The organism is Enterococcus dispar ATCC 51266 (assembly GCF_000406945.1).
Lineage (GTDB): Bacteria > Bacillota > Bacilli > Lactobacillales > Enterococcaceae > Enterococcus_C > Enterococcus_C dispar.
On the sequence record NZ_KE136354.1, the window covers coordinates 1,953,290 to 2,010,960 of the forward strand.

The window sequence follows — 57,671 nt, forward strand, 5'->3', positions numbered from 1 at the left end:
AAAAGGTTACCTCACCGACTTCGGGTGTTACAAACTCTCGTGGTGTGACGGGCGGTGTGTACAAGGCCCGGGAACGTATTCACCGCGGCGTGCTGATCCGCGATTACTAGCGATTCCGGCTTCATGTAGGCGAGTTGCAGCCTACAATCCGAACTGAGAGAAGCTTTAAGAGATTAGCTTAGCCTCGCGACTTCGCAACTCGTTGTACTTCCCATTGTAGCACGTGTGTAGCCCAGGTCATAAGGGGCATGATGATTTGACGTCATCCCCACCTTCCTCCGGTTTGTCACCGGCAGTCTCGCTAGAGTGCCCAACTAAATGATGGCAACTAACAATAAGGGTTGCGCTCGTTGCGGGACTTAACCCAACATCTCACGACACGAGCTGACGACAACCATGCACCACCTGTCACTTTGCCCCCGAAGGGGAAGCTCTATCTCTAGAGTGGTCAAAGGATGTCAAGACCTGGTAAGGTTCTTCGCGTTGCTTCGAATTAAACCACATGCTCCACCGCTTGTGCGGGCCCCCGTCAATTCCTTTGAGTTTCAACCTTGCGGTCGTACTCCCCAGGCGGAGTGCTTAATGCGTTTGCTGCAGCACTGAAGGGCGGAAACCCTCCAACACTTAGCACTCATCGTTTACGGCGTGGACTACCAGGGTATCTAATCCTGTTTGCTCCCCACGCTTTCGAGCCTCAGCGTCAGTTACAGACCAGAGAGCCGCCTTCGCCACTGGTGTTCCTCCATATATCTACGCATTTCACCGCTACACATGGAATTCCACTCTCCTCTTCTGCACTCAAGTCTCCCAGTTTCCAATGACCCTCCCCGGTTGAGCCGGGGGCTTTCACATCAGACTTAAGAAACCGCCTGCGCTCGCTTTACGCCCAATAAATCCGGACAACGCTTGCCACCTACGTATTACCGCGGCTGCTGGCACGTAGTTAGCCGTGGCTTTCTGGTTAGATACCGTCAAGGGATGAACATTTTACTCTCATCCTTGTTCTTCTCTAACAACAGAGTTTTACGATCCGAAAACCTTCTTCACTCACGCGGCGTTGCTCGGTCAGACTTTCGTCCATTGCCGAAGATTCCCTACTGCTGCCTCCCGTAGGAGTCTGGGCCGTGTCTCAGTCCCAGTGTGGCCGATCACCCTCTCAGGTCGGCTATGCATCGTGGCCTTGGTGAGCCGTTACCTCACCAACTAGCTAATGCACCGCGGGTCCATCCTCAAGTGACGCAAAAGCGCCTTTCAATTAATAAACATGAGTTCATTAATATTATGCGGTATTAGCACCTGTTTCCAAATGTTATCCCCCGCTTGAGGGTAGGTTACCCACGTGTTACTCACCCGTTCGCCACTCTTCTTTTTCCGGTGGAGCAAGCTCCGGTGGAAAAAGAAGCGTTCGACTTGCATGTATTAGGCACGCCGCCAGCGTTCGTCCTGAGCCAGGATCAAACTCTCATAAAAAGTGTTTGAACAGTCAAAAGACTGTTAAGCTCAATAAAATTAATTCTTTGCTAGCTATTGCTTGCATGTTGTTTGCTTCTATAAAAGAAGCATCCTACACATTGGTTCGTTTGCTTGCTTTGTTCAGTTTTCAAAGGTCTACATAAGCTGTTAAAAGAATGTGTTTAGAAATTGTTCGCGATAAAGAGAAATCATTTGAAGTTGTTTTCAAACTTCGGATGATTGTGACTTATTGCCGTCATTTCTCATTCATTTAACTTACTTGGTCGTTGCTTTTTAAACGTTTCAGCAACTCTTATATCTTATCAGCTGACGTTTTGTTTGTCAACTGTTTTTTTCAAAAAGTTTTGAAAACTTTTTGAAATGATATTTCAGAAATGTGCTGCTCACTAAGCAACTCCGTTAGTTTAGCAAGTAGTTAGCTCGCTGTCAACAAGTTTTTTTGTTTTTTTCAAAACTTTTTTCAACTCGTTATAATTAAACTTTTAAGTCGCTAACGGACAAGTAATAATATACCAACTAAATCTTGCTAGGTCAACGATTTTATCGACATTTTTTCGCTTTTTTTATATATCCGATTGATTTAAAGCAACGCTATCAAAATCATTCGGTAATAAAGCTTTTTCAGTTTTATTATCCCGCTAATTATCATTTTCCAGAGTATAAAAAAAGCCCTAGAAAACCAAAAAGAATTGGAATTTCTAGGAGCTTGAAATTATTAACGCATTGTTGGGAATAATAAAACATCACGGATCGATTGCGCATCGGTTAAAAGCATCACCAAGCGGTCAATCCCGATACCTAAACCACCAGTAGGCGGCATACCGTATTCTAAAGCTTCTAAGAAGTCTTCATCAACTCCGTGCGCTTCGTCATCGCCTGCTTCCCGTTGTTTTTCTTGATCTTCAAAACGAGCGCGTTGATCAATCGGATCGTTTAATTCTGTAAAGGCATTGGCAAACTCACGACCCACAATAAACAACTCAAAACGATCAGTAAAACGACTATCTTCTGGATTTTTCTTCGCTAATGGTGATACTTCTACTGGATGACCATAAATGAATGTTGGTTGAATTAAAGTATCCTCAACGAAAGTTTCAAAGAATTCATTGATAATATGACCAACTTCCATCGCATCTGTAATTTCAACATTATGTTCTTTTGCTAAAGCACGAGCATCTTCTAATGACATACTTTGCCAAAAATCTACTCCAGTTTGTTCTTTAATAGCATCTAGCATATGCATACGTTTGAATTCAGTATCCAAATCAATAGCTTGGCCATCATAGGTAAGTTTCCCTGTACCTAAAACTTTTTGCGCGGCATTACGGATAATGCCTTCTGTTAAGTCCATGACATCGCGATAATCTGTATATGCAGTGTAGACTTCAATCATAGTAAATTCTGGGTTATGGGTGGTATCGATTCCTTCATTACGGAAGACACGACCGATTTCATACACTTTCTCCATACCGCCCACAATTAATCGTTTCAAATGCAATTCTAAAGCGATTCGCAAATATAAATCCATATCTAATGCATTGTGGTGTGTAATAAATGGACGAGCAGCAGCCCCGCCAGCTTGATTGTGTAAGACAGGCGTTTCTACTTCTAAATAACCTAAACCATCTAAATAGCGACGGATTTCACTGATAATTTGACTACGTTTTGTAAAACGTTCAAAACTTTCGCGATTTGAAACCAAATCCAAATAACGCTGACGATAACGTTGTTCCACATTGGTTAGACCGTGATATTTGTCAGGTAAAGGACGCAAAGCTTTTGATAATAAAATGAATTCACGCGCTTTAATAGAAACTTCCCCAGTGTTGGTTTTCATAATTTGACCCACAACACCATAAAAGTCACCTAAGTCTGCGTGTTTAAATAATTCATAGGCTTCTTCGCCGACTTCGTCTTTACGCACGTAAATTTGCACTTGGCCTTCACGGTCTTGTAAATGAGCAAAACCAGCTTTTCCTTTCCCGCGTTTTGTCATCATCCGGCCTGCTACACTAGCAGATAAATTCATTTCACTTAATTCTTCTTTAGTCCGTTGATCAAACATTTCATGTAGTTCTGCGGAATTATGAGTGCGTTCGAAACGTTTTCCGAAAGGATCGATTCCATCGGCTTGCAGTGCTTCCATCTTCTGGCGACGCACCAGCATTTGATCGTTCAATTCTTCTTGGGTTTGTTGCTGTTGTTCCTCAGTCACGCGTTTTCCTCCTTGATTTTTAGTTGAAGCAGCTAGTAAAACATCACGGTACAACCCTTCAAATGTGCCAGCTACTATAACTCTCTAGTCTATTCTTTCTTATAATGCCAATGAAACTAAAAAAAAGCAAGCCGAAAATCAGCTTCGGCTTGAAAAAAAGCTTTACTCGTGTGCGTTTGCCACAAGGTCCCGCTCTTTTGTTTTCGCAATAAAGTCATCTAAAATCATTATAATCGTTGCTTGATCTTCGGCTTGATTAATGGCAACCTTGGTTTTAGCTGCTCGTGAAATACCCTTTAAATAGTAAGCAGCATGTTGACGAAATTCTCTAGCTGCAACCATCTCACCTTTTAAATCAACTAAACGTTGCAAGTGAACTTTGGCAGTTTCAATTTTTTCAACCGGTGTCGGCTCATCGATTAATTCTCCTGTCGCTAAATAGCGCTCAGTCCGGTGAATCATCCACGGATTCCCCAAAGCCGCTCTACCAATCATCACACCATCCGCGCCTACTTCATCCAACATACGTTTAGCATCTTGTGGTGTTTTCACATCCCCATTTCCCATAAAAGGAATACTGATATTTTTCTTTACTTCTTTTAAAATATCCCAATTGGCTTTGCCTTCATACATTTGAACACGTGTACGCCCATGCATTGCAATTGCAGCGGCCCCACCAGCTTCTGCCGCTTTGGCATTTTCCACCGCAAAAACATGTTGGTCATCCCAACCAATTCGCATCTTCACTGTGACCGGGATATTTACTGCACTGGTTACAGCAGATACCATTTCATGCACTTTGTTAGGATCCAAAAGCCACTTAGCACCAGCTTCAGCTTTAATGACTTTGTTTACTGGGCACCCCATATTAATATCAATTATATCTGCCGTTGTATTTTCTGCGACAAATTGTGCTGCTTCAACTAATGAATCTTTATTACCCCCAAAAATTTGCACACTTAACGGATGCTCTTTTTCATCGATATAAAGCATTTCTAAGGTTTTTTTATTGCGAAAATGAATTCCTTGATCACTAATCATTTCGCAAACAACTAAGCCTGCGCCAAATTCTTTCACAGTGACCCGAAAAGCCGCATTGGTAATTCCTGCCATTGGTGCTACCACTACACGGTTAGGAATTTTGACATTCCCAATTTGCCAAGTTTGATCTTGCATTATTTTGTTGCCTCCTGCATTAAAGCAGTTAAATCCGCTTCTGAGTATTCATATTTATTGCCACAAAAAGCACAGACCGCTTCTGCGCCGTGATCTTCTTTAATCATCGCTTCAATTTCATCGGGCCCTAGAGCAATAATTGCTTCAGCAAACTTGTCTTTTGAACAATCGCATTTAAATTGAACGGCTTTTTCTTCTAAAATCATTAAATCAGTATCCGGCAATAACGTATCCAAAATTTCTTCTGGCTTTTTACCGGCGTCTAATAAATCAGAAACTTTAGGCATATTGGCCAAATTCGTTTCAATTGCGGTCACAATTTCTTCAGTCGCCCCTGGCATCATTTGCAACATAAAGCCGCCGGCAGTTTTAATGCTGTCATCGGTATCTACTAACACACTTAAACCAACCGCTGAAGGAATTTGTTCTGAAACAGCCAGGTAATAAGTAAAGTCTTCCCCTAATTCACCGGAGACAATCGGTGTTTGTCCAGAAAACGGTTCTTTTAAGCCTAAGTCTTTAATGACTGTGAACATTCCTTTTGTGCCAACTGCTCCGCGGACATCAATTTTCCCCGCCTCATTTAAAGGTAAACTCAAATGTGGATTTTTGATATAGCCTTTGACATCCCCATGACCATTACTATCGACAATGATTGCCCCAGCAGGACCGTCGCCTTCCACTTTCACCGTTAACTTATCGTCTCCTTTTAAAGTACCGCCTAATAATAAACTTCCGACTAGTGTCCGCCCCAGTGCTGCCGAAGATGTATTCCAAGTATCGTGTCGTTTTTGTGCTTCTGTTACCGTTTGGGTAGCATCCACTGCATAGGCTCGAACTAAGCCGCCATATGCCAATGCTTTAATTAAATAATCACTCATGATTTTACTCCTTTATCTGTTTAACTTTTTTCGTCAGCCTCACTTGTTGGCAAACATTTTACTTTATGCGGCGACAATTTTTCTGCCAATTAAACTTCTATTCATTTCTGAATCATACAAGGAAGTTTTATTTTTTTCAACTTTCTCTAATTGAATTAATAAAAAGTATGAAAAATCAGCGCGAAATAATGCTATTTTAGCAAAATTTCAATAAAAAAGGACTTTCCCGTAGAAAAGTCCATGCTGCTATTTCAGATTAAGTACTAGCTGAAGACGCCGCTGCATTGTCATCTGCTTTCACACAATCGATTGCGACTACTAAAGCTATAATCATTTTTTCGTAGCGTTCATCTTGAATTGTAACTTCATAAGTATCTCCCCAAGAAACCCAGCGTTTGTTAATTACCGCAATTTGCAAACCGTCACGTATCACTTCAAAATCCATATCCCACCAATTACCCTGAACGCTGATTTCTTCTGCCTCGATGTGATAACGGGCTTTAAATAAGGTTAATTCTTTTTTGATTACAATATCGGAAGCACCTGCAATTGCAACTGTAAATTGGGGCAAAAGAGCTAACACTTTTTTGGTAATTTCCCCAATAATTTGATCATGGCGATCATAAATCGTAAATTGTTTTGGTATCTTTAAAAAGCTTCCCTGTACATGATATACCGTTTCTTGGTTGGCATCTGTAACATTGAATTTTTCACCAATACTGAAAACCTTTTGTTTAATGTAGAGTTTTCTCATCAGAATTCCTCCTTTTCCATTTTTGACCACGATAAACGTGCGAGCTTTTGCAAAATTTATATGGAAAAAGACGCGATAGCCCAAACTATCACGCCTTATTTTCCTAACAAAGATTAAGCATCTTTGTCTGTTTCATCTTTTTCTTGTTTCAATTCATCTTGGACTTCTTTTGTTTCTTCGTCTGGATGAAGTTTGGCTTCATTAGCCTCAGCATCAAAATAATCTTTGGCTTCTTTGAAATCTTGTTTTTCTTCTGCTTGCTTTTGTGCATCTTTTTCTTCTAACGCACGTTTTGCTTCTTCAAAGGTTTGTGCTTTTTCTGAAGGATATTCTTCTGTTTCCGTTCCTTCTGGCATTTTACCTTCTTCAAATAAGGATTTGATTGCTTTTGCATCTAATGTTTCATGTTGCAATAGTTTTTCAGCAATCAATTTATGTTGCGCCCGATGTGCTTCAATAATTTCATGGGCTTTTTGATGTGCTTCGTTTAAAATTCGGCGGACTTCTTGGTCGATTTCATAAGCAACTTGTTCAGAGTAAGCTTTAGTTTGACCATAGTCACGACCAACAAAGACTTGATGATTTCCTTCATATTGAACAGGACCTAATTTATCACTCATACCATATTCTGTTACCATGCTACGAGCAAGTCCGGTCGCTTGTTCAAAGTCATTTGAAGCCCCAGTAGATTTCACGCCGAAGATAATTTCTTCTGCAGTTCGTCCCCCTAAAAGACCAACGATTTGTTCAAACATATCGTCTTTTGTCATTAACATTTGATCTTCTTTTGGTAAAGCAATCATATAACCGCCAGCGCGACCCCGCGGAATAATCGTTACTTTATGGACGATACGTGCCCGAGATAGAATCAATCCCACAATCGTATGTCCAGCTTCATGGTAAGCCACCATTTCTCTTTCACGTTTGCTGATGACTTTGTCTTTTTTAGCAGGACCGGCAATAACACGGTCTTCTGCTTCATCGACATCGGAAGCATCGATTTTTTTCTTGTTACGACGAGCTGCAACTAAAGCCGCTTCATTTAAAACATTTTCCAAGTCAGCACCGGCAAAACCTGGTGTTTGTTGGGCAACAACTTTTAAATCTACATCGTCAGCTAACGGTTTGTTCCGTGCGTGAACCCGTAAGATGGCTTCACGGCCTTTGACGTCTGGACGTCCAACTAAAATTTGACGGTCAAAACGACCTGGACGTAACAACGCTGGATCTAATACATCAGAACGGTTGGTTGCAGCAATGACGATGACGCCTTCATTACCATCAAAACCATCCATTTCAACTAACAATTGGTTTAAGGTTTGTTCACGTTCATCATGACCGCCCCCCATGCCTGCGCCACGTTGACGGCCGACAGCATCGATTTCATCAATAAAGATAATCGCAGGTGCATTTTTCTTGGCGGTTTCAAACAAGTCACGAACCCGTGAAGCCCCCACGCCGACGAACATTTCAACAAAGTCAGAACCAGAAATTGAATAAAACGGTACTCCTGCTTCACCAGCTACGGCTTTAGCAAGTAATGTTTTACCAGTTCCGGGAGGTCCTTCTAGTAACACACCAGCGGGAATTCTTGCGCCAAGTTCCACAAAACGCCGTGGATCTTTTAAGAATTCAACAACTTCTACTAATTCTTGTTTTTCTTCTTCGGCACCGGCTACGTCAGAAAAACGTACGCGGTTGGCTTTTTTGTCTGCTTCTTTGGCTTTTGATTTACCAAAGTTCATAACACGGCCGCCACCGCCACCGCCGCCACCTTGTTGCCCCATCATCATATAGAAGAAGAAAATGATGATCACAAGTGGTAAGAAAGTCATTAACAGTGAAATCCACAGACCACTATTGGACTCTTCTTTAATTACTGTTTTCACGTCTTCTTGATCCGCTAGTGCAGTAACTTCTTTCAATGTATTATCGTTTGGTAGAATCGTTGTGGCAAAATGAGTTGATTCACTACTTGTTTCACCCCAAACAGTTAACCCACTGTTGTTTTCTACCTTTTGCTTGTCTTTGTATTCCCCGGTAATTTTATAAACTCCGTTAACCGGCTGTACATTAAATGACTTCACTTTACCGTCAGCTAGTTGTTGGCGGAAAGTAGAGTACTCGATATCTGGCGACTGTTGGCTGTTATTCCCAAATAAGAAATAAACGACCGTTATCATGGCCAAAAGCACGAGTACATAGTATAAGGTATTTTTTAACATACCGTTATTACCTTTTTTGTTCATGCTTGCCCTCCTTAATTAATTGAAAGCTTTTCTCAGGATAAAACGTTATTTTCAAACATGACTTATCCCATAAAAAAAGGTCTTTCAAATACTTTTTGTGTGATTTTTATCAATCCTGACCATTTTATTGTATCACAAGTCATTTCAATTAGCGGATTAATTTGATTCGTAAACACTCGGTTTTAAAACGCCTACATATGGCAAGTTCCGATATTGCTCGATATAGTCTAAACCATACCCTACGACAAATTCATTAGGTACATCAAAGCCAACATAATCCGCTTCAATATCTACCACGCGTCCTTCGGGTTTATCTAACAATGTTACGATTTTAACCGAGTTGGCTTTACGATATTTAAACAAATCAACCAAGTATGCCAAAGTTCTTCCACTATCAATAATATCTTCCACAATTAAAAGGTCGCGGCCTTCAACGTTTGTGTCCAAGTCTTTTAAAATCTTGACTTCACCAGAAGATACTGTTGCATTACCATAACTTGAAACATCCATAAAATCTAATTCCAAATAGCAGTCCATTTCACGACAAATATCAGCCATAAAATTGATTGAACCTTTTAAAACGCCAATGACTAACGGATTTTTATCCTGATATTCTGCAGCGAGTTGTTCCCCCAACTCTTTGCAGCGGGCGTTAATTTCTTCTCGTGTTACAAGCACTTTTTCAATATCTTTTGCTAACATGTCTGTCTCCTTATTTTACTATCACCAATGGATAGATTATTGGTATTTATAAAGCAGTCTGTAGTGTATTTTATCAGTTTCTACTGCAATACTCAAATAAGAAAAGGCAATCGGCAGTACTGCTAAAACTTGATTGTCCACATCTGTCATAACCCAGGTTTTCTCCCGTGCAGCATTGGGAATTTTTTTATCAATTAAAATGCGGCTAACCTTTTTACGTAAACTTTCTTTTAGTTGAATCCGATCACCATCCGCTCGTTTTCTGATAATCACCTCATTGGGGAAGTTTAATGCCAAAGGTTGACTGATTTCTGACCAAAGTTTGACTTTTTCGGGAAGATTGACTTTTTCTGTCACCGGTATAATGGCTAACCACTCATTTTCAGATAAAAAACCACTGTCTCCTACTTTAAAATGAAAAGTTTTTGCCGCGTTGACTGGGGGCTTTTTACCAATCGTTAGTTCATCATACATTTTCACAACCTGCCATGAAGCCCCGATATCTAATTGCCATTGGGCTTTCTGTGCATCGAGCAGCTCCAAAACTTTTTGCAAATTATCCTGACTAGTAGTCACGTCATAAGTCTGTTTAATTTTTTGCGCCAAATATTGCAAAGTAAAGTACTGCTCTCTTTTGGGTAATGTTAAAAAATCTTTCACTTTAAAACTGACTGCAAACTCTTTTTCTAGTACATACTCGTTAAACCACATACTCGCTTTTTCCTCAATTATTTCTTCTGCCCAAATTAACTGTTGGGAAAGCTGTTGAAAATGGGCTAAAATTTGGGGGTTTTCTGCTTTTAATAAAGGAACCACTTGTTGCCGCAGTCGATTTCGTTGGACATCTAAATAGTAATTGCTTTCGTCTTCAAAATAGGACAAATTTTCTAAAGAGGCATATGCATAAATTTCTTCTTTACTAAAAGAGAGCAGCGGACGAATTAATTTCCCGCCGGCAAAAGCCTGCCGCGGTTTAATTCCCATTGCATTTTTTAACTGACCATCGCGAATCATCTTCATTAACATCGTTTCCAGTTGATCATCCGCATGATGGGCTGTCATTAGCGTATCAAAATAGTAATCATGCATGAGCTCTGCGAAAAAAGCATAGCGAAAAATCCGCGCCGCTTCTTCTACACCCGCATGGGGAACATCTTCCCATTTGCGTTCATAAAAAGAAATCTCATGTTCATCACAGTAACACTTTAAATCTGCCGCTTCTTGCGCTGAAGTGGGACGTAATTGATGATTGATATGCGCCACAGCGATAAAAAAATCGTATTTTCGCCGCATTTTTTCCATTAACCGCAAGAGTACAAAGGAGTCCGCACCGCCAGAAACCGCTAATAAAATTCGGCTACCCGCCTGCCAAAATTTTTTCTTGTTTCCTAATTGTTCAAATTCTTGTTCCATTTACGGCTCCTTTCCTTTTTCCAAAATTTTCATTTGTACCTTTAACTTAACGCTATTAGCACCCCCGTTAAATAAAAAAGCTTGGCTGAAGCGTTTAATTATTTTTTAGTACCTCCACAGTTTAAATAGTTTTTTATCAGAAATGAAGCTGCCCATTTACTTTTCAATATGTAAGGCGAGATACGCTTATTTCTTTGCTGTCGTTACAGCCCTATTCTATTAATGAGGGAAAATATCACAACATAATGGATAAAATAAGAAAAGCTGCACTGCCTAATGGCGGTACAGCTTTTAGCTTTCATTAATTACGCCGGCCACCACGGCCACCACGTTTGCCTTCGGTGTTGCGACGCAGTGAAGATAGGCGATCATCACTGTCTTTTAAAAATGAACTCATCAATGAATCGAAGTCTTCTTTTTTATTTACATTTGCACTTGGCCCTTTAGAAAATGGTTTCTTAGGAGCCGGACGACGATTTGGTTCTTTTCTAAATTCTTTTTTCTCTGCTTGTGGTTTATCTACAGCTTTACGAATGGATAAACCAATCTTGCCGTCATCCCCAACAGATGTTACCAAAACTGTTACTTCATCGCCGACTTTTAAGACATCATTGATGTCTTTCACAAAGCCATCTGATACTTCACTGATATGCACTAATCCGGTTTTACGGTTGCCCAAATCAACAAAAGCACCAAAATTGGTAATCCCCGACACTTTTCCTTGCAGCTTAGCTCCTACTTCGATTGACATAAAAGAATTGTTCCTCCTAGTTTAAACCTGAAATTTATATTTACTACTCTTCAGCAGTAGATGACCCATTTGTACGATCGATGGCTTTTTCCACTTTTGTATCTTCTTGATCTTTTGTGTTTTGATTTTGGCCGGCAATTGGATAGACCTGCTCACCATCTTTAGAGTAATAAAAACGGCTACGGGCAAGTTTTGCCACATAATCTTCATCTTTTAACAACGCCACTTCTTTTTTTAATTGGGTGACATTGTCTGAGACGACTTTATTATCTGCTACTGCCTCTTGCTTAATCGCTTCTAACTTCACTAATCGTTGATGATCAGAAAAAAGTTGAAAGCCTACAAACGCAAAAATCAAACAGGTAAGGGTCAAAAGTAACGTTAAACGACGACGTTTAAAAACGACTTGCCGATGTTGTTCTTGATACTTGGCGATTTGTTTTTTGACATATTCGTTATCAAGTTGTTCAACATTTTGATCACGGCCATTTATCACATCTGTCACGTCCCTTCTCTTACCTTAGCAAATTGGATAATCCAAAATTAATTATAGCAACTTAAACTAGGCTTGTCTAATGAATTTCTAGACATTTTCATTTCTTGTTTCGCTTACAATTTCATACATTTGTGCTGCATCTTCTTTTTTTGTTGACTCATGCAATTCCAAGACTTTAATTTCCATGGTTTTATTCCCAAAACCGATCTTGACAATGTCGCCGATTTTAACGGTACTAGAAGACTTTGCCAACTTACCATTTACTTGAATACGGCCTTTATCAGCAACTTCTTTTGCCACTGAACGCCGTTTGATAATTCGTGAAATTTTCAAAAATTTGTCTAAACGCATACTTTTCCCTCATTTTCTTTCAGTATAATTTTTCTATTATTTTTTTAATCGCAATAATTTTTTGCCAAATGGCAGTAACAACCATTCTCGTAAAGTCAAAAGATCAAATCTGATCGCAGCCTTTATAAAAGCAAAACCACCGACTGCCACTGCAAAAGTAGTGACAACCAGAGCGCCAAACCGCGTTTCAAAGCCACCCAGCACTGCTACTGCAAAATAAAAGACAATGACCGCACCACTCATGACGAGTAAACATTTGCAAATCTTTTTGGAAAATGCCCGTTCTCGCCAAAATCGATTGATATTTTGATTTTCCGCTTTGATTAAACGCCATAAAGTGGCTGCTAAGCCAAAGATGGTTCCCAAACTTGCACCAAGTGTTCCCATTGAAGCAGTTAAAATGATAGTGGTGCCAAATTTTACCCCTAAGCCTAAAACAGCAGCTTTTAAAGCCGGGCGAAAATGATTTTGGCTTTGTGCGATTGCTTGATAAGATTGAATCACTGCCATCAAAAAGACAGAAAAAACAAAAACTTGCAAAACATCATTTCCCGCTTCATCTTTAAATAATGCATAGTTTAAAGAAGGCATCACAAGTGCTAAGCCAAATGAAGCAGCGAGAGAAATGCTTGTAGTTAGGCGTAAATAAATTTTGGCAGAACTTTGAAAGAGACGATTATTACGTGCTACTAGGTATTTCGTTAAGGCTGGTAAAAAAGTAGAACTTAACGCAGCAGCTACGACTAAGCCTAATTGTACCATGGGTTGCCCTCTGTCATAAACACCTTTAGCAATTTGTGCCGTCTCTTGCTGAAGTCCAAAACTTTGCAATTCATTCGTAATCACAAAAGAGTCAATCAATTGAAACAAAATTAAAAAGCCCGTATAAATCGACAGCAAGCCGCCTTCAACTACAAAACGGCGCAGTAATTTTTTGTCCACTTTACCAAAGTGAAAATCTTGCAATAGGTTCAAACCGCCACCACTGATTTTCTTTTGGTAGTATACTAACAGCACCACAGCACCTAATCCACCTGCGACTGCGCCACTCATCGCTACCGTTCCCGTTTCATAAACATCAAAGAAGCCTGCTTGAAACATCAAAGCTGCTGCAATAATCACGCCAACGCGGACAAATTGCTCCACCACTTGTGAAACCGCACTGGGAACCATTTGTAGTTGTCCTTGAAAATTGCCGCGATAAAAAGCTAAAAAAGGCATTAATAAAAAAGTAAAGGAAACCACCCGAATTAAAGGTGCCAATAATTGATTTCCCATTAAAATCGCAATTATCTCAGCACCAAAAAAAGTCATTCCCCATAAAATCATACCGCAATAAAAAACAACAGGTATTAATTTTTGAATCGCAGTTTTTTGTTGTTTTACACTGCTGATTTCAGCAATATACTTGGAGATAAATTGTGGCAAGCCCGATAATGCTAACGTCATTGCCAAGCCATAAATTGGATAAACCTGCTGGTATACATAAAAGCCTTGATCCCCCACTAAGTTTTGTAGCGGCACCCGATAAATCGCACTTAAAACTTTGGCAATAAAAGAGGCGACAGTCAGTACAAAAGCCCCTTGCATCATTTTTTGCATTTGATTTTCTTTACCTTTGGTACTTTCTGCCTTCATCTTTTCACCTCTTAGCCTTATGTTCCTTTTATAGTGTGCCTTACTTTCCAATTTAAAAACACGCAAATCGCATTTCTTTAGCGAAAATAAAGCAATTTTAAACTTTGCTAATTTATTTTGTCGCAACCATCTTATATTTTTCTTCCCGTAGTGCTTTGATGAATTCTTGAATTTCATGGAGCCAAATTGCTTGTGTCATTTTGGGTCCAATAGTTAACGTAATCGTCATTTTTTCCTGATTAACAGCCATCGCCGCTTTCATTTTAGTGGCAGACAATGCTTCAAATAATTGTTCAACAGTATATGTTTTGGTGCCAACTTTACTTAAAGTAACTTTTATCTGTTGCCCAATTTTACGAATACTTTCTAACAAAGCACGATCGCCATCCATTTTGATTTGCCCAATTGTCAACAAATGGGCAACTTCATCGGGATATTCACCAAAACGATCCAATAAATCATCTTGTAATTCATCCAACTGCTCTTCATTTTCTAGTTCACGAATGCGTTTATACACTTCAATTTTTTGACGTTCGTCAGTAATATAAGTCCCTGGCAAGTAAGCATCAATACCCAAATCGATTTCCACAGATGTTTTTTCACTTTGAATGTTTTTGCCTTGTTTGCGCGCTACTGCTTCTTCTAACATTTGGGAATACATATCAAAACCAACCGCATCGATGAAGCCGTGTTGTTGCGCCCCTAATAAATTACCAGCACCGCGAATAGATAGATCCCGCATGGCAATCTTAAATCCTGAGCCAAGTTCTGTAAAATCTTTAATCGCTTGAAGTCGCTTTTCACTAACTTCATTTAAAATCTTTTGCGGTTCATACATAAAATAAGCATAGGCCACGCGATTACTCCGGCCCACACGTCCCCGCAATTGATACAAAGTGGAAAGTCCCATATAATCTGCGTTTTCTACAAATAAAGTATTCACATTGGGAATATCCACACCTGTTTCAATAATAGTAGTGGTCACTAAAATATCGTATTGTCCTTCGATAAAATCTAGCAAAGTATTTTCCAATTGAATTTCGGTCATTTGTCCATGAGCATAACCAATCCGTGCTTCTGGAACGAGGGCTTGTAATTCATCCACTTTTTTCTCAATCGTTTCCACGCGATTATACAAATAAAAGATTTGCCCATCTCGTGCTAATTCCCTATGAATTGCTTCTCGGATTGCTCCAGGATTTTTTTCCATTACATACGTTTGTATCGGGTAACGATTTTCCGGTGGTGTTTCGATTACAGATAAATCCCGTACACCCAGCATGGACATGTGTAACGTCCGCGGAATTGGTGTGGCAGTTAAAGTTAAAACATCCACCTGAGAACGCAATTGCTTTAAGCGCTCTTTATGTTTTACACCAAAGCGTTGTTCCTCATCAATGACCAATAAACCTAAATCAGAAAATTTCACGTCTTGCGATAATAACCGGTGAGTTCCCACCACAATATCTACTTGACCGGTGCGAATTTGTTCTAAGGTTTCTGCTTGTTGTTTTTTCGTCCGAAAGCGGCTTAACAACCCAACATTTACTGGAAATCCCTCAAAACGATCGAGCATCGTTTCATAGTGCTGTTGCGCTAGGATAGTCGTTGGTACTAAAAAGGCCACCTGTTTGCTTTCTTTAATCGATTTAAAGGCTGCCCGCAAGGCAACTTCAGTTTTCCCAAAACCCACGTCTCCTACCAACAGACGATCCATCGGTTTTGGTTTTTCCATATCATGTTTGATTTCAGCAGCACTTCTTAGCTGGTCGTCTGTTTCGGTATAAGGAAAAGCATCTTCAAATTGTTTTTGATATGCATCATCTGGCCCAAAAGCAAATCCTTTTTCGGCTTCACGTTTTGCATACAGCGCTATTAAATCGTCTGCAATATCTTCAATTTTCCCTGAAACTTTCCGCTTGGTTTTACTCCATTCACTGCCACCTAATTTGTTGATTTTAGGCGTTTTTGATTCCGAAGCCACATATTTTTGAATTAAATTCAATTGCGTAACCGGGATAAATAATTTGTCATCATTTTGGTACAAAATCGTGATGTAATCTTGGTGCACCCCGTCGACTTCTAAAGTTTCCATCCCGATGTATTTACCAATCCCGTGATTGGCATGAACGACATAGTCCCCGGGTTTTAACTCATTATAACTTTTCAAGCGTTCGGCATTAGTTATCGTTTGTCGGCGCGCGCGTTTGCGTTTTACTTTTTGGAAAATCTCTTTTTCCGTCACTACTACCAAATGGTCTTGCGGCATTTCAAATCCACTTTGTAAACTACCGACTACAATTTGGCTCCGACCGGTAATCAATTTTTCGGGTTTTGTGACCGGCGCATAAATCTCATGATCACGAAAATTACGATCTAATTTTTGAGCCCGTTCATCATCTGCAACCAAAAACAGCACGGTCTGCTGTTGTTTTTCCCAGCGCTCTAACTCGGCCTTTAATAAGCCCATTTGACTGAAAAATTGTTGCATCGGCCGATATTGAAAATTCCAAATCGCGCCAAAACGTAAATTGCCCATTCCCTTTTGAAACAGAGCAAAAAAACTGGTAGTAAACATTTCTTTTTGAAAGAATTGATGCACATCTATACCAAATTTCTGTTCACTAAAAACCCGTAATTCGCTGATTTTTTGAACTTGCCACTCGCCTTCTTCTCGCTCAATCTCGCGATTGGTTTCCATAATACGAGGATAATCATCTACCATTAACAAGGTGTCTTTGGCAAAATAATCAATAATTGTCGTGGGATCATCGTAAATAAAATCGAGATAAAAATTGACATTTTCTCCCGGTTCACCTTTTAACCATTCATTTTGGAGCTGACCAAAATATTCACTTAAAAATTCTCGATCTGTTTTTTCTTTGGTTACCGCTATCCGTTTTTCCAGCGCTGTATTTAGATTTTTAGCGCCAGTGACTAACTCATCGGTAGTAAAAACCAACTCACTAGTAGGACTGATCGCAACCTTTTTGACATTACCAAGGGAGCGTTGGGTTTCCACGTCAAAATAGCGCATGGAATCAATTTCAACATCAAATAGTTCCACCCGCACTGGATATTCTGCATTTAAAGGATAGATATCAACAATACTGCCGCGAATGCTAAACTCCCCAGGTTTTGCAATCATACTTTCTCTTTGATACCCCATTAAGACTAATTGCGCCGGCAGTTTGGCTAAATCAAGTTCGTCACCTATTTGCCACTGCAGTTGATAGTTGCGCCACGTCTCAGGTGTAGGTAAATATTTACGCAACGCTGCAACGGGCAGCACATAAATTCCCAATTCATTTTGTGAGATAGCATTTAGCGTTTGTACCCGTTCTGCTTTGGCTTCTGGCGAAGCAAACGCCATTTCTGCTGACAAAACTTCATCCACAGGGAAGGCAAAAACAGCATCGGTCAGATTACGTAAATCTTCGACCAGCTGATTGGTATAATATAAATTGGGGGTTACGACTAAAATGGACTTTTGCATTTTTTTAAAGGTACTCACAATTGCCAAAGTTTTAGCCGAACCCGAAAGGCCGGTTAACAACTGCCGTTTGCTATTTTGGGCTAATTGCTCTTGCCATTGATTAATTTGGGGCACTTTATCAAATAAACCAAGCAAATTCATTTTTTTACCTCCTAATATTAAGATGTTTTAATTGACTTGTCTTACTGTTAAGTTGATGCATCTATTAAAACTAATTTTCTTTTAAGCTCTTTAATTAATTAAATTTATTCATCGTATTAATAAAATCATCGGTTTTAAAATATTCTTCCAAAGCGGCCACTGCTTGATCCACACTTGTTTCAATTAATGCCAAATCAGCTTGTGAAAAAGGGCTTAGTACATGATTTACAACTGTCATATTTTGTTGTGGTCTGCCAATGCCAATTTTAATTCTGTCAAAAATTTGGCTCCCTTTTAAATGTGAAATAATACTCTTGATCCCATTATGACCGCCTGCGCCACCTTTTTGACGAAGCCGGATTTTCCCAACCGCTAAATCCAAATCATCATAAACAACCACTAATTCTTCTGGCAGTATACCTAAATAGGTCATTAATGGCCCTACTGCTCTACCAGAGTCATTCATGAATGTTTGGGGCTTTAACAAAATTATTTTTTCGCCCCCAACAAAAAATTCACCTTGTTCTGCTTCAAAATTATTGCGTTTAAAAGCAACACTATATTTTTCAGCTAAACGGTCGATTGTCATGAAGCCAACATTATGTTTTGTTTTTGCGTATTTTCCCCCGGGATTTCCCAGGCCAACAATCAATTTCATCTTTCTTCCTCACTTTATCTTTGCGACTAAAACACGCCAAAAGGCCAGGCGATGGATTATCCCCTAGTCTAGTTTATCAATTAATTCCTAGCATGCTCACTATTTCGTTAATTGCACATTAATTAAAAAGTTTTATTAACTGTACTGTTTTAGTATTATAACACAAACTAAAAGATTCGCTAAAAGATGCAAGCGCTCTTTAGCTTTTTTTAGAGATATTCCTTTTAAACTCTATTGCTCAAACTAAAACAAACTTTTGAGATAATGTAAGTGCTCACAAAAAGAAACAGCTGTAAAAACTGTATTATATCGAGGCATATCGCATGACAAATGATAAGTGAAATGATAGGATTGCTTGTGAAGGAAATAATCTGAGAAGGGATGAAACAAACATGACAGAAGTAGAAAAAAGTGCTTTATTAAAAGATCACCAAAAAGTTATCTTAGTAGGTGACGGTGCTGTTGGTTCTAGTTATGCTTTTGCACTTGTAACTCAAAATATTGCCCAAGAAGTTGGGATTGTCGATATTAACGTCAAAAAAACTGAAGGCGATGCATTGGATTTAACTGATGCCCTAGCTTGGACTTCTCCTAAGAAAATTTATTCAGCTACTTACGCAGACGCACACGATGCCGATTTAGTTGTTATTACTGCTGGTGCACCTCAAAAACCAGGTGAAACCCGCTTAGACTTAGTTCATAAAAACTTAAAAATCAATCGCGACGTTGTAACTCAAATCGTTGCATCTGGCTTTAACGGTATTTTCTTAGTGGCCGCTAATCCAGTTGATATTTTAACTTATTCAACATGGAAATTCTCAGGTTTTCCAAAAGAACGCGTTATCGGTTCTGGTACTTCACTAGACTCTGCTCGTTTCCGTCAAAAAATTGCAGAATTGGTTAAAGTAGATGCTCGTAACGTCCATGCTTATATTTTAGGTGAACACGGTGACTCTGAATTCCCAGTTTGGTCACACGCCAACGTTGCCGGCTTACAAATTTACGAATGGATTAAAAATAATCCTGACGTGGATGAAGAAGCAATGGTCAACTTGTTCTTTAGTGTCCGCGATGCGGCTTATACAATTATCGATAAAAAAGGTGCAACCTTCTATGGTATTGCAACTGCTTTAGCTCGTATTACCCGCGCTATCTTAAACGATGAAAATGCTGTCTTCCCATTATCTGTTTATTTAGAAGGTCAATATGGCTTAAACGATATTTATATCGGTGCACCAGCAGTCATCAATGCGCAAGGGATTCAACAAGTTATTGAAATTCCATTGACCGATTCTGAACAAGACCGGATGAACGCTTCTGCTTCCCAATTGAAAAATATTGTGGATGAAGCTTTCAAAAAATTAGAAGAAGAAGACGCAGCTAAATAATTTCTAATAAAAATAGATTTTTTATCTTGCCTGTCGACATTTTTGTCGTCAGGCTTTTTTAACAAAGTTTTATATTTGTCTTTTTTAATTAAGGTCCTTTATTCTTTTTATTAAAGGTAGACTTAATGAAAAAAATAATTTTAAATTTTTTATTGTCTTTTAAGCATAATCTTCGCTTTTTTCACAATCTATGCTATGATATTCTCGATATAAATTATACATTTATTATAAAATAAACGCTTTAAGGAGATATCTGATGACTAGAGCTTCTCGCCACAAAAAACATACTAAAGTGATTGTTGCTATTTTTTTAGCCTTATTCGTTATTGCCGGAGGCGCTTATGCCGTGCGAAGCTTTCATTATAGAGATCACTTCTTACCCAATACCAAAATTAACGAAACCAATATTGCCAATCTAACTGTCAAAGAAGCAAACGCAAAGCTTAAAGGCGCTGCGGATGAACAGACTTTTGACATTCAAGATAATGGCCAAAATTGGCAATCCATCAAAAAAGTCGATCTTGGTTTAAAAACAGACTACACCAAAGATTTAGAGAAAATCAAAGAGGCCCAAAATCGCTGGAAGTGGGGCGTTGCGTACGTTTTTGCCGATAGTGATGACAAATTAGATGGTATTGCAGTCGATGAAACACAACTGGACAGTGCTATTAAAAAAGTAGAAGCCCAATTGAATGACCTCAATAAAAATCGGACGAAAACCAAAGATGCTACTTTAACAAAAGGGCCTGCCGGTTTTACGGTTACCCCTGAAGTAGAAGGTAATTCTATAAATGTGGCTGCTGTTGTCTCTGACATCAAAAAATCGGTTAGCAGCAATAAAGATAGTTTAGAGCTAACCAATTATACCGAAAAGCCGAAAGTAACCGCCAATGATACCAAGCTTAAAGAAGAACTTGACGCTTTAAATAAAGTTGCCCAAGTTCAGGCCAACTATTCAATTAATGGTACCGACTTTCAAATCCCTACTACCACAATTATGGATTGGTTGGAATACAAAGATGGAAAAGTTACTTTAAATAAAGAAAAAGTAACCGACTACGTTACGGCCCTTGGTAATCAATACAATACAAGTAGTAACCCAACAACTTTCAAAAGCACGCGCCGTGGTGATGTTACCGTTCCTGATGGTACCTTAAGCTGGACTATCCAAACCGATCAAGAAGTCCCGGCTTTAATGGAACAAATTATGAAAGGAGAAGATTTTACCCGTTCTCCAATCGTTAAAGGAAGCGCAACTGCTGATAAACCATTAGTTGGCAACACCTATATTGAAGTTGATTTAGAAAATCAACATATGTGGTATTACAAAGATGGCGCTGTCGCCCTTGAAACAGACATCGTCTCTGGCAAACCAAAATCACCCACACCTGCAGGAGTTTTTTACGTCTGGGAAAAAGCCCGTAATGAAACACTTCGAGGAAAAAACGATGATGGTACCAAATACGCTAGTCCAGTTGACTACTGGATGCCAATTGATTGGACTGGGGTCGGCATTCACGATTCTGATTGGCAGCCTGCTTACGGCGGCGACCTTTGGAAAACGCGTGGCTCTCATGGTTGTATTAACACACCGCCTGATGTTATGGCCAAACTTTATAACATGGTGGAAACTGGCACACCAGTCCTTGTCTTTTAATTTATAACTACCAACCCCCGCTTCTACAATAGAAGCGGGGGTTTTAATAAAATAAGCCCAGCTTAGAATCAATTTCTAAGTTGGGCTTATTTCATTTTTGATGATAAATCGTAATACCAAGAACACCAAATAATAACAGCGACACTAACCAGATTGCTTTACCACCAAAGAAAGCAGCTGAGAGTGTACTTAAAATCGCCCCGAGACAAAATGCGAAAATAATAGTCGCCGTATATTTGATTTTGAAACTGGCAGTAGGATCTTTTTTGAAAAAATGCTGGTACGTATAATCCGCGATGGAGCGTAAATTTCCTGTCGTCATCGTCGTTGCATAAGGCAAACCTGCCAATCGGCGATAAGTGGCAAATTGGATAGCCGCAAAAAAAGAGAGTGCGGAATTAATCAATAAATTATGACCAAAATCCGAAAAAAGACCCACACAAAATATTCCGATGCCTTCAATAGCAACTGCGATATTTTGCCAGACCAAGCGCTTGTGTTCAAACCGAAATTTTAATACATCAGTAAAAAAAATCCCCAATAAAAACATGCCAATCGGAACTACATAGCGCACAATATAGCCAAAGTTTCCTTGTGCTAAATTTAAACCTAGTAAAATCACATTACCGGATTGCATACTGGCGAAAACTTCGCCGTGAAACAAATACGTATAGGCATCTAAAAAGCCTCCTGCCATCGCTAACATGACGCCCACCGGCAAACTTTCATGAATTGCAATTCGATCGTCAAGAAATTTAAATTTCGGTATTTGCATGCCTAGTTTTCCAAACTAGTAAAGACTTCGGCTACATCGTCATCGTCTTCTAATTTATCGACTAATTGCTCTAATTTGGCTTTTTGGTCCTCAGTTAAAACAATTGTCGTTTGCGGCAGCATCGTCAATTCCGCTTGTGCTAAAGTAAAGCCGTCTTTTTCTAACTGATCGCGGACAGTCGTAAAATCTTCTGGCGCTGTATAAATTTCAAATACTTCTGGTGAAGAAATCAAATCTTCTGCACCTGCTTCCAATACATCGTCAAACATGGTCTCTTCACTGACATTTAACCCTTCTCGTTCAATCGCAATATAGCCTTTACGCTCAAATAAATAATTAACTGAGCCCGTTTCACCCAAATTACCGCCATTGCGGGTAAAAGCAACACGCACATTTGTCGCTGTCCGATTTCTGTTATCCGTTAATGCATGAACCAAAATCGCTACGCCCCCAGGACCATAGCCTTCATACGTTACTTCATCATAATTAGCTTCATCAGCCGAACTAGTAGCTTTTTTTATCGCCCGATCGACATTGTCATTTGGCATATTGGCAGCTTTAGCCTTATCAACTGCTAAACGTAAAGCCGGATTCAGCGCTACATCGCCACCACCAGATTTTGCAGCCATATAAATTTCCCGAGATAATTTTTGGAAAATCTTACCTCGTTTTGCATCTTGGGCATTTTTTCTTCCTTGGATATTATTCCATTTACTATGTCCAGACATTCTTACTCCTCCTTATTCACTTTTAGCCTAATATTTTCGGCTTACTTCCCTATTGTAGCCCTTTCTCTTTATTTTTCAAATTCAAGCCTACCCATTAAAAGTAAAGAAGACAGCGATAAGTCTGCACTTATCACTGCCTTCATTTACACTAACCGTTTTTTAGTCAGCAGCAGGTAGCCTAAAATAATGACAACGGCTGTTAACGCTCCAGACATATCCAAGACAACATCTTGAAAAAGCGGTGTTCTATCTCCTGTTAACATCTGATGAAATTCATCTAAAGCAGCGTACCCCGTTGCACTTAAAATACCAAAGAAACTTCCCCACCAAAAATTTTTCTGCTTATAGTATAGCGCTAACGTAAAACTGCCACCTAAAATGAAATACGTCACAAAATGTGCCCCTTTACGAATAAAAAATTCTACAAAAGAAAAGTAGCCTTTAGCCGCAATACTTACCTCACTACCCGCATAATTAAAAGCAATATTGTGCAAACTTTTTTTCAACGGCTCATTTTTCAATATTTTTTCTAAAAGTCCAACTTGTGATTGTTGCTGATAGGTCTGAGAAGAGCTAATAAATAAAATGACCATTGTCACGAGTCCAATCACCAAATACAGATAAGGATTTTTAAAATTGCGTTTCATTTCACTACCTCCCGTTCAATTTTTTATTTTACCATAAATCTGATTCCGTTAGATAACGCTTCTTGAACCTATTTTTCAAATAGACTTTAGCGGCAAGATTCGCCTTAAAATTGTAAAATTCAAAGCTCTCAGAAGGTTCTGAATACTTTTGTTGTGCTATACTAAAAAAGATAAAATGAATAGAAAGAAGTGTTGTAAATGTACGCATTAACATGGGATTTAGACAGCATTTTCCCCGGTGGCAGCCAATCAAAAGAACTTACGGCTCGGATGGAACTTTTAGCAGAACAATTAAAAGAATACCAAACCAAAGTCAAAAATTTAGCTGTAAAAGATGACACAGCGGCAGAAAGCCTAACGAATCTCTTAAATTTACGAGAAAAAATCGCCAACGGTTTTTCACAATGTAGTTCTTTTTTAAACGCCTTGATGTCCGCAGATGTTACCGATGTGGATGCTAAAATTCGGTACAGCAAATTAACGACCTTATCCCCAATTTTTCAATTAAGCGAAACAATTTTAGCCAAAAAATTCACGGAAATTGACGATGAAAACTGGATGAAACTGTTAGAAAACGATGCTTTAAAAACGGTTGCTTTTCGTTTAAGCGAAATTCGTCGCGATGGTAATGAATTATTATCAGAAGAAGCAGAAAATATTATTAACACCTTATCTTTAGATGGTTTAAATGCATGGAGTCAACACTATGACACCTTAGTAGCCACCATTGAAATTCCATTTACTGACGAAAATGGTAACTTGCAACAATTATCTGCCGGACAAGCATTCAATAAAATGATGGGAGATCCTAATTCTGAGGTACGGGCGACATTATTTGCCGCTTGGGAAAAGGTATGGTCTGAAAAAGCTGAATTATTTGGCGATACTTTAAATCACTTGGATGGTTTCCGTTTATCCACTTATAAATTGCATGGCGTAACTGATTATTTAAAACAACCTTTGGAATACAACCGCATGTCAAAAGCGACTTTAGATGCAATGTGGTCTACGATTCAAAAAAATAAACAACCAATCGTCGACTTTTTAACTCGTAAAGCCCAATTATTCGGCAAAGAAAAAATGGAGTGGCAAGATCAAGATGCACCGATTATTTTAGATGGTATGAAGGAACGGACTTTCACCTATGACGAAGCTGCAGCTTTCATCTTGGAAAATTTCCGCAAATTTAGTCCTAAAATGGCAGATTTTGCCCAAATGGCATTTGAAAAAAGTTGGATTGAAGCAGAAAATCGCCGTGGTAAACGTCCAGGCGGCTATTGTACTGAATTACCTGAAACACAAGAATCCCGTATTTTCATGACATACAGTAACTCTATTAATGAAGTTGCTACTTTAGCTCACGAACTGGGTCATGCTTTTCATAGCAGTGTTTTATGGGACATCCCTCGTCTAAACCAAGATTATGCTATGAATGTTGCCGAAACTGCCAGCACTTTTGCGGAATTAATCGTAGCCGACGCTACGTTAAAAGGAGCCACATCAAAAGCGGAAAAAATTAATTTGTTAGATGCTAAAATGCAAAACGCGATTGCGATGTTTATGAACATTCACGCCCGTTTCATTTTTGAAAATGATTTTTACACTGCTCGTCAACAAGGCTTGGTGGCACCAGAAGAAATTACTGAAATGATGGTTGGGGCTCAAAAAGAAGCTTATGCCGACGGTCTAGCAACATATCACCCTCATTTTTGGGCAGCTAAATTGCACTTCTTTATTGATGATGTGCCATTTTATAATTTCCCTTATACTTTTGGCTATTTATTCAGTATGGGAATTTACGCTCAAGCAATGAAAAGCGATGGCAATTTTGAAGATCAATACATTGCATTATTGCGAGATACAGCAGCCATGACCACTGAAGAATTGGCGCAAAAACACTTAAATGTTGATTTAACAAAACCAGATTTTTGGCAAGCAGGCATTGATATGGTCTTACATGATATTGCTGACTTTATAGAGTTAACCAACGAATACGTAAAATAATTATACTTTCTTTTTACCTTTACACGCGCCGGAGTCGGCGCGTGTTTTTTTACATGAAAAAAGCAGACCTTCAATCGTGTCTGCTTACATAATATCTATTTAGTTAAATCGATTTTTTGTCCTACTTGATACAAGAAAATTCCGCCAATTGCCATTGACAAAAACTCACCCACCGCTATATAACCCCAGTTAAGCCAAAAGGGCATTTGATATAAAAACGTTAATTGTCCTGCAACAGTAAACATAGAAAAAGCAAATAATAGTGTTGTGATGGCTATTTTCACCTTCATATCGGTAAAAAAAGCAGACACTTTACGGCAAATTAACAACACAAAAAACGTGCAGACACTCCCGACAACGACATCGATGATCCCATTTGGGGAAGCAATATTGGCAATGGCACAACCAATAGTTACCGACCATACATAGCGTTTGTTGTATAAAGCCAAAAAGTTGAACATTTCGGCAACGCGTAATTGCACTTGTCCAAAACTAAAAGGGGCTAAAAACACTGTAACAACCACATATAATGCCGCTACCATCGCCATTTTAGCAATTTCATCTGTCGTCCAGTGAACTGAACGTATTTTTTTCATTTGATTATCCATTTTTTCTCTCCTTTACAAGGTATAAGACCTTGGTAATAAGCTGCACCCAAAGGATTGAAGTGGTGCAGTGGGAAATGTTCCCTGTCTTTAACTATAACAAAAGCTACGCGCATTGCAATACTATTTTGGTGAGTATAAAATCTCAACAAAAATAATTTTTATTTTAATAACCAGCCACCATCAATCGGCACGATATTTCCTTGTAAATAACGGGCTTTAGAACTGGCTAAAAATAAAGTCAAATCAGCAACTTCTTCTGGTTGGGCCCACCGCTTAACAGGTGTCTCACTTGCAACCCATGCTGCCATTTCCCCCTCCCCGGCAAAGTCCGCGGCATTCATTGGTGTCTGAATTGCGCCGGGAGCAATTCCTACTACATGTACATCTTCAGCATAATCTAAGGCGAGTTGCTTTGTAAAACCGGCAATCGCATGTTTACTACTGGTATAACTAATGCCGCCACCACCAGCAACTAGACTTGCAATGGAACACATATTAATAACCGTTCCTTTTGTCTTAAGTAAAATTGGCAAAACAGCTTTTGTAATATAGTAAATACTATTTAAATTGGTGGTTAAAATTTCTTGCCATAATGCGTCATCTGTTTCAAGTAAAGGTTTGTAAGCATCCAATTTGCCAGCGGTATTTAATAAAATATCAATTTTGCCAAAATTAGCTAAACAATTTTTTACCGCTGCAACACAATCTTCTTTTTTGGCTACATCTCCAACAAAGCCGCTAAAACGACCCTCAAATGTAGCAAATTGCGCTGAAAAATCGGACTGCCTATCCATGCCAAAAACTTGTGCACCTGCTTGTAAAAAAGCTTTCGCCTGCGCCCGACCAATCCCAGAAGCTGTTCCCGTGACAAAAACCACCTGATTTACAAATTCCCCTTGACTGCAGTCTGTCATTTTACAATTGTCCAATCGTTGGCTAAAATATCACAAACAGTGGGAGCAAAGCTAGAAAAACCTTCATCTGCAGTTTTAATCAGAAAATAAGGCGTAACAGGAGCCTCTTCATAACTTTCACCTTCTACTAAGGTGACATACAATTCAAAACCGCCCCACCCTTTGCGAATAATTTTTTCACCTTGTTTTAAATGAGGTAAAATTTCTTCAAATGTCATAATGCATCTCTCCTATTTACTTATTGATTGCTTTAAAATTTCGCGAAGATAAAAACACAATCTCTATCACAAACATCCAACTAAATAGACGCCACAAGTTTACCCTTTTAAAGTTTAACATTGCGTTTTACATGGATTTTTTAACTTTGAGATTGAAATTTATTTTACTTTATCATGCTTTTAATTGATTGACCATATAAAAAAAGCTGAACACGCACGATCAGCTCTCACAGCAACAGACTTGCTATATCGGTATCTCTTACAAACACCCTATTAATCCTTTTATCTATAAAAAAACACGACCTTCAAATGAAGATCGTGTTGGGAAGTTAAACTACATGCGTACTGCAAATTGTGGTGCATAGTAAGATACAGAACTAATTTTTACACTTTCACCTGGTTGTGGTGCATGGATATAGCTTCCGCCACCCATTGCAAGTGCTACGTGATAAGAACTGCCTGGAGAACCCCAGAAGTATAGATCGCCAGCTTGTGCTTGACTAACTGGAATGATTGTACCAGCAGATTCTTGCGCGACTGTGTAAGTACCAATGTTACGTCCTGCAGCATGTAAGTATACATAGCCAACAAAACCTGAACAGTCAAACCCTGAAGGATCTTTACCGCCCCATACATATGGAACACCAATAAATTGTTGTGCATAACCAACTACACCGCCACCTGAAGGAGCAGGAATATTTGGTTTAGGAATTTCTGGTGTAGGTGCTTCAGAAGAAGTACCGCCATTGCTATTAGATGAGCCAGTATTCCCACTGTTGCCAGTATTTGATGAACCTGTATTACCATTGTTTGAATTACTTGATGAACTAGAGTTTGATGAGCTTGAACCCGCATTCCCATTGTTGCTATTTGAAGAACCTGTTGAATTTGAAGCTGTGCCAGATTCATTCGCTGCTGGTGCTTGGCTAGTTGCGCTTGTTTCGGTTGCTGTACTTTCTGCAACTGCATCTTGTGCTGCTTGTTCTTGTGCTTGTTTACGTGCTGCTTCCGCTTGTTTTTCTTGTTCGCGAATACGCGCTTGTTCTGCTTCAGCTTCTTGTTTTTCTTTTTGTAAGCCAGCTTTTTGACCTTCAGCAGTATTTTGTTGCAAAGCAAGGTCAGCTTTCATTGCATTTAAATCCGCTTGTTTTCCTTGAACTTCTGCTTTTTGGTTTTCAAGTTCTGCTTGGTTGGCTTGAATTTGTGCCAATTTTTTGTCGTTTTCAGCTTTTTTGTCTTCAACGGCTTTTTTATCATCTTTTTGTTGTTTAACTAAGTCGTTATTGGCTTTGACGATTGTTGTCATCGCTTGAACACGACCAATTGCATCTGTTAAAGAATCAGATTCCACAACAGCATCGATGAAGTTGGTACTTTGACCATTTACTTGAACATCACGAGCTTGTTTTTTGATTGCTTCTTCTCTTTTTGCAATCCGTTCTTTTAAAGTTGAAATTTCTTTTTGTAATTTTTGAGTATCTTTATTTAATTTTACTTGATCGTTTACCAAGCTTTCAGCTTTGGCAGTAATTGCAGCCACTTCGCTTTCAAGCGCATCAATTTGGGCTTGTGCACTTGCTTGTTGACCTTTCAAGTCATTAATTACTTTATCTTGATTTTCAATTTTTTGATCGATAGTATCTGCCGCGGCTACACTGGGAGCTGCAACTGCTGTAAGTGTTAATGAGCAAACTAACAATGCTGATAACAAACTCTTCTTCACTCTTCATTCCTCCGACTGGCTAACTTTGAATTTTTTCTTAACTATTCGGGAATTTTTTTAGACCTTTCCCGACAACATCAAAATTGTAACACAGTGATATGACATTAAGATAAATGAAATGTTACAAAATTGTTTCAAATGCACTTTTTTATATGACAAAATTGTAAGCATAAAAAAAACTTCAAAAAATTATTTGATTACAAACAATTTTTTGAAGGGAAAGATAAAAATAATAAACAAAAGCATATTAATTAGTAAGGTTGGTCCCAAAAAGCGGCTGATAAAAAATGTATCACTCACATCGGCTAACTTGAACAGCATCTGTATACCCAAAGATACCAATTCAAAGAAGGTAACAAAGATAATCATGCCAAAAAACATCGTAAAAACATTGCGATATAATGTATCGGCCAGGGCATACATAAGCCACACACTTAGCGGTAAAGCTACCGTGTAAATTCCTAAAATTCCGACATAATACATATCAAATAACAGTCCTAAAACTACTGCGGTAATCATCATGTAACGTTTAGATAACACCATACAGCCACACATTAAACCTAATAAAAGCAAATGGGCGTTCGCAATATAATAATTCCGACTCCAGTTTTCTAATAAGCGGGTAAATTGCCCATCTAGCAACATCAAAATAAAAAAGGAAGGCGCGGCATAATATTTCACCGTATCTTTTGTTAGCATTACTCACTATCACCTGCCGCTCTTTTCACAACAGTGACAACAGACATGTCATACATATCCGCATAAGGTTTAACATAAACTTGCTTATCCAAGCCATAATCATCTGATTTAAAGTCGACAACTGTTCCGACAGGTAAATCTGCCGGTGAATTTCCACCTAAACCTGAAGTTTGCACCACATCGCCTGCTTTTAATTTCTTTTCTCCAGTCAATTGGTTCACAATTAAAGTTCCAGTTTTTTCATCATAATTGCGTAACAGCCCAAATGTTTCACCATCTTCACCCGAAATACGAACCGGAAAATGATCCGAATTTTGGTTAGCCGAGGTCAACAACTCTACTTTAGCAGAAGTGAGATTGACTTCTACAATTCGACCCACGAGTCCTTTTTGTGACATAACTGCCATATTTACTTTTAGACCATCTTTTGACCCTTTATCAATCACTAACATATCTTGCCAGGCATCCGGTGAACGGGTAATGACATTGGCAGAAACCTTTTCAAAGTCCGTCAATGTTTCATTTAACTTTAATTCCGACTGTAATTTCTTAATTTCCCGTTCTTGATTTTTGGTCTTTTGAGCTAGTTCATCATAAGAATCGATTTTGTTTTTCAAACGCTCATTTTCACTATAAGTCACAAATAAATTTTGCACATTGCTAAAAGCATTTTCGACAAATTTTACTGGTGCACTAATGACGCGATCCACAATTGAGACACTGTCATTGGCAACAGACTGAGCTAGATTTGTCTTTTCACTATTTGCTCGTCTGGCTGCTGTAATACTTATCACGGAGACCACTACAATGACTAAAATCAGAGTAATGATAATATTTTTATTTGGATTAAATTTCTTCACAAGTACACCCCTCAAGAAAAAAGCCGGCACGATTTTATCGTGCGACTGATAGTAATGATTTTACCACTAAAATCCTTTAAACAAAAGGCAGGGACTGACTCTTAAGATATTTTTTGTAAAATCATCACCTTCTTGCTGCAAACTTACCTATTTGGGGAAAAGCCAATATGAATTAAACCGCTTACTTCGATGTTGGAGGTTTAAATTTATAAAAAAAAGCCGGATAAAAATCCGACTTTTAATCCCGACTTTGAATGACGGCGATAATTCCACTGGTAAAGCAAATTTCTGCTGCTTCGGTCACAAATTCATTACTCGCATAAGAAGTTGGTTGTAAAACGTCTACTTCATCCAGGGTATATTTGCTTTTGGCTAGCGTTAATTTGGAAACCGGGGTTAAACAACAATAAGCTAAGTATTTCATCGTTGAAATTTTTTTTACCACATGTTTTCCAGCAGGTAGATAGCTTAAACTATTTTGTCTGTCACAAAGGGTGATCTGTTGCATAAAAGGAACAAAACGCGGTTCCACCCCCAGCCAAATATTAGCTAATAAGTGATCCAGACGTCCTCCTGAAGCACCAATCAACGTGACTTTCGCTTTAGGATATTTGGAAAAAACGGAAACCAAAGCCAATTGCGTATCTGTATCATCTTTTTCTGCAGCAGCAGTGAGAACTTCATCTGCTTTTTGAATGACTAATTCCTTTTCTGCTAGTGTTAAAGAATCAAAATCTCCGACAGCAAAATTTAGCTCTTTTTTTTGTTGCACTAAAAAGAGTGCACCGCGATCAATCCCTACAAAAAAATCAAAGGGTTGTGACATAATATCTACTGGCCATAATTGAGGATCACCGCCAGCTACTAACAGAATGTTCATTTTGCCAATACTTCTTTCAGCGCGGCGATGCGTTCGTCAGGATCTGGAGCATTGTAGATATAAGAACCAGCCACAAAAACATCTGCCCCTGCAGCTTGACAGATTTCAGCAGTTTCCGGCACAATTCCGCCATCTACTTCAATTTCATAATGGTAATCAAATTCTTCTTTTAAAGCTTTCAACTCTTTTACTTTTTCCACTGCTTCAGGAATAAAGGCTTGGCCGCCAAAACCAGGATTAACCGTCATCACCAACACTAAATCCGCCATTTTCAAAACATGTTTGATAGCATCCACTGGAGTTCCCGGGTTAATCGTCACGCCTGCTTTGACATCGGCACCTTTAATCATTTGGAGCGCGCGATGAATATGGGGGGTAGCTTCTACATGAACGTTAATAATATCTGCCCCTGCTTTTGCAAAATCTAAAATATAATTTTCGGGTTTTTCAATCATCAAATGACAATCCAAAGGTAATTTTGTCACTGGGCGGATGGCTGCAACCACAGCTGGCCCAATCGTAATATTTGGGACAAAATGACCATCCATGACATCCACATGAATATAGTCGGCGCCTGCTTTTTCGACTAACTTTATGTCCCGTGCCAAATTGGCAAAGTCTGCGCTTAAAATTGATGGTGCAATTTTCATAAAAAAATCCTCCTTACAATACTATTCATTATTTATTTTTCTTATAAATCGGGCGACGTTTTTCAATTTCTTCTAAAAACTGCAAATAATTAGCGTAACGGGTTGGCGCAATTTCACCACTTTCAACACGGTGCTTGACCTCACACCCAGGTTCATTAACATGCTGACATTCACGAAATTTACAAAAAGGAGCCGCTTTTACAAATTCAGGAAACATACGGGGAAGCTCTTGTGAAGTAATGTCTTGAAACTCCAACGAGCTAAATCCTGGCGTATCTGCCACCAAGCCGCCCCCAATTTCTAACAATTCAACATGACGCGTGGTATGTTTGCCGCGTCCCAAATAATTAGAAATAGCAGCTGTTGCCAAATCCAAGTCGGGACGGATTTTATTTAATAGCGTAGATTTACCCGCACCAGACTGCCCCATAAAAACACTTAGCTTATCGTGGAATAATTTTTCCAATGCGTCTTTATTGGCTTTATCACTTTCAAAAGCAATTACTTCATAACCAATTGCGTTATAAACCGCTTTAACATTTTCAAGCTGTTGCTTATCCGTTAACAAGTCCAACTTACTTAAATAAATGACAGGTTCAATATCTTTATACTCTAAGTTAACTAAAAATCGATCCAACAAGTTATAAGAAAAAGCTGGTTCTACCATACTAATAACTACGATTCCCAAATCAATATTGGCGACAGGGGGGCGCACCAATTCATTTTTCCGCGGCAATAAATCCAAAATATACCCGTCGGTTAAATTGCTACTTTCAAATTCTACCCAATCTCCCACCAAAGGCGTCAATTTACGTTTGCGAAAATTTCCCCGCCCCCGGGTTTGATAAATCGTGTTATCCGCTGTAACTACATAATAAAAGCCGCTTAACGCTTTTCTGATTTGACCTTTCACCCATTGTCCTCCTATAAAAATCTAAGACTCTACTTTCACATTTTACCATAAGTTTTCTCTTTTCCATTAACGAGAAAATTCTTTTTTGACTTCCTTTATTTTGCCAACCAATAGTCTTTAAAAAGGCCCACCAGACTGGATATTATGACTTTTTATCCAATCTAGCAGGCCTTAATTCAGCTAGCTTTATTTTTTATTTTCGAATAATTGGCTGGGTACCAGAAATCACCCAATTTTTTTGTGCTTTTTTGGGGTAAAACCGCATTGTCTTTTGCCGCCAGCCTTTTACGCCAACAGGAAGGATTACTTGTGATTGCGGCGCAATTTCTTTTAATGTATACATAGCTCCCGGCAAGTCTTTAAAAACCACGAGGCCCGTATCATTAGATTGCACTTTCAACGTATCACCTTGACGAATAACAGGAACCTTACCTTTTTTATCAAATAAAATGTATTCTACTCCCTGCATAACTTCACCCTCTTGATTTTGTCTCACAAAAGTTAAATCAAAACGACGGCGTTTCAAAAGAAACGCTTTAATCGCCCGATACAATAAATAAAGGAGTAACAAAATTAGAGCAAAGGTCCCCGCGATAATGAAAATATTTTTTTGTTCCCGCGCTTTATTTCCACTTGCCACCTCTTTTGCCAATTTTTCCGTATAAGGTACGCGATGGCCCGTTACCAATAGGCGATGGGAATTAATCATATACGGGGTACAGGTGATTAATGTCGCCAAATCTTTTCCTACTTCAATTTTTAAAGTGCTTGTTTCAGAAGGAAGCACAACTTCAATTTTATTGACTTCATAAGCTAACTTTTTGCCATAAACGGTTAGAACAAATTGATCGCCTTTTTTTACCTTTTCTAAATCGGTAAATAAAATTCGATCCGGCAGACCACTATGCGCCGAAATCACCGTATGGGTATTTTGACCGCCGGTGGGAAAAGACGTTCCTTGTAAAACTGTCGCACCACGATTTAATAAAAAGTGATTGGTGGTATCAAACAAGGGAATGTCTACTTCGATTTTTGGAATCGCAATCCTTCCAATTAAGTGTTTTTGATAATAAGCTTCATCTTGTTTATCACTTATTTCTTCAGCAAAAGGATCATTTCCAGGAGCAAAACCACCTTGACTTAGTTTTTCATTTTCTTTGCGCTGTTTCTTTAGCTCATCTTGTTTTTGTACCAAATCTTTTTGAACTTGTTCCAGTCTTTTTTCATCCAAAAAATCATTGAGAGCATTAATATAAAAGGGATAAAGTGCAATCAACGAGCCCACGGCAAACATCAAAATGATCATGACACTCCCAACGAGACGTTTGATACTCCCTTTAGGTGCTTTTTTCTTCATAACGCCCTCCTTGCCAATCCATTTGATAGTTACGCTCTTTGTTTTGCCCAACCTTTTTCAATAGACCTTTTTTTGTTTTTAGTTTTAAACGCTTATCGTTTAACCGTGCAACTTTTGCTTTTAGATAAGGTTTAGGTGTTTCATGCCAAGCGACGTGATAGATATTGCCGGGAATTTGTTCAAAAATTACCCAGCCATTTTCAGCGCTGCTTGCTTCTTTTGTAAAGGTAGCGGATCCTTCTAAGCTACGCCCGCGGTGATCCAAAAGACGAAATTTTTGACCGCTAATCGGCTCTTTAGTATTTGCATCTACGACACGAAACGTTAAATCATAAGTCCGTTTGCGGCTGCGAATTAAGACTACTTTACGCCACACCCAATAGAAGAAAAGTGCCAAAAGTAAGACAATAATCGCGATGTACTCGATTAAGCGTCGTTTATGATATTCTTTTGTTTTTTGAATTTGTTTAGTCATGGCTTCTTCATAAGGGATGCGTGAGCCAGTAACTAAAAGACGATGAGAGTTGACCATATATGGCGTACATGTTACTAACGTTACGAGGTCTTCATTGGGTACAACCCGTAATTTATCCAGTTCATTGGGTAGTACGGTTTGGATACTGGTAACCATATAGGCCAATTTTTCATCTAAAATTTCTAAATAGAACTTATCGTCTTTTTTCAATTTGTCCACATCTGTAAACAACATCTTATCAGGCAAGCCAGTGTGGCCTGTAATAACAGAATGTGTACTTTTCCCGCCAATCGGAAAGGAACTTCCTTGTAAAATTGTCGCGCCCTTATCTAATAACACATCGTTGGTGGTATCAAAAACTGGCAGACTAACATTAATTTTAGGAATATAAATGGCTCCAACAGTATGCTTTGCAAAATATTCTCGTCCAGGAGAAGTATTCTGTCCCACGTTTTCTTCAAAAGGATCGGCTACAATACCCATCCCCGGAATATTAGTCCCTTGTGCTGCCATCTTTGCATTCTCTGCCGCTTTCTTCTTTTTGAGTGCGTCAGCTTCTTTTTTATTTTTTTGTTGGAGTTCTTTTTGATAGGATTCAATTCGTTGTTGATCGATATAGTTATTTAATGAGTCCACCACAAAAGGATAAGAAAAAATTGCTGCGCCGACTAAAAATAAAATCACCATCGCAAACTTCAAACCCATATTAATCTTTTCATCTTTAGTCATTTTACCTTTAGTGGTTTTGGGCTTGGTCATATTTTTCTCCCCTTTATTTTTGTAGTTCTGTTATTCTGACTCTCATAACTATTTTTTCTTATCTACAATGCGAATAGGCGTTGTTCCACAAACATAATAAACACTGGTGATATTTCGCAGTGCAAAAATTGATGCAATGCCTGCCGAGAAAAATTCGCGATTTCGCCGGTTTTCTGCTTTAGTCACAGCGATGGGATGATTCAAAATTTCAATCATAATCTGATTATTTTGACTACCACCTTTTAATTTCACAAAAGAACGTTCTTTTCCATTTACAAATCCACCTAAATAATCAAGATTCGTATTATCCCCATTGATAATCACATCGCCAGTATTGACAATGGACAACGCGATTTCACTGCCCATTTCCTGATAGCCAATTGGTGCACGCAATTCCTTTAGATTATAGATTCCGGCGGGTAAATTTTTGACCACAAACTGTGCAGTTTCTGATGCCGCTAAATCTGGTAAATTATGACTAATCGTCCTATTTTGATTAGATAAATGCATTCGTCCCCCACTCAATGCCCGGCCTTCATGATCTTTATAGATAACCGTCACATCAAAAGGTTTCAATTCATTGTAAATGGTGACATCTACTACTTCATCGTGACCAGTCAATAAAAATTTATCAGCATTGACAGTAGTAAGTGACGCTTGATTAAAGGGTATCGTAAAATAATAAGGTGTTTCATTTAATAAGAAACCGGCAACCTTAATTTCATTAATCCGGTATTGCCCAGCAGATAAATCATTTACCACTGCAAGTCCGTGTTCGTTAGTTTTTAGCGCAGTGGTAATTGTTTGCCAACCCGAAGTCGTTTTCTTTTCTAAACGAAATTGTGAATTTTTAATTGGTGTTGAAGGTCCTTTGACCAAATTAGCCACATTTAACGTATAAGTTTTTTGCTGCGTGGCTGGATGGGAATTTAATAAATTTAAATTACGAGTAACTTCTAACGTTTTTTGTTCATTAGCGCTTACCCGAGTTTTACTTACCACTTCTTTGCTATCGCCATTTACTTTTGCTTTATAGCGAATGTAAAGTGGATAATCAATTTTCCGATTGACATCAATCCGAAACCCTTTTTGATAGTCCGTATCTGCATTTAAACGTACATCAAACATGCGATTTTCATTGTTCACTTTTTCCCCTGGAAAATATTTGCCTTCAATAATTGTAGGATGAAATACTTCAATACTGGTTAAATCAATCACTTGATTTTTATCAGGAGCGCCTTCAATTACCAGTTGTTCTAAGTTGCGACCTTGTGCATTTACCAATATATCCCATGAAATCGTATTGTCTTTTGCATCATAAAAACCTTCATTACAAAAAAGTTGACTCCGTCTTAATAAATATTCTGATTCGCTTTTTTGAAAATTTTGTCCCCCGTATTCAAAGGCAAAATCCCCATTAAAGCTGTAGGTGCCGCTGGCTGTTTCTTGACTTAAATCAACACTATAATCAAATGTTGAAGATACTTCTATTCCTAAGCCACAACATCCCAATGACTCATCTAAAACGACTTCTACTTCTTTATAAAGCGGTTCTTTGCCTTGGGTTAGTGGTTCTTTTTTCACAATATGATACTTCGATTTATCTAACAATATCTTATTTGCCTGAACATAAATCCCAGTTGCTTGACTATCTTCATCAGGAATCAATTGAAAAACTCTCAGCTGAACCAAATCTTTTTCAGTAAAATAGTGATATTCACTTCGGTCTGATTTTAACACCCGCTCTTTATCCAATCGAATGGTAAAAGATTGATTTTTTTTCAAGTCATAACGACGAGTATTAGCAAAATAGGTCCAATCAATTTTATTACGACTTTCATTGTAAAATGCTTGACTATCCATATTTTGTAAAAAACGCTCATCATCAATTGTAGTCGTCCCAGTAGTTGTCACACTATGCTGATCTTGAGTAATGGCAGCATCTAAAACAATATTCTGTTTTTTTGCTGGCATTGCATCAATATCAGCAACACCACCAGTATTGGTTTGCAAATATACTGTAATTTTTTTGGCTGTCGTCTTCGCTTTTTGGGGTATTGTAATTTTTACACCCGCTCTTTTTCCTGGCCAAGCTCCAGTTTTAGATACTAAGTCTTTTTTATTATGGAATAACAGTTCATATTCATCGTCTTGCAAATAACGGGTTACACCGGCAGCATTCGTCGCTACCACTAAAATTCCTTTTTTATTTGCCAAATTCTCAATTTCAGCCGAATCATAATTTTTCGGTAGATCGCTCTTATTGAAATAAAAATTTTGGCCGCCTTCTGCTAGCGTCATGGCTAGTTCTATATTTCCTTGCGCGTTAATTGTTTGCGCATTTATTTGCCATAACAACTTATTTTGCCATCCACTAAATTCTAATGGTGTAACCGCTATGGCCATTTTTTTCTCACAAGTAGCCTTTGCTAATAAACCTTTATCACTTACTGCACTCGCTGTTACTTTTTGTTTGGACCGCTCAGTAGAGTCATAACAAATATAATAACGTCCATCTTGGAGCTTAGTTTGGGGATCGTTTTTAACAAAATCGAAAAAGGCAATTTCTACTGTTTTTGCATCAATTTTTGTTACCGAGTACAAACGCTCATCTACTTTTCTTCCCTTAATTCCTTCTTCATCAAACACTTTCACCGAAGAACTCTCCAAGTTGCCTGAATCCACAGTTAATGTAATGGTTTCTACTCCAGGTATACTCTTCATGCTTTGCCCATTACGATAGTAAGCCGCACGCCATTCAAATAAATCCTCATGTTGCCCATCATTGACTAAATAAAGGCGATGTTCTGGCACCACCAGTGTTTTATCACTCACCGCACTCCCTGCATTTTTTGAAGTTCCACTCACACGATTTACCACTTTTCTGGCCGCATGCATTTTTCTGGTTAATGTAGTGGTCTTAATCACCAGCTTTGATGCAACTTCTTCAACGAATTGAACTTGCGAAAGATTTTCTTTTTCTTTATCGTGAATTAGTTCATATCGTGGTGCAGACACTTCTTGGCCTGTTTCGTCGTAAGCTTTAATATCAAATAAAGGCAACTGTTTTACTTTCATGATTTTTTTTAACTTTTCATTTGTAAAGAAGAAGTCGAAACCATCGCCACTGCTTGTTTCATCATCACTATACGGTGGCGTTACATCTTCACTAGTCAAAGACATACTATTAATTTTTGCATATTTTTCAGCCACTTTTTTAGGTGTAATTGTGGTTTCCCAAATAATAGGGATACCTCCGAGCTCCTCATCATAAGTCAATTTTTGATTTGGCAGCGTAGTTTCTTCTATTTTAAAACTCAACTGTGTGGTTTTAATTTTTTGTTTTTGTGTATAGTCTGCTGTCTTAGCTAAAAGTAAAGTTTCACTGCCACTGTCATTTTCCAGGTCAATGCCGGTATCGATTACTAAAGGTAAAATTAAATCTTCTTTCAAAAAGGCATTTTGATTTAACGTCACTTCCCAAATATGTTCCTCACTGTCTGATTTGGCAGTATTAATTTTATAGTGTCCGTAATTAATATCATTATTTTCTAAGCGTATTGGTTGAGTCGTATTTGAATTTTCTGGCAATTTAAACCTTTTATCGATTCCAAATTGAAATGTATAACTAAGTTGAATCTGTTTGCCCTCTGCAGCTGTCTGATTTTCTGCTTTTCCGATAGCTTGTGCGATCGTTTTATCTGCTAAAAAATTCTTTATATCTAACGTTTGTTCCAAACGCAATTCTGTTCCTTCATCTATAATCCTCTTTTTTTGCAACGCTTTATAATCCTGCCAATTTCCATTTTCAAAAACTTTTAATTGACTCAAATGGATAGGCGTAGTGACCGCTTCATCTTTTGGTAAGAATGAATCCAAAGAAACAATCTTTATTTTTTCAACCGGGGCTGCCTCCATCTCCAATACTTTTCCGGCGCTATGAAAGTTGATTTCTTCTAATTGTCCATTATTTTCATTCACACGATAGCCTAATAGTCGAATTCCTAAACGATAGTTGGGCTTAGCTCTCCTAATTTGAGTACGGAAAACCATCTGGTAAGTTGTTTTTTCTTTACGTTTATTGGCACTCTTTTCTACTACTCCAATTTCATTTACATTATTAGAAGTTCGATTAAAACTTTCTTCAGGAAATTGGGTATTGGTCGCCGCCACTAAATCCTCATCAATATCTACTACTTGAATACCCAATTTTGTGGCCGATTGAATCGCATTTTTGGTAAATTCAATCTGCCAATAAATACTATTTTCTTTTTGATTAACTGTATATTGATAAGAAATATCAACTTCCTCTGTAGCGATAAAACGTTTGTCTTGATATTGATAAATGCCATCTGCTTTAGCATTCACACCAGCTAAAATAAAGATATAAGGCACGAGTAATAACGCGACCGTCAACAATGATAAAAGTCTGCCTTTTTTCATTAGCTTGTTCCTTTCTGCCCAAATAAAATCCCATTTTCCCTCTTTGAACGCATTAAATTTAAAGTTAGTTTTATAGTTTAATTTTATCAAAAACTTATCTTTTAATCAAAATATAATATTACAAATTTAAAATTGCCTTTATCGTCAATAAAAGTCCATAAAACGTTTAAATAACAACATTCTAATTTCCCCATGATTATTAGAATATTTTCTTCAATTTTATTTCCAACAAAAAATTTGTCATTTTTTATCACTAAAAACAAAAGAAAAGAACAGATTACGCTCAACCGCAATCCGTTCTTTTCTCATTTTAGTTCACTTTTTTATTGCGGTACCAATAATAACCGCCAATCCCTACGCCAATCAGAATAACTATCAGAGACAACTGTATAAATTTCACAATTCCACTGCCTCCAGTTGAAGGCAGGTCTCCCATATCTAAGTCATTTTGAACTAAGAAATACATGGTGGCATTATCTCCATATTCAACTGTGAAAGTATTCTCTTTGTTTGAACCACTTTCATCCAAGTAACTAACGTGATATTCTGTGGTGGTTTCAACAAGAGTATATTTTTCCCCGTCATTTAAGATTTTTGTCCAGTCTGTAATCGAATTTTCAGCCTTATCCGTAAAAACAATGTTAACCGGCTTATTTTTCACTAAAATGTTGGCACTACCTAAGGCAACCGCCTTTTCACTTTTGTCTTGAATTTCAAATTTAAACGTTTTTCCTTCCTTAGGCAACGGAACATTGCCAGTCACCTTTTTCTGAGCTTCAAATTTATAAGATTTGTCTTTTGTATTCACTGCTTCAAATTGAATCGTAATACTTTTTTCTAAGATTGCTGGAATTGTAAAAGAATTCTTCTCTGGTCCCGAATCCATACCACTAATTGTATATGTCACCGAATAACCATCACTATCTGTTTCCACAATGTAGTATTTGCCTGGTTTTAGTAAGTTCGTCCACTGCTCTGCAGTAGTAATTGCTGTACTATTTGTATCTGTGAAGATAATATCGGCTGAATCTCCATTAGACGTTACAGCTTCTCCATTTGCGACTAATTTATCCCCAGTTGCAGGTTTCTCCCCTGCTTGATGACGAAGTTCAAAGTGGAAGGTTTTGGTTTCTTTTTCTTGGAGTGTTTCATCAACTAATTTCTTGGTACCTTTTAAATCAATTTTAGGCTTTTCTTCTTTTTTACTGTTTTTGACATAAAGTGTAATATTGTTGACTGCTCCTGCTATAAAATGAATTTCATCAGTTGTAATACCATTCACTTTGTAGCTTGCCTGGTATTCCTGACTATCAGTTTCTGATATAACATAAGTCTTGTCAGGATCCACAATTCCAAACCAATCATTACCACTAATACTAATTGTGTATGCAGCATCTTTAAAAAATTCAATATCCGCTATCTTACTATCTTTTTTTACTTCAGCTTTTCCATAGGCTAAGATGTTAGGGGAGTTTTTTTCTTTAATTTCAAATTTAAAAGTTTTATTTTCCTTAACAATTTCAGAAACTTCTTTTTGCCCTTTTACAGTAAATTCATCCTCATAGTTTGTGACTAAGAAGTTAATATGGACTGCTTTTCCTTCAGTAAAATTGGCTGTAAACAAATTGTTTCCTTCACCGCCATAACCGGAATATTTCACATTGTACCCATTCGTCGTTGTCTCAATTAACTGATAATTTTCTCCGTCTTCAAGAACATTCATCCACTCATCGTTACCAATTCTATTGTTATCATTATCACGATCAGCTGTCGTTCGATAGAATTTTACAACCTTTTCTGTATTGACACTATCAGTTTTAGTATACGTCACTTTACCATAAGCTTTTGTATCCGTTACATTGCCCGCTACAATTTTTTGGATTTCAAACAAGAAACTTGTATCTTTATCTACTGTGTCTTTCAACAGTTTTTTAGCCCCAAACTCAAATTCCTCTTGGGCTTTGACATTGTATACCGGATGGTAAGTCGTAGTCGTAGTCGTTCCTGGAATGATTGTAAAGTAGATAGGATCAGTATAAGCTGGATACGGATTGTTATCCTTATCTAGAGGTGGTTTGGTTTCAATAAAGTAATACTGATATCCTTGAGAAAGACCTGAAACCGTGAGACGTCCTTTACTATCCGTTACATAAGGATTATTATCTGGATTAACCTTAACATGCGTTGGTACTAAATTATTACCTTCAGTTTTGTACTCGATTACATATAAATCAAACTCTGCTCCGCCAAGAAATTCTCCTTCGATGGGATCTTGTTTAATGATGGTAACGCTACCCTTAGGCTTATAATCCCATTTATGGGTCTCAGTACCACCCTTCCACTCTGCAAAAATTAAATTTCCCTCAACAGTTATACTTGCGCACCCCTTTGCTCCTGGAGCAAGAACTGCTCCTTGGATAATCTTGCTGATATTAACTTGCTCTTTATACAGTGAATCGCTAGCGGCAGAATAAAAATTATACAAGATCGGACTTTTTGTAAAAGTTGAATGTTCACCAATTTGAATATCATTTCCAGCTGAGTCCTTTAATTTGATTTCTAAATTATAGTTGAAATTAGACACTTTTGTTGGCACTTCAACGTTAAAATATATGTTACGCACTTTGCCAGAATGATCCGGTTCCAAACCAATAATAGTTAATTGACGTTCCACATCATGCGCGCTCGGATCGATTTTAATCACAACCGATTCCAAATCTTTGTAGGGTTCCTCACGTAAATCAATCGTTTTTGAATTAATTTGGTTCTGGCTATCTTTAAAAAAGTCACGATTGATTATAATATCCGGGCTCCAGGTCGCAATATCTTTATTTAGGTTTTCCAGATAATTAAATTCTTTTGTAAAATCGATATAAGGAGTTGTACTTTCATGCTCAAAGATTACGTTTCCTTGAAAATCAACTTTTCTATCATTTAGATAGATTTCATTTCCTTTTTTTTCATAGCGAATACCTGAACCTATGACAAATTTAGCTGGAGCATAATCCGGGGATTTATTGATCCCATTAAAACCATTTCCTAAGGTTCCTGCATAAAAAAGTTCATTTGCTGAACCAGCACCAGTGTTTGTACTTATATTGGCTATTGGAGAAGCGAAGTTGCCGTTCAAATGTTGGTTTAACTCAATTTTTTTCGCAAATATGTGAAATAGACCTGCTGCACGCAGTGTTGTTAAACGCGCGGATGGCTCATCATCATACACTGTCTGAGCATAAGGTAAGCCATCTGGGGAAGTCGTAGCTTGTGTGCTTACATTTTGGCCCAGTGTGCGAGCAATTGAATTTGCATTATCCGCTTTTTCTTCCTCTTTTTCTACAGCTGTTGAATCTACTGCGACTACATTATTATCGTTAAATAACGCAACGAAATTATCATCTTCATCTACTAAGCCAATGATTAGATTTATTGCTTTGCCATCGGTTGAAAAAGAAGTTGTAAACGAATTTTTTAGACTAGCAGTTTTCGTCTTATCATCCACATATCGTTCTTGTCGATACTTACGCTCGCGATTATTATTGTCTTTGATATTCATTTCCTGAAATTTTGGCTCTGCGCCGTTTTCATTGGCATTTTTGGGATTTTGATTATCATACACACTGTAACGAATACGATAATTCAGCCCTTCGACTAGATTTTTATCAAATTTCAATTGCCAGTCTGCTTTATTACCATTATCTTTCAAAGTTGAAGTATAACTCACCTTAAAACCTTTAATTTGTACTAAAGTTTCGGTATCATTAGGATTTTTTAAATTCGTGAGATCCAACTCTTGTTTAGCCGGAACAAAAATCAGTTCTTTGGCTTCTTGTTCCTTATCATTAAGGAGAGGGGTTTCTATCACTTCTCCTACATTTTTCTCTACATTTTCAGTTGTACCTTCTGGATTATCTTCGGACTCTTTTACTGGGATTTCCGAAACAAAGCGGGTATATAATTGGTATTTTGTCCCTGCGGTAACGGGAATTTTCAAGCTGCCAGTTTCACTGACTTGCTGCTCACTGTACCAACCGTCTTCTGTCTTAACAAAACCATCTGCAACATCAATTTCAATATTTTTCTTACTATCTTCTTTAACCAGAAAATGCAGACGTAAATTTTCATTTTCTTGCGCTTTGCGTTTTTGATAGTCTAATTGTATATAAGGCCCTTCTTGGCTTTCTTGTAATGTCTGCGTAAGTACTAAATTATCATTTTTGATAATTTCTTCGGTTTCATCATTGCTTGCAGATGTTTTCCAGATAGAAGATGCCGACAATAGACCTCCAAGAAACGGCGAGAGCATTAACACTATGACTAATAGTGCTATAATTTTCTTTTTCATCATTCACAACCCCTTACATCTAAGTTTGCGCCGACTATCATCTGATAGACGAAGTACACGGAAAAGTTTAAATAATATATTTAATTACTTATCCTCATCATCGTGTTTTTTTCGCCATAAGAAAACTGCAATTCCTGCAACAACTACACCCACAACTGAAAAGGCCGCTTTGCCTTCATTTGTTCGCGGTAACATCCGTCGTCCAGTCGTCGCGACTGTATCAATTAATTGTCCCAGTGTTTGCGGCAAACGCAAACGTGTAGAAGTTTCTTGTCCCGAACTGTCTTGTGGTGGTATCTCCGATTCACTTTGTGTATTGTAAATACGAGGCGTTTGGCTTTTTTGAGCTGATTCAGGTACAATACCGGTTACAAGCTCAGCCATTTCTTGACCATTAATTGTCACGGGATCATCCCAAGAAGTTGGGACAATCACTTCGACTTTTCTGGCTTCAGAGGTAATTTCATAGCCGTCTGCTGCTTTTACTTCTTCAAAATAAAATGTCCCTGAAGGTAAAAATCGTTCCCCTGTATTCACTAATCCTGTATTATCAGAGACAAATTTGTTTACCCGCGTGTCCTTTGCTGGATCGGCAGACTCAACCCATTTGTTTTTCAAATCCGTGGTCGGACTCATATCTAAATAGAGTTTTTTTCCATCTTCTTCCCGGTATAAAACAAATTCAGCACCCGCTAGTGCACCCAGATCTTCTCCTGATTGACTTTGACCAAATTTATAAAAGTACGGATCACGAACATAACCCACATTTTTAGGATAGAGGTGAATTTCTGTTAGTTCTTCATTATTCACCATTATGGGCAATGTGACCAAAATCGGACGCGAAAACTTTTCTAAATCAACGTTTAATTCTTTGGTATCACTTACTCCCGTCTCAACAATCAAGTAAGCTTTAAACTGTTCCCCATCTTTTCTTGCTAAATCATCAAACCGAGCTATTCCCGCCTGAGTAGAAGTGGGATTTTTTTTGGAAATTAAATCTTTTTTGGTTACAATAGTGGTGTTCCCTTCAATAGAAATTTGTGGTAAATCTGCTTTTTGTGCGAGTTCTATAGCACCACTTCGTTTCATTCGTGAAAAAACCTGAACAATATCTTTGGTTTCTTTAATGGAACTATCTTGATAATATTTTTTAAAAGTATCAACATTTGTTAATTTCGTAGCATCCCAAATCATGTATTGCGCACCATTTAAAGGAATTGAATTTTTTAAAAGTTCATTTTCCTGGCTATCATCTTCAATATTTTCTTTATCAATTGGCAAACCATCATTTCCATAAAAATACGCATCTAATTTATCGCTGTGGTGCCAATGAACATCACGAAAAATACGTTTATGTAACACAATGTCTACTGTATCCATCTCAGCTGCCTGAGCTTTTTTATCGAATGTACTTAGAAACAAGATTGGACAGACTAATAGTAGCGATAAAAATACCTTAACCATCTTTTTCATGAGGTCTTCCTCCTTTCGCATCATCAAATTTTAATAATTAAATTTAGAGATACCTATACACATTCTATTTTACATGCTAAACGCTTGTTCATCATCTTCTCAAAAAATTAACCTTCGCCAAATAAAAACAATATTTATTTTAATTACACGTTATATAAATCTGTTTTACGCCTTATACACCCTTTGGTTTAGAATTCAGCGACTTATTTAATCCCAAAAATCAATATATTTTTTTAAAATCATGATTTTTTTCTGTTAAAGTTGACTGATTTATGTAGGTAAAAAATCGATATAACTTGCTTACGTTAATCCGTTAATCTAGAAAAATGATTTGATAATCTTCATCGCTAATCTTTCGAGTATAATTTTATTTTCCTAGGAATATTTCTATTTTAGAACGCCTTTAAATAACAATCGTAATAAATTATGTTACAACATTAAATTATACTGTTTTATTTTTAATAATTTCATGATAAAATAAATAGAGAAAAACTTACAGAGGAGGTGACCCATGTTATTAAGTCCATTGATATTAGAAGACGCCGCCAGACAAAAAATCAGTGTCATGGAATTTTTTTCAGATAAAGAGGCAGGTACCTATTCGATTAATTATCTTTGTTCTGAATTGAAATTATCCTATACAACGTTAAGTACACTGACACAAGAAATCCACGATAATTTATTAGAGCTTACTGGAAAATCATTTTTAACCGCAAATGGTAAAATTTCATGGCAGCCAGGAGACTATCGTCACAATGAATATATCCAATATCTTGTCCGCACCTCTATTCCTTATAATTTTATTTTGTATTCCTTAATCAAACCCGAGGTGACGTTTGAAAATTTTTGTGAAGATTTCTATTTGAGCCAATCCACTATTTTACGTAAATTACGTCCTTTAAAAAAATATTTAAATTCTTTTAGAATACGTTTATTAGCTTCCAAAATGAAGATTGATGGTAACGAGGCCATGCTCAGAATGTTTTATACAACCTATCTTTGGGCGGGAAATTTAGGACAAGATATTCTTTTGAGTAAATTTGATTTTTGCGATGAACGAAATATTATGCGAATACTTCATTTTGATAAAGCTAATTTCATGCATCCTCGTGAAATTTTTTTACGTTTGGCAGTCAACCGGCTTCGAGCCGAGCAAGGTTATGAGTTAGAATTTCCCAAATTTCAAACGCTCCCTTTCAGTGAATTTTTACCTGCACTGACAACGTATTGTGAAAAATTTATTGCTGATTCACAACAAGCTTACTTGCAAGCACGATTCATTTCTTACATGTTGTATTTCACGCCTTTTTACATTAATATTGATGATTTTCGTATCCAGGAATTAAATGATTACTACGAAGAGTTAAAGGACAGCAACAACAGCCTCATTGATTTAATCGAAGAGTATGAGCAATTTTTCTTTACCGAATTAGTTCCGGAAACACAAGCGGATTATGAAGAATCTTTTCTATTACATATCAACCTATTTGTGACATTCATGAACTATATTATTCACCAAGGTGACTCGCCTTTAATTATGGATATTACTCGTCATGAACATGCCCAAGAACATGATACCTATCAAGAACTATTAAAACGTAATGGCGACTTCTTTCGTCGAATTTGTCGCAGAAAAAATTTTGCTTGGCTTGCAGCATGTTGTGAGGATTTAGTAGAAGATGTGACTTATAATATCTTGCCCACATTTAAAAATTGTTATAATCATCAAACCCTAAACGTAGGAATTTTAACAATTCCAGATTATTTCATTATGCAAACCATTAAAGAAGTGTTAAAACAATTTGGCTTTGTGCGCATCCATTTTACTAATTTTGATGATCCCAATATTGATTTTTTCATTAGTACCTTTGATACTCTTTTACCAGACAATTTAGAAAAGCCAATTTTTATTGTTGAATTAATTGAAAATAGCGGTTACGAAAAAGAGCTTTTCGCTGAACTGTGGCAAGCTTATCGTCAAAAAATTTTACGCACATCGCGCACACAAGAAAAAACTTACCAACAATTCCCCCCACTTTCCCAGAATAATAAAATGTCTTCTGAAGATTTTGATTCGACCAATTAAGAAAAGACGCAGCACACTAACCTTTCAGTGTGCTGCGTCTTTTTAACTGTATTCAAAAAATTGGAAGTCGTACTAAAGTTGAGTCATTCTTTTTTTGTAGGCCGCTTCGGTAATTTTTTCACCCCAAAGACAACAAGAGCTAGTAAAACAAGAGCAATTATACTAATTTCAAAGTTTAATTCTCCAGCTTTAATTTTTTGGGGTAATCGTTTGGTAGCTAATACCAAATTATTAAAACTAAAACCCTGAACCCGATTACGCGCCCGTTGGATATGAAAAATTTTAGGACTGGCCCGTTGTAAGACAATTTCTGGAACTTTTCCATCTCGCATCTCACATATACCTTCACCATTGACTGTTGCGGGGAAAAAATTTCCTTTTAAATCTGTCCAAGAAGTTGGAATAAAAACTTCTACATCACTAATATTTTCATTTTTTTCAAATCCTGGCACTACTTTTACTTCTTCAAAATAATAAGTACCTGGCGGTAAATCGCGTTTATTTGTTGTTACCAAGCCTTCTTCATTGGAAATAAAACGATCCAAACGCTCATCTGTTTGCGGATTACTTGAAAATGTCCAAGAGTACCACGTATCAGGCAGCTCGTTTTTTTCTAGATAAAGTCGCTCGGCTTCATCGTTTAACTTATACAAAACGTATTCCACTCCAGCAAGTGGCATTTCACCACTGCCACGCATTTTACCATAATTGAAAAAATAAGGATGGCGGGAGTAATTCAATGTTTCAAGATATATTTCCTCTTCTTCATTTTTATGCTTTTGCGGATCAAAAATCTTGGGAGCGGCACTTTGCTCGTGCACACCATTTATTTCTGAACCCGGCTCTGATTTTACTTCCAAAATCAGATATAACGGCTCTTTGACCCCATGACGCGGGAGTTTAACCGTAGCAACCCCATCTTGTTTTGTACTTCTATCATAAGCCGTTTGCGCTTTGGCAACGATTTTATATTTTTTAGCTGCTTCAAAAACGTCACGTCGTGTAGCATCTGTCCAATCGCCTAATTTGATTTCTTTGGGCTCCCCACCGTCTAAAGGCTGATGCAAGTCGTACACTATAAAATTAGCCCCATTTTGTGGTAACGTTTGGCTAAGAAACATTTTCTTTTCTTCCTCTATGTCTAAATCATAGCTCATTTTAATTTCAATATCTGGGAAAATGCGTTTGTGGAGATGCAGTGTAATTTCTTCTGCTGCAAAGGTCGTCTTTACGGAAAAAAAGCAACCAAAAAATAATGCCATTCCATAAAAGAGTAGGGCTCTTTGACGTTTCATTTTTTCACCACCTAAAAATTAAAATATCCTCATTTAAAGTATAGCATATTTCTAGAAAACGTCTAATTCCTTACAAATAATTTTACTTACTAGCGGTGAAAAAAAGGGGTGAAACAACCACATTTTAGTTGATTCACCCAAGTGATATTCTATTTCAAACTCATTCTCTTTTTTGTTTATTGATACTATTTAGGATATTTTTTTATTTCGATACCAATAAACACCTGCCAACATACTTGCTGCTAAAAGGAGCAACAAGGCACTGATGATAAATATTTGCGTACCAATACCGCCAGTGGTTGGTAACACACCTAGGATTTTTTTACTATTCAAAACGCTAAATTCAATCAAGTTATCTTCCTCACCGTTTGTTTTGGTAATTTTAATCGCTTCTACTCCTTCCTTAGTATCAGCTGCTATTTTCACATTTCCTTGTTCATCAATCAGGATTTTCACATGATTAAATAATCGCTCAAAAAATTGAGGTACTTGTGTTTCTGTCAGCGTGTAGCTTCCTGCTGTTAGATTTTCGGCAGTAAATGTTGCATCTTTTTTAACAAGATTTAGCTTCTTACCTTGACTATCTTCCAAGCTAAATTCTGCCCCCGTCAACGGTGTCTGTTCATCTTTATCTTTTTTAATAAAAGATAATTTGAAAGGTTTATAGCGATTATCAATCGTAAAGTTTACCGCTAGTCCAGAACTTTCATACATTATTCCTTTTGTTTCCTCACTTTTTTTTGTAAATGTTTTTTCATGTTCATCATAAAGCTGTGGTGTAACACTTCCATTACTTGATAGATGGAAGATAAAAGGTTCCATTAACTTAAGACCAGGTACTTCATCACTACTTTTTTCAATTAACCGATAGTAGCCACTGTTAAGCTTATTAAAGTAAATGTAACCAGCGCTAACTTGTTTACCCGTGATGGACTCCGCTACTTTTTCAAACGTATTTTGGGCAGAACTATACTTTTCTAACCGAAACTCAATATCATTTAAATCAGTATATTTGTTATTTTCGCCCAAACGTTTGTGTAAATTAATATTGTAGTAATTACCAGAACCATTTCCTCCAGTTACGGATTCCCGTACATAAACAGTATTCGAATAAGGAACATACTCATGCTTTTCCCATTTAATTTTGGCATCATTTGTAGCGTTTAGCAATTTTTCATCGACAATTGTTTTGTATTTCACGATAATGGGACTATTAATCTCTTGTAAAGTTAGTTTAAATCCCGATGATGCTGGAACTAACGTTTCAAAAGGTAACGGCTCTCCGATTGCTTTAAAAGTAATATTATTTTCTTTATCTTGGACAGCTTCAGCAGCGTAGAGTACAACCGAATTTAAATCTACCGATTGTGCTCCTTTTGGTGTATCCATAATTTCCACATTGTGTAAATGGGCTGCACCCCCATTGGCTACCAGTTCCCACCAGATTTCTATTGGATCTGTTTCATCTGCTTTTTTGCCAAGTTTGAAAAGTTCACCACTTTTCATCGTTAAGGAAACACTCCCAGAGTTTTGATATTCATTTCCTTGTAAGATAAGTTGGATAGCATTATTAAAAGTATATTTTTGATTGTCCGAACCAGAAATAGATTCTCCTTGGCCATTTAATGCATACTCGGAAGTAAACGCAGCACGAATTGCATAGTTTCCCACATCTTTTATAAAGCGTATTTTAAAACCTTTTGCTTCTGTTTTTAGCCACTCTTCTCCCTTAATAACTCGATTTTCATCTGACAAAAATTCATAATCTGTCCCCTCTTTTAATATCGTCAAAATTTCTTTTACATCTGGGTTCCAGTTTGTATTGTCAAGATCGTAAATCATTTTATAAAACACAGGCAGTTTCTTAACTCGTTGATAATCTTTTGTTGTATCTGTTAGGGCCGCACCATTTTCTGCTTTATAATCCAATAAATCTTCCAATATATCCCCAGCCTGAATGGGATAAAAACGATCATTAGCGCGGATTTCCCATGTAATTTCATTATCTTTAGCGTTTAGTTTTCCAGATTTAGAAGTGTTATGAGCCACATGACGATGACTTGAAAGCCAGATAGTACCATCTGTTGCTTCAGTCAATTCCCCTTGTCTAATCCCCACAATATTTTTAACCGAATTTGATATTCCTGCCGTTGGTTTTGTCCCTTCACCACCATACTTCGTAGCTAAGTATAAGCGCACACGCTTTCCATTGTATAAAGAAGTATTAAAAGAAACTCTTAATCCCCGTTTTTCAGCACCCCACTCTTTAGCGTATCTTTCGGTATCATTACTAAATTGGTTTAATCCAACTTTGTAGTCACTTTGTGGTACTACTTCCCATTTTTCTGGGGAAGTCTCTACCATCACAATCAAACCACGCTTTCTTACAGCATCGCGTTGGGCTCCTTCTGTTGTAGGCCATACATTTGGTTCAGCTTGATTGTAGTAATACCACATGTCATGATACGGAGAAATATCTGTAATAACAATTTTATCGCTACTGCTGTTGGTCTTTGCTGTAATCTGCCAATATAAGATTTGCTCTTCACGATAAATATCGCTTCCACTAAAGCCTCCTTTTTTTTCAATTGCCAAATTATTGGTATCAACCGTTGCTGAGCTTGAGTTTCCATCATCATTTTTAATGGTATTAATAGCTTCAGTACCCGGCTCATGTTCAGAAGTATAAACAAAAGTATAGCGTCCTTTAGGCGTTCCTTGTGGGTATTCAAACTTTATTTGAGCTTTATCTGTTAGTGATCCACCATTGTTTACTTTAATTTTTACAACAGGATTATCATCACTATGAACACTTATCCCATCAATCGTCAGCGTATAAGGTAGACTTTTTTTCAGCGCTTCATTATTTGAGCGATAACTTTCATCATAGACTTCTAGTTTTTTGTCTGTCATAAATTTTCCTGACAGAATTTCATCAGTCAAGATTTGCTCTTGGTTTGTATCACGATGATGTACGACTGTCCAACGTACTTTTGCATTGCCATTATCAAATAAACCTAAATTAGTTCCTGTTTTATATAGCTGATCTTTATAAATGGTAATGTCTGCATGAGCATCTAAATCACCATAGTTACTCGTGGTAGTACTCACCTTGTTTGTTAACTTGCTCCCATGTAAATCTGTTGTTTTAGTAGTAAAAGTAAAGACTATTTTTTTGTCGCAAGAAACTTTTTCATAATCAAAGTTTACCGTTATACTGCGTCCTCCACGGGTAAATCCAGTACTAAAAGCGCCCGTGATAACATTCGTATAATCCGCTTCATTATATTTTCCATAGTCTGTTTCATTATATTTTTGCGGCAGCCATAATTCTTTGCCTCCCTTTTCATCATAGGCTTCAATGGTAAAAAATTTTCCCGCATAATCCATTCCCGTAGCAGTTTCTAAACTTTTAGCGGTAGTATTTAAAAAAGCAAACGTAAAGCCATGATCACTGCCAAGATTACTAATTTCATCTGTGGTAATGTCTTCATCTTTTAGTGTAAAATCATTTAATGTATTATATACATCCCCTGTTTTACTAGGTTCAACTATAACTTGCCATGTAATATAAGAAGTGGTGATTTTTGTTCCATCTTTTTCAGTTGTTACTTGTTTGATAATTTCTTTATCATTCGCGTCTTTTGCCACCTCTTTATTTAAGGTATAACCTGAACCTTTTTGTGTAATGTCAATGGTGACATTATCCCTATCTTCCCCTTTAAAAATTTCCAACTTCTGGCCATTTTCTTCACTCATGGTAACTTTTGTTTCCAAATACATTTGGCCTTTAACATTTTCCGCCCGAATTGCTTCATCATTTAAAGTCACTGTCCATGTATGAGGAGCGCCATTTTGCCCCTTGGTAATATAGAAGTAGCCGTATTCATTATTTTCATCTTTAAGTGGTTCCTTTTTCCCGTCTATATCCTCTGCAACAGCAATTTTATTATCAAAATCAAAGCTGAATGTAAAGGATAGTTCTTTACCGTTATTATCTTGATTATTAATTGCTTGTTCGAATAAACTTCTAAATGTGGTGTTATTGTTCGGATCGATAACTTTGTTCATATCCCAATCATAATCTAATCGCACCGAGGTATTCTCATCTAGAATATGCTTTTGACTATCGTAGAGTACCCAGTCACCTTCTTGATCTTTGGCATCTTTATCCCAAACTTTCATCTGCGCATTTACAACGGGGGTTTCTTGAGTTAAAGAAGAAAGGTCCAATGCTGATAAAGACAGACTTAGGTTCTTAGTGGCTGCTGTATAAAATGTATTTTCTTCTCCTTCACGAAAATATCCTAATTGAAATTCCAACTGCTGATTTTCGACACCCTCTTCATAACTGGTAACTATTTTAAATTCTTTCGTAATTTCACTATTTTGCTTTTTTTCAAAATGAGTTGCTACATATTCAACTTTTTGATTCGACTCAACTTTGTCAAATCCCGTAACATCCTTTCCTGTGATATTCACAATACCGCTCGCAGCCGTCAATCTAAGTTGCGCTTTAATTGCTTCCTCAGTACTTTTGTTACTAAGTTGAATTGTCCATTCAATTTCCTTTTTATCTTTATTCACCTCAGTATGATACTTCGCATTAAATAGCTCATCATTAACAATTTCTATTTGTGAATAACTAGCTCCAATACGATTAAAAGTTGTAAAGAAGTCAAAGAAAAAAGGGATAATCAATACTATAATAATGGAGATAATAAAAAATTTATGTCTGACATTGCTTTTCAACTCTTCTTTTTGTTTCACTTCTATCCCCTCCTTTACTTATATCATTAGCATCTGATTTCCTATGCTGACGATGTTCTTTGCAATTGACTTAGAAACTTCCTCTTTTTGCCATTTCTTTTCTAATTCACCTTTAATTATAGCAACAATAATAATTTTCACCAAAACCAAGAAAGGGTTTTTAAAAACCAAGTTTAAACAAGTAACTTGGTTATTTAATATTCAAATATTTCTTTTATAATAGAAAAGCAAACATTCAAGACGTTATATTAAAAAGGCTAGTACCTAAATTACATCAAAATGCAAATTTTTTTTTGATAATATTGACTGGAAAGGAAAGAACATAAATAATAAAGTTGGTAAAATAAACACCATCTAATTTCTTCACTTTTTGTCTTTTAGAAAAAACCAAAAAAGAAGCAGAAAGAAAAATCCTCATGATTTTTCTTTCTGCTTCTTTTTATGCATCATTACGGTACTTCAATATCGCTAGCTTTCGTAACCGCTAAACTGTTTTCATTTCCATTGTCTCGTTGGAAATAAAAAGTCGCACTTTCACCTTTTTTAACCGTAACATCAATTGCTTCTTTATGGGTATCACTAGGCGCAAGGGTAAAAGCTGCAACTTGTTTTTTCGTTCCTTCTTCATCGGTTAAATAAATTTTAACTTCCTGATTCGCTTGGCCATCACCTTTGTAAGTAGCGGATAAATTCACTTTAAAGGTTTGGGGTTCGTTGCTGGTATCAGGGCCTTTTGAAACGACAACTTTTACCGTATCGCCAATTTTTACCGTTTGACCAGCACCAGGTTCTGTGCGAATCACTTTGTCTTTTGCAACATCATCAGAAAATTCTTCCGTCTCATCATACTCTAAGCCGTAGTCTTTTAAGCTGTTTTTCGCTTCCACATCAGATTTACCGGCTAAATCGGGTAAGGTAATCTTGTTTGTCCCTAAACTAACTGATAAGATAACTTGCGTTTTATCAGGAATCGCTTCTGCGCCTTCTTTTGGCGTCTGTGAAATAATTTGATTTGCTGGAGTAGTGTCACTATATGTTTCTTCTTTTTTAATCTGGTTTTCTTTAATTCCTTTTCCCAGTAAATCGTTTACTGCCTCATTATACGTATAGCCACTGTAGTCAATCATATTGACAGGTTCTACGCCGCGGCTAACCGTTAAGACAACTTTTTGCGATTCAGGGGAGACTTTTTCGCCGTCATCCGGGTCTTGGGTAATGACTTTCCCTTCTGAAACATCGTTGCTGTATTCATCCTTGCGACTGATGTTACTCTCTTGAAAACCCAGATTTTTCAAAGTCCTTAATGCGTCATCATAGGTTTCACCCGTTACGTCTTTCATTTCAATCTTTTCTTTGCCAATACTTTCATAAATCGTGATTTCACTATTTTCTTTGACGACATTGCCAATAGCAGGATCTGTTTTTACGACACGATCGGCTTCAATTGTTTCACTCGGGATTTTTTCTACTTTACCCGGTTTTAACCCTACTTGGTGCAACTTTTCTTGGGCCGCTGCTACTGTCATTTCACTGACATCTGGCACCGTTACTTCACTTTTGCCACCGGAAAAGAAGGCATAGGCTAGCCCGCCGCACAATAATAAAAATAAAAAGATTGGCAATAGCCACCATTTTCTTTTTTTCTTTTTGGGTTTTTCAGGTTTTGGTTCTTCTTTTGGCACCTCTATTGGCGCTTTTGGTTCAACCTTGGTAATCATTTCTTCCGGAATTGGCGTCAACGCTTTGGTCGCATCGTCCATTGCATGGGGCTGCCAACGGGGTTCATTTAATCGTTCAGGATGTAGCACAGTCGCTAAATCTTCTCGCATTTCATCTGCCGTTTTATAGCGGTCAGCCGGATTTTTTGCCGTCGCATGTAATACAACATTTTCTAAAGACTGGGGTAAATTATGATCAAATGTGCGAATGGACGGCATTTCTTCTTGAAAATGTTTCAAGGCAATAGTAACAGCTGACTCGCCATCAAATGGAACGCGTCCGGTCAACATTTCATATAAAATGATGCCAATCGCGTAAATATCCGATTGATTGGTCGCCATACTGCCTCGGGCTTGTTCTGGTGAAAGATAATGGACCGAGCCTAGCATTGTATTGGTTTGGGTGATGGAGGTTTCAGTTAAAGCAATGGCAATCCCAAAATCAGCAATTTTCACCACACCGTCTTCATTAATCAAAATATTTTGCGGTTTCAAGTCCCGGTGAATAATCCGGTGTTGATGCGCTAAAGCAATCGCACTTAAAATTTGTTGCATGATTTCAACTACCGTCAAATACGGGATAGGATAGTTCTTCTTGATATATTGTTTTAAATCCATTCCTTTAACGTATTCCATTACCAAGTATTGCATGCCATCTTCTTCACCGACATCATAGACCGTTACAATATTGGGATGCACCAATTCAGTCGAGGCTAAAGCCTCCCTTTGAAAACGGCGAATCGCGTCTTGATCGTTTTGAAAGTCAAAACGTAATATTTTGATAGCTACTTCACGGTCTAAAATCAAATCTTGGGCTAAAAATACATTGGCCATGCCACCACTGCCAATATTGCCGATAATTAAGTAGCGTCCACTTAATTTTTTACCAATTTCAATCATGAGCAGTGCCCCCAATTTCAATTAATAAGACGGTAATATTGTCTGCACCACCGGCATCATTGGCACCCGAGATTAGTTTTTTTACTTTTTCAGCTAAAGAAATAGGCTCGTCCACAATCCATTTAATGACATCATCGGATAACATATTGGTTAAACCGTCAGAAGCTAGTAATAAGTAGTCTCCAACTTTATAAAAATGGCTGGCAATATCAACTTCTACTAATCCTGGCATCCCGACAGAGCGGGTCAACACGTTGCGGCGTGGATGTACAGCAGCCATTTCTGCGGTAATTTCGCCGGAACGTACCAACTCATTTACTAAAGAATGATCTTCTGTTAATTGCGTGATTTCATGATCCCGCACCAAATACATCCGACTGTCACCAACGTGGGCTAAAGCAAATTCTTCAGCAAACACCGCAACACAAACAATTGTCGTCCCCATACCTTGCAGCTCTGGTTTTTCTTGCCCCAATTCATAAACTGCATCGTTAGCGGCTTGAATCGCTGTGACAAACCATGAACAAGCCTTCTCAGGAGAATCAATCGCGGTTTCTTGCCATTTATCCCCAATACCATCCACGGCCATTTTACTGGCAACGTCACCGGCTTGATGCCCGCCCATGCCATCGGCTAAAATCGCTAAAGTAATGTCTGCTTGATTCTTAAAAACGGCAACGTAGTCTTGATTGCTATTACGCTTTTTCCCTACATCCGTTTGAAAACTAATCTGCATTTTGCCACCTCATTTTTCCTTTTTCAGACAGCTAATAAAGAAACCATCTGTCATAAAGTCTTGTGGATATAACGTCAACATATCATTTACTAGTTTACTTGTGATTAATTCATTTGCAACCACTGGTACCAATTTAAATTCAGGATGATCTTGTAAAAAGCTTTCTACCACATCTTGATTTTCTTCTTTTAAAATAGTGCAAGTACTATAAACAAGCAAGCCCCCAGGTTTTAATGTTTGGGCTACGCTATCGAGAATT

The 57,671-nt window shown here is 37.6% G+C and carries 39 protein-coding genes and 1 rRNA gene (1 of these 40 cut by a window edge); 4 read left to right on the forward strand and 36 right to left on the reverse strand.

What is annotated here, in order from left to right; all coding sequences use genetic code 11:
• The 14 genes from RK01_RS09355 to pth form a co-directional block, all read right to left on the reverse strand.
• A 16S ribosomal RNA gene (locus tag RK01_RS09355) occupies nt 1–1,470 on the reverse strand.
• A 718-nt stretch (nt 1,471–2,188) separates the two neighbouring features.
• Entirely contained in the window at nt 2,189–3,688 is a 1,500-nt protein-coding gene (gene lysS / locus RK01_RS09360; protein WP_016173034.1) for a lysine--tRNA ligase, read from the reverse strand.
• Nucleotides 3,689–3,850: 162 nt separating this feature from the next.
• Nucleotides 3,851–4,864 carry a tRNA dihydrouridine synthase DusB gene (dusB, locus tag RK01_RS09365; protein WP_016173035.1) on the reverse strand — a complete coding sequence of 338 codons (1,014 nt, stop codon included), beginning with the start codon at nt 4,862–4,864 and terminating at the stop codon, nt 3,851–3,853.
• Complete coding sequence (gene hslO / locus RK01_RS09370; protein ID WP_016173036.1) at nt 4,864–5,745, reverse strand: Hsp33 family molecular chaperone HslO; 882 nt, start codon at nt 5,743–5,745, stop codon at nt 4,864–4,866. Before hslO ends, dusB begins: the two co-directional genes overlap by 1 nt.
• Nucleotides 5,746–6,001: 256 nt before the next feature.
• Nucleotides 6,002–6,499 (reverse strand): LURP-one-related/scramblase family protein, encoded by a 498-nt coding sequence (locus tag RK01_RS09375; RefSeq protein ID WP_016173037.1) that lies wholly within the window; start codon nt 6,497–6,499, stop codon nt 6,002–6,004.
• Nucleotides 6,500–6,612: 113 nt separating this feature from the next.
• A complete protein-coding gene (gene ftsH / locus RK01_RS09380) occupies nt 6,613–8,748 on the reverse strand; it encodes an ATP-dependent zinc metalloprotease FtsH (protein ID WP_016173038.1) in 2,136 nt (711 codons plus the stop codon).
• A gap of 156 nt (nt 8,749–8,904) precedes the next feature.
• Entirely contained in the window at nt 8,905–9,450 is a 546-nt protein-coding gene (gene hpt / locus RK01_RS09385) for a hypoxanthine phosphoribosyltransferase (protein WP_016173039.1), read from the reverse strand.
• A gap of 36 nt (nt 9,451–9,486) precedes the next feature.
• A complete protein-coding gene (gene tilS, locus RK01_RS09390) occupies nt 9,487–10,863 on the reverse strand; it encodes a tRNA lysidine(34) synthetase TilS (RefSeq protein WP_016173040.1) in 1,377 nt (458 codons plus the stop codon).
• Nucleotides 10,864–11,164: 301 nt separating this feature from the next.
• Entirely contained in the window at nt 11,165–11,614 is a 450-nt protein-coding gene (locus RK01_RS09395) for a S1 domain-containing RNA-binding protein (RefSeq protein ID WP_016173041.1), read from the reverse strand.
• A gap of 43 nt (nt 11,615–11,657) precedes the next feature.
• The gene (locus tag RK01_RS09400) at nt 11,658–12,119 is read right to left on the reverse strand and encodes an FtsB family cell division protein (protein WP_244874962.1); all 462 of its coding nucleotides are present in this window, start codon (nt 12,117–12,119) and stop codon (nt 11,658–11,660) included.
• Nucleotides 12,120–12,197: 78 nt separating this feature from the next.
• Nucleotides 12,198–12,461, reverse strand: a complete 264-nt coding sequence (locus RK01_RS09405; protein ID WP_016173043.1) for an RNA-binding S4 domain-containing protein — start codon at nt 12,459–12,461, stop codon at nt 12,198–12,200.
• A 36-nt stretch (nt 12,462–12,497) separates the two neighbouring features.
• Nucleotides 12,498–14,099, reverse strand: a complete 1,602-nt coding sequence (locus RK01_RS09410; RefSeq protein WP_016173044.1) for a putative polysaccharide biosynthesis protein — start codon at nt 14,097–14,099, stop codon at nt 12,498–12,500.
• A 112-nt stretch (nt 14,100–14,211) separates the two neighbouring features.
• Nucleotides 14,212–17,736: a transcription-repair coupling factor gene (gene mfd / locus RK01_RS09415; protein ID WP_016173045.1), complete on the reverse strand. Its 3,525-nt coding sequence runs from the start codon at nt 17,734–17,736 to the stop codon at nt 14,212–14,214.
• A gap of 94 nt (nt 17,737–17,830) precedes the next feature.
• Nucleotides 17,831–18,394, reverse strand: a complete 564-nt coding sequence (gene pth / locus RK01_RS09420; RefSeq protein WP_016173046.1) for an aminoacyl-tRNA hydrolase — start codon at nt 18,392–18,394, stop codon at nt 17,831–17,833.
• Between the two features lie 392 nt (nt 18,395–18,786).
• Between pth and RK01_RS09425 the strand changes: the two genes are divergently transcribed.
• Both RK01_RS09425 and RK01_RS09430 read left to right on the forward strand, forming a co-directional pair.
• Complete coding sequence (locus RK01_RS09425) at nt 18,787–19,782, forward strand: L-lactate dehydrogenase (RefSeq protein WP_016173047.1); 996 nt, start codon at nt 18,787–18,789, stop codon at nt 19,780–19,782.
• Nucleotides 19,783–20,038: 256 nt separating this feature from the next.
• Nucleotides 20,039–21,439 carry a L,D-transpeptidase family protein gene (locus tag RK01_RS09430; protein ID WP_016173048.1) on the forward strand — a complete coding sequence of 467 codons (1,401 nt, stop codon included), beginning with the start codon at nt 20,039–20,041 and terminating at the stop codon, nt 21,437–21,439.
• A 91-nt stretch (nt 21,440–21,530) separates the two neighbouring features.
• Here the strand turns inward: RK01_RS09430 and RK01_RS09435 are convergent, their stop codons facing one another.
• The 3 genes from RK01_RS09435 to RK01_RS09445 all read right to left on the reverse strand — a co-directional run bounded on the left by RK01_RS09435 (nt 21,531) and on the right by RK01_RS09445 (nt 23,589).
• Nucleotides 21,531–22,214, reverse strand: a complete 684-nt coding sequence (locus tag RK01_RS09435) for a YoaK family protein (protein WP_016173049.1) — start codon at nt 22,212–22,214, stop codon at nt 21,531–21,533.
• Between the two features lie 2 nt (nt 22,215–22,216).
• A complete protein-coding gene (locus RK01_RS09440; RefSeq protein ID WP_016173050.1) occupies nt 22,217–22,942 on the reverse strand; it encodes a YebC/PmpR family DNA-binding transcriptional regulator in 726 nt (241 codons plus the stop codon).
• A 143-nt stretch (nt 22,943–23,085) separates the two neighbouring features.
• A complete protein-coding gene (locus RK01_RS09445; protein ID WP_016173051.1) occupies nt 23,086–23,589 on the reverse strand; it encodes a VanZ family protein in 504 nt (167 codons plus the stop codon).
• 198 nt (nt 23,590–23,787) lie between these two features.
• Between RK01_RS09445 and RK01_RS09450 the strand changes: the two genes are divergently transcribed.
• A complete protein-coding gene (locus RK01_RS09450) occupies nt 23,788–25,593 on the forward strand; it encodes a M3 family oligoendopeptidase (RefSeq protein WP_016173052.1) in 1,806 nt (601 codons plus the stop codon).
• Nucleotides 25,594–25,688: 95 nt separating this feature from the next.
• On the opposite strand, the gene RK01_RS09455 is transcribed toward RK01_RS09450, so the two are convergent.
• The 14 genes from RK01_RS09455 to RK01_RS09520 all read right to left on the reverse strand — a co-directional run bounded on the left by RK01_RS09455 (nt 25,689) and on the right by RK01_RS09520 (nt 45,907).
• Nucleotides 25,689–26,201, reverse strand: a complete 513-nt coding sequence (locus RK01_RS09455) for a QueT transporter family protein (protein ID WP_016173053.1) — start codon at nt 26,199–26,201, stop codon at nt 25,689–25,691.
• Between the two features lie 158 nt (nt 26,202–26,359).
• Nucleotides 26,360–27,115, reverse strand: coding sequence for a 3-oxoacyl-ACP reductase (locus tag RK01_RS09460; RefSeq protein ID WP_016173054.1), 756 nt, complete (start codon nt 27,113–27,115; stop codon nt 26,360–26,362).
• On the reverse strand, nt 27,112–27,333 hold the full coding sequence (locus RK01_RS09465; RefSeq protein WP_016173055.1) for a DUF2829 domain-containing protein: 222 nt from the start codon (nt 27,331–27,333) through the stop codon (nt 27,112–27,114). The genes RK01_RS09460 and RK01_RS09465 overlap by 4 nt, the downstream gene beginning before the upstream one ends.
• A 334-nt stretch (nt 27,334–27,667) precedes the next feature.
• Nucleotides 27,668–29,056 carry a C40 family peptidase gene (locus tag RK01_RS09470; RefSeq protein WP_016173056.1) on the reverse strand — a complete coding sequence of 463 codons (1,389 nt, stop codon included), beginning with the start codon at nt 29,054–29,056 and terminating at the stop codon, nt 27,668–27,670.
• A gap of 189 nt (nt 29,057–29,245) precedes the next feature.
• A complete protein-coding gene (gene mreD, locus RK01_RS09475; RefSeq protein ID WP_016173057.1) occupies nt 29,246–29,755 on the reverse strand; it encodes a rod shape-determining protein MreD in 510 nt (169 codons plus the stop codon).
• The gene (gene mreC / locus RK01_RS09480; RefSeq protein ID WP_016173058.1) at nt 29,755–30,615 is read right to left on the reverse strand and encodes a rod shape-determining protein MreC; all 861 of its coding nucleotides are present in this window, start codon (nt 30,613–30,615) and stop codon (nt 29,755–29,757) included. The genes mreD and mreC overlap by 1 nt, the downstream gene beginning before the upstream one ends.
• A 238-nt stretch (nt 30,616–30,853) precedes the next feature.
• Nucleotides 30,854–31,495 (reverse strand): thiamine diphosphokinase, encoded by a 642-nt coding sequence (locus RK01_RS09485; protein ID WP_016173059.1) that lies wholly within the window; start codon nt 31,493–31,495, stop codon nt 30,854–30,856.
• Nucleotides 31,492–32,145 (reverse strand): ribulose-phosphate 3-epimerase, encoded by a 654-nt coding sequence (gene rpe / locus RK01_RS09490; protein ID WP_016173060.1) that lies wholly within the window; start codon nt 32,143–32,145, stop codon nt 31,492–31,494. Before rpe ends, RK01_RS09485 begins: the two co-directional genes overlap by 4 nt.
• 28 nt (nt 32,146–32,173) lie before the next feature.
• Nucleotides 32,174–33,058 (reverse strand): ribosome small subunit-dependent GTPase A, encoded by an 885-nt coding sequence (rsgA, locus tag RK01_RS09495; RefSeq protein WP_016173061.1) that lies wholly within the window; start codon nt 33,056–33,058, stop codon nt 32,174–32,176.
• A 193-nt stretch (nt 33,059–33,251) separates the two neighbouring features.
• Nucleotides 33,252–34,415, reverse strand: a complete 1,164-nt coding sequence (locus RK01_RS09500; RefSeq protein WP_016173062.1) for a class C sortase — start codon at nt 34,413–34,415, stop codon at nt 33,252–33,254.
• Entirely contained in the window at nt 34,396–35,649 is a 1,254-nt protein-coding gene (locus tag RK01_RS09505) for a class C sortase (protein ID WP_016173063.1), read from the reverse strand. Before RK01_RS09505 ends, RK01_RS09500 begins: the two co-directional genes overlap by 20 nt.
• Before the next feature lie 48 nt (nt 35,650–35,697).
• Nucleotides 35,698–40,092: a SpaA isopeptide-forming pilin-related protein gene (locus RK01_RS09510; RefSeq protein ID WP_016173064.1), complete on the reverse strand. Its 4,395-nt coding sequence runs from the start codon at nt 40,090–40,092 to the stop codon at nt 35,698–35,700.
• A 310-nt stretch (nt 40,093–40,402) separates the two neighbouring features.
• Nucleotides 40,403–44,434 carry a SpaA isopeptide-forming pilin-related protein gene (locus RK01_RS09515; protein WP_244874963.1) on the reverse strand — a complete coding sequence of 1,344 codons (4,032 nt, stop codon included), beginning with the start codon at nt 44,432–44,434 and terminating at the stop codon, nt 40,403–40,405.
• Nucleotides 44,435–44,518: 84 nt separating this feature from the next.
• Nucleotides 44,519–45,907, reverse strand: coding sequence for a pilin N-terminal domain-containing protein (locus RK01_RS09520; RefSeq protein ID WP_016173066.1), 1,389 nt, complete (start codon nt 45,905–45,907; stop codon nt 44,519–44,521).
• A 511-nt stretch (nt 45,908–46,418) separates the two neighbouring features.
• On the opposite strand from RK01_RS09520, the gene RK01_RS09525 reads away from it, so the two are divergent.
• A complete protein-coding gene (locus tag RK01_RS09525) occupies nt 46,419–47,993 on the forward strand; it encodes a helix-turn-helix domain-containing protein (RefSeq protein ID WP_016173067.1) in 1,575 nt (524 codons plus the stop codon).
• Nucleotides 47,994–48,076: 83 nt separating this feature from the next.
• Here the strand turns inward: RK01_RS09525 and RK01_RS09530 are convergent, their stop codons facing one another.
• The 5 genes from RK01_RS09530 to rsmB form a co-directional block, all read right to left on the reverse strand.
• Complete coding sequence (locus tag RK01_RS09530; RefSeq protein ID WP_016173068.1) at nt 48,077–49,288, reverse strand: pilin N-terminal domain-containing protein; 1,212 nt, start codon at nt 49,286–49,288, stop codon at nt 48,077–48,079.
• A gap of 189 nt (nt 49,289–49,477) precedes the next feature.
• Nucleotides 49,478–54,058 (reverse strand): MSCRAMM family protein, encoded by a 4,581-nt coding sequence (locus tag RK01_RS09535; RefSeq protein ID WP_016173069.1) that lies wholly within the window; start codon nt 54,056–54,058, stop codon nt 49,478–49,480.
• A gap of 449 nt (nt 54,059–54,507) precedes the next feature.
• Nucleotides 54,508–56,676 (reverse strand): Stk1 family PASTA domain-containing Ser/Thr kinase, encoded by a 2,169-nt coding sequence (gene pknB, locus RK01_RS09540; protein WP_016173070.1) that lies wholly within the window; start codon nt 56,674–56,676, stop codon nt 54,508–54,510.
• Nucleotides 56,669–57,412: a Stp1/IreP family PP2C-type Ser/Thr phosphatase gene (locus tag RK01_RS09545; protein ID WP_016173071.1), complete on the reverse strand. Its 744-nt coding sequence runs from the start codon at nt 57,410–57,412 to the stop codon at nt 56,669–56,671. Before RK01_RS09545 ends, pknB begins: the two co-directional genes overlap by 8 nt.
• Before the next feature lie 9 nt (nt 57,413–57,421).
• On the reverse strand, nt 57,422–57,671 hold the end of the coding sequence (gene rsmB, locus RK01_RS09550) for a 16S rRNA (cytosine(967)-C(5))-methyltransferase RsmB (protein ID WP_016173072.1). Its footprint extends 1,115 nt past the window's final position; 250 of the gene's 1,365 nt are visible here — the last part of the coding sequence; its start codon lies beyond the right edge, outside the window; it ends in the stop codon at nt 57,422–57,424.

Bases quoted from the DNA above. Each gene is read 5' to 3' on its own strand.
- RK01_RS09375 (WP_016173037.1), bottom strand. From the start codon at position 6,499: ATGAGAAAACTCTACATTAAACAAAAGGTTTTCAGTATTGGTGAAAAA.
- mfd (WP_016173045.1), bottom strand. From the start codon at position 17,736: ATGAATTTGCTTGGTTTATTTGATAAAGTGCCCCAAATTAATCAATGG.
- ftsH (WP_016173038.1), bottom strand. From the start codon at position 8,748: ATGAACAAAAAAGGTAATAACGGTATGTTAAAAAATACCTTATACTAT.
- pknB (WP_016173070.1), bottom strand. From the start codon at position 56,676: ATGATTGAAATTGGTAAAAAATTAAGTGGACGCTACTTAATTATCGGC.
- RK01_RS09450 (WP_016173052.1), top strand. From the start codon at position 23,788: ATGTACGCATTAACATGGGATTTAGACAGCATTTTCCCCGGTGGCAGC.
- tilS (WP_016173040.1), bottom strand. From the start codon at position 10,863: ATGGAACAAGAATTTGAACAATTAGGAAACAAGAAAAAATTTTGGCAG.
- RK01_RS09440 (WP_016173050.1), bottom strand. From the start codon at position 22,942: ATGTCTGGACATAGTAAATGGAATAATATCCAAGGAAGAAAAAATGCC.
- RK01_RS09505 (WP_016173063.1), bottom strand. From the start codon at position 35,649: ATGACCAAGCCCAAAACCACTAAAGGTAAAATGACTAAAGATGAAAAG.
- RK01_RS09435 (WP_016173049.1), bottom strand. From the start codon at position 22,214: ATGCAAATACCGAAATTTAAATTTCTTGACGATCGAATTGCAATTCAT.
- RK01_RS09520 (WP_016173066.1), bottom strand. From the start codon at position 45,907: ATGAAAAAGATGGTTAAGGTATTTTTATCGCTACTATTAGTCTGTCCA.
- RK01_RS09525 (WP_016173067.1), top strand. From the start codon at position 46,419: ATGTTATTAAGTCCATTGATATTAGAAGACGCCGCCAGACAAAAAATC.
- mreD (WP_016173057.1), bottom strand. From the start codon at position 29,755: ATGCTAACAAAAGATACGGTGAAATATTATGCCGCGCCTTCCTTTTTT.
- hpt (WP_016173039.1), bottom strand. From the start codon at position 9,450: ATGTTAGCAAAAGATATTGAAAAAGTGCTTGTAACACGAGAAGAAATT.
- RK01_RS09455 (WP_016173053.1), bottom strand. From the start codon at position 26,201: ATGGATAATCAAATGAAAAAAATACGTTCAGTTCACTGGACGACAGAT.
- RK01_RS09405 (WP_016173043.1), bottom strand. From the start codon at position 12,461: ATGCGTTTAGACAAATTTTTGAAAATTTCACGAATTATCAAACGGCGT.
- hslO (WP_016173036.1), bottom strand. From the start codon at position 5,745: ATGAGTGATTATTTAATTAAAGCATTGGCATATGGCGGCTTAGTTCGA.
- pth (WP_016173046.1), bottom strand. From the start codon at position 18,394: ATGAAATTGATTGTTGGCCTGGGAAATCCCGGGGGAAAATACGCAAAA.
- RK01_RS09465 (WP_016173055.1), bottom strand. From the start codon at position 27,333: ATGACATTTGAAGAAATTTTACCTCATTTAAAACAAGGTGAAAAAATT.
- RK01_RS09485 (WP_016173059.1), bottom strand. From the start codon at position 31,495: ATGAACATTCTGTTAGTAGCTGGCGGTGATCCTCAATTATGGCCAGTA.
- rpe (WP_016173060.1), bottom strand. From the start codon at position 32,145: ATGAAAATTGCACCATCAATTTTAAGCGCAGACTTTGCCAATTTGGCA.
- RK01_RS09460 (WP_016173054.1), bottom strand. From the start codon at position 27,115: ATGACAGACTGCAGTCAAGGGGAATTTGTAAATCAGGTGGTTTTTGTC.
- dusB (WP_016173035.1), bottom strand. From the start codon at position 4,864: ATGCAAGATCAAACTTGGCAAATTGGGAATGTCAAAATTCCTAACCGT.
- RK01_RS09395 (WP_016173041.1), bottom strand. From the start codon at position 11,614: ATGTCAATCGAAGTAGGAGCTAAGCTGCAAGGAAAAGTGTCGGGGATT.
- RK01_RS09410 (WP_016173044.1), bottom strand. From the start codon at position 14,099: ATGAAGGCAGAAAGTACCAAAGGTAAAGAAAATCAAATGCAAAAAATG.
- RK01_RS09545 (WP_016173071.1), bottom strand. From the start codon at position 57,412: ATGCAGATTAGTTTTCAAACGGATGTAGGGAAAAAGCGTAATAGCAAT.
- RK01_RS09500 (WP_016173062.1), bottom strand. From the start codon at position 34,415: ATGAAGAAAAAAGCACCTAAAGGGAGTATCAAACGTCTCGTTGGGAGT.
- RK01_RS09510 (WP_016173064.1), bottom strand. From the start codon at position 40,092: ATGAAAAAAGGCAGACTTTTATCATTGTTGACGGTCGCGTTATTACTC.
- RK01_RS09445 (WP_016173051.1), bottom strand. From the start codon at position 23,589: ATGAAACGCAATTTTAAAAATCCTTATCTGTATTTGGTGATTGGACTC.
- RK01_RS09430 (WP_016173048.1), top strand. From the start codon at position 20,039: ATGACTAGAGCTTCTCGCCACAAAAAACATACTAAAGTGATTGTTGCT.
- RK01_RS09515 (WP_244874963.1), bottom strand. From the start codon at position 44,434: ATGAAAAAGAAAATTATAGCACTATTAGTCATAGTGTTAATGCTCTCG.
- RK01_RS09425 (WP_016173047.1), top strand. From the start codon at position 18,787: ATGACAGAAGTAGAAAAAAGTGCTTTATTAAAAGATCACCAAAAAGTT.
- RK01_RS09530 (WP_016173068.1), bottom strand. From the start codon at position 49,288: ATGAAACGTCAAAGAGCCCTACTCTTTTATGGAATGGCATTATTTTTT.